We start from the raw sequence: 49216 nt of genomic DNA on the forward strand, positions 1-49216 counted from the left end.
TGGCCGCGCGCGCCAGGCGCGTGACCTCGTCCCAACGGCCCGCTTCCAGCAAGGCCACGGGCGTCAACCACGAGCCGCCGACCATGGCCACATTGGGCAGGCGCAGGAAGGCGCCCATGTTGTCCACCGACACACCGCCCGTGGGGCAGAAACGCATGTCGCCCAGCGGGCCACCCAGCGCCTTGAGCATGCCCAGCCCGCCGGCCTGCTCGGCGGGGAAGAGCTTGACGAGGCGGAAGCCGTGGTCGCGGGCGCGCATGACCTCACCGGGCGTCATCACGCCGGGCATGAAGGGCAGCTCGGCGTCGAAGGCGGCCTGCACGAGCGCATCGGTCATGCCGGGCGACAAGGCGAAGCTGGCGCCCGCGTCTTTCACGCGGCGCACCTCGTCGGCGCGGGTCACGGTGCCCGCACCGACGTGCATCTGCGGCACGGCGCGGGCCACGGCCTCGATGGCGGGCAGGCCGGCCGCGTGGCGCAGCGTGATCTCCATGACATCGACGCCACCGTCCAGCAGGGCTTGCGCCAGCGGCACGGCCTGGGCCACGTCGGTGATGACGATGACCGGCACCACGCGGGAGGTGAAGGCCGGCGGGGTCAGGGTGGGATGGGCGGACATCGGGCAGCTCCGGAAAATGCTTCGGTTCGGTCTGGAGATGGGGATCAGTGCGACGCTGGCCACAGTGGCGAAGCGCCCTGCTCTGCCGGTGCGGCGTTCTGGCGGAACAGCTCGAAAATCTGACGACCATGGTGCAGCCACGCGGGCTGACCATCGGCGGGTGATGCCGACAAGCGCGGCGTGCGCGCGGCCAACGTGGCGTCATCGACCTCCAGGCGCAACTCGCCGGTGTCGCAGTTGAGCGTGACCATGTCGCCCTCCTCGATGCGCGCGATGGCACCGCCGTCCAACGCCTCCGGGCTGAGGTGGATGGCCGCTGGCACCTTGCCAGAAGCGCCCGACATGCGGCCGTCGGTGAGCAGCGCCACGTGGAAGCCGCGGTCCTGCAGCACGCCGAGCACGGGCGTGAGCTTGTGCAGCTCGGGCATGCCATTGGCGCGCGGCCCCTGCTCGCGCACGACGGCGATGAAATCGCGCTCCAGCTCGCCGGCCTGGAAGCGCACGTCCAGCTGCTTCTGGTCGGTGAAGACCAGCGCCGGTGCGCGCACCACGCGGTGGGCGGGCTTGACGGCCGAGACCTTCACCACCGCGCGACCGAGGTTGCCCTTCAACAGGCGCAGACCGCCGTCGGCGCTGAAAGGCTGGGCCGCGGGACGCAGCACGTCGAGGTCGGCCGACACCGCGGGCACGTCGCGCCAGGCCAAGCGACCGCCATCCTGACCGCCGTCCAGCCAGGGCTCGCGGGTCCAGGCGCGCAGGCCCTGTCCCAGGATGGTGCCCACGTCCTCGTGCAACAGGCCGGCATCGAGCAGTTCGCGCATCAGGAAGCCCATGCCACCGGCGGCGTGGAAGTGGTTCACATCGGCCTGGCCATTGGGATAGACGCGGGCCAGCAGCGGCACGCAGGCCGAAAGCTCGGCGAAATCGTCCCAGTCGATGAGGATGCCGGCGGCGCGCGCCATGGCGACGAGGTGCAGGGTGTGGTTGGTCGAGCCGCCCGTGGCCAGCAGGCCGACCAGGCCGTTGACGATGACCTGCTCGTTCACCCAATGGCCCATGCCGCTGTGCTTCTGCCCCGGCTGGCCCATGGCCACGGCCCGCTGAACGGCCGCATCGGTGAGGGCATCGCGCAAGGGCGTGCCCGGGTTCACGAAGGAAGAGCCTGGCAAGTGCAAGCCCATGATCTCCATGAGCATCTGGTTGGAGTTGGCCGTGCCATAGAAGGTGCAGGTGCCGGCGCCGTGGTAAGCCGCCTGCTCAGACGCCAGCAGCGCATCGCGCCCGACCTTGCCCTGGGCATATTCCTGGCGCACCTTGGCCTTGGCGTCGTTCGACAGGCCCGAGGTCATGGGCCCGGCGGGCACGAAGACCACGGGCAGGTGGCCGAACTGCAGCGCGCCCATGAGGAGGCCGGGCACGATCTTGTCGCACACGCCCAGGCACAAGGCCGCATCGAACACGTTGTGCGACAGCGCCACCGCCGTGGCCAGGGCGATGACATCGCGCGAGAACAGCGACAGCTCCATGCCATCTTCGCCCTGGGTGATGCCGTCGCACATGGCGGGCACGCCGCCGGCGACCTGGGCCGTGGCGCCGAGCGCGCGGGCTGCGGCGCGGATGCGCTCGGGGTAGTGCTCGTAGGGCTGGTGGGCCGAGAGCATGTCGTTGTAGGCCGTGACCACGCCCAGGTTGGGCTGGCGCTCCTGGTTGAGCACGAGCTTGTCGGAGGCGGGCATGGCCGCGAAAGCGTGGGCCATGTTGGCGCAGCCCATGCCGGCGCGGTAGGCACCCGGGCGGCGCGCGCTGTCGATCATCGCCAGGTAAGCCTGACGCGTGGTGGCGCTGCGCTGGCGGATGCGCTCGGTGATGCGCAGCAGTTCCGGGTGCAGGGGAACGGAAGGGGACGAGGCAGGAGGGGTCATGGGCACCTCAAAGGGGCAACCACAGGCTCACCGGCGTGGTGGTCTGGTGGAGGATGTGGGAGATGGGCAGCGCGTCCAGGCCCGGCGGGTTGCGGTCGCGCGCAGCTTGGCTCAGCACGGCCAGCTTGTCAGCACCTTGCACGGGCAGCACGAGGCAACGCGCGCGCAGGATGTGCGCCAGCGTCATCGTCAGGCGGGGGTGGTTGGGCTGCGGTGGTGGCTCGGGCAGGCGCACGGCGCACACGCGCTCGGGCGTGGCCAGGTCGAGTGCGCGGGGCAGGTCAGGCGAGTGCGGGAACAGCGAGGCCGTGTGGCCGTCGGTGCCCATGCCAAGCACGAGCACATCGGGCACGGGCAAGGCCGCCATCAGCGCATTGGCCTGCGCGGCGGCTTCTGCCAGCAAAGGGGTCGGCGCGTCGATCCAGGGCACGAAACGGGCCTGCGCCGCGGCCCCTTGCAGCAGGTGCGCGCGCACCAGGCGGACGTTGCTGTCGGGGTGCTCGGGCGGCACGCAGCGCTCATCGACCAGGGTGACCGTGAGTTGCGACCACGCCAGCGGCAAGGCCCGCAAGGCCTCGAACAAGGCCACCGGCGACTTGCCACCCGACACGCACAGCAGCGCCTGGCCACGGGCCTCGATGGCCTCGCGCAAACGCGCGGCGATGTCGTCGGCCAGCCGCACGACGACCTCGGCCACAGGCGGACAATGGATCTCGACATGGGGCCAGCGCGACCGCGCCAGCGCCACCATTTCAGCGGTGTGCACGCTCAGGACTCCTCGAACCAGGCACATGGCCCGGGAGACTGCAGTGTAGTCAGCCCTGACGACAGAGCGGCACCCCAAAAAGCAAAAAACCCCAAGCGAATCAATCACTTGGGGTTTTGCATTGGCGGAGAGGGTGGGATTCGAACCCACGGTACCTTGCGGTACGCCTGATTTCGAGTCAGGTACATTCGACCACTCTGCCACCTCTCCTGAAAAGGCGCGCCGGGGTCTCGTCGGCGTAGCCCGCTACTGTAGCAGAAATTTCAGGGCTTCAGCACCTCAGCGCCACCGAGGTAGGGGCGCAGCGCCACCGGCACGCGGATGCTGCCGTCGGCCTGCTGGTGGTTCTCCAGCACGGCCACCAAGGCGCGGCCCACGGCCAGGCCCGAGCCATTGAGCGTGTGCACGAACTCGTTCTTGCCTTGCGCGTTCTTGTAGCGCGCTTGCATGCGGCGGGCCTGGAAGGCCTCGCAGTTCGAGACCGAGCTGATCTCGCGGTAAGTGTTTTGCGCAGGCAGCCACACCTCCAGGTCATAGGTGCGGGCGGCGCCGAAGCCCATGTCGCCGGTGCACAGGGCCATCACGCGGTAAGGCAGCTCCAGCTTTTGCAGCACGGCTTCGGCGTGGCCCACCATCTCTTCCAGCGCGGCGCTGCTTTGCTCGGGCGCGGTGATCTGCACCATCTCGACCTTGTCAAACTGGTGCTGGCGGATCATGCCGCGCGTGTCACGGCCCGCGCTGCCCGCCTCCGAGCGGAAGCACGGCGTGTGGCCGGTCAGCTTGATGGGCAACTGGTCCAGCGGCACGATGGTGTCGGCCACGGTGTTGGTCAGCGTGACCTCGCTGGTGGGGATCAGGTACCACTTGCTGTCGGCCACATCGCCATCGCCCGAGGTGACGTGGAAGAGGTCTTGCTCGAACTTGGGCAGCTGGCCGGTGCCTTGCAGCGCCGGTGCCTTCACCAGATAAGGCGTGTAGCACTCGGTGTAGCCGTGTTCCTGCGTTTGCACGTCCAGCATGAAGGACGCCAGCGCGCGGTGCAGGCGGGCGATGGGGCCCCTCATGAAGGTGAAGCGCGCGCCCGAGAGCTTGGCGCCGGTCTCGAAGTCCAGGCCCAGCGGGCCGCCCAGGTCCACGTGGTCCTTCGGCGCGAAGCCATAGGTGCCCGGCGTGCCCCAGCGGCGCACTTCCACGTTGCCAGATTCGTCGGCGCCCACGGGCGCCTCGTCTTGCGGCAGGTTGGGCACCGACAGCAGCATGGCCGAGAGCTCGGTCTGCAGCACGTCCAGGCGGTCGGCGCTGGCCTTGAGCTCATCGGCGATGCTGGCCACCTGGGCCATCACGGCTTCGACCTCGGCCGCCGTGTCTTCCCCTTTGGCGGCCCGGCCCTTGAGCCCGCCGATCTGCTTGGACAGGCTGTTGCGCTGCGATTGCAGCTCTTCCGTGCGGCTCTGGAGGGTCTTGCGCTCGCCCTCGAGTTCACGGAAGCGCGCCTCGTCCAGGAAAGGCTGGGGGCTCTTGCGCTTGTTCAGTCGGGCCAGGACGTTGTCGAGGTCTTTGCGCAGCAGGGCGATGTCGAGCATGGTGGGGTGGGGTGAGAAAAGGTTGTCGGGACGGCGGCTCAGCCGTCGGATCGTTCGGAGGGCAAGGGGCGGTCCAGGCCGGTGCCACCCAGGCCCTTGGGCAGCGGGAAGCGCACATGCTCCTCGACGCCCTGCATGCGGCGCACGGCCACGGCGCCCAGTGCGCGCAAGCGGGCAATGACCTGCTGCACCAGCACATCGGGGGCGGAGGCGCCAGCGGTCAGGCCCACGCGCGGGCGGCCATCGAACCAGGTCTCGTGCAGGTCTTCCGGGCAGTCAACCATGTACGCCGGGGTGCCCAGGCGCTCGGCCAACTCGCGCAAGCGGTTGCTGTTGGAGCTGGTGGGGCTGCCCACCACGATGACCACGTCCACCTGCGGCGCCATGATCTTGACGGCATCCTGGCGGTTCTGCGTGGCGTAGCAAATGTCTTGCTGCTTGGGCTCGCGCACCTGCGGGAAGCGCACCTTGATGGCTTCGAGGATGACGGCGGCGTCGTCCACCGACAGCGTGGTCTGCGTGACCACGGCCAGCTTGCTGGGGTCGCTCACCTGAACGCGCGCCACATCGGCTTCGTCTTCGACGAGGTAGATGCCATCGTGCAGCTGGCCCATCGTGCCTTCGACCTCCGGGTGGCCCTTGTGCCCGATCATCAGGAACTCATAGCCCTCGCGGCGCAGCTTGGCCACCTCGACGTGCACCTTGGTCACCAGCGGGCAGGTGGCGTCGAACACGCTGAAGCCGCGCGCATCGGCCTCGCGGCGCACTTCCTGGCTGACGCCGTGGGCGCTGAAGATCAGCGTGGCACCGGGCGGCACGTCGGCGAGGTCTTCGATGAAGATGGCGCCCTTGGCCTTGAGGTCGTTGACCACGTAGGTGTTGTGCACGATTTCGTGGCGCACGTAGATGGGCGCGCCGAACTGGGCGAGTGCCCGCTCGACGATTTCGATGGCGCGGTCCACGCCGGCGCAAAAGCCACGGGGCTCGGCCAGCAGGACGTCGTCAACGCGGTGGGGGGTGGCGGGGCTCACGTCGGTGCTCACAACACACCGATCAGCTGCACCTCGAAGGTGACGGGCTGGCCGGCCAAAGGGTGGTTGAAGTCGAACTCGGCCCACTGGCCGGCACCATCGACCTCGCGCACGGTGCCAGCGAAGCTGCCGCTGCCGTCCGGCGTGGGGAATTGCACCACGTCGCCGACGCGCCAGGTTTCGTCCATGTCGCCCAACTCGCGCAGCAGGGTCATGGCCACACGCTGGACCATCTCGGGGTTGCGCGGACCGAAGGCCTCGCCGGGCGCCAGCTGCAGCGTGGTGCGGGTGCCCTCGCTCAGGCCGATCAGGCGGGCCTCGATGGCCGGCGACAGCTCGCCCGAGCCGATGGACAGCGTGGCGGGCTTGTCGGTGAAGGTGTTGACCAGGTCGTCGCCGTCCGGGCCGGCCAGCCGGTAATGCAGCGTCAGGAAGGAGCCGGGAACAACGGTAGGCGCGGAAATGGTCATGGTGTCAACACACCCTTTGGGAGGATGGGCTTGCAGGGGCTGGAAAAGCACAATTTTAGGTTTGAGAACGACGCTTCGACGCAAACACCCCATGAAAGACCTCCCAGCCGCCTTGCGGCCCCGCGAAAAGCTGCTCGCCATGGGCCCTGCCGCCCTGGCCGACGCCGAATTGCTGGCCCTGCTGCTGCGCACCGGCCTGCAGGGCCAGGGCGTGCTCAAGCTCGCCGAAAGCCTGTTGCAGCAGCTCGGCGGTTTGAGCGGGTTGTTGGGCGCCACCGCGGCCCAGCTCAAGGGCATCAAAGGCCTGGGGCCGGCCAAGCGCGCCGAGCTGATGGCCGTGATGGAGATGGCGCGGCGCGGCCTCTCGGGCAGCCTGAGCGCCCAGCCCGTGTTCGGCTCGCCACAGCTGGTGAAGGATTACCTGCAGATGCGCCTGGGGCGGCTGCCGCACGAGGTCTTCGCGGTGCTTTTCCTGGACGCGCAGCAGCGCCTGATCGCCTGCGAGGAATTGTTCCGCGGCACGCTGACGCAAACCAGCGTCTATCCGCGCGAGGTGCTCAAGCGCGCGCTGGAACTCAACGCCGCCGCCGTCATCCTCAGCCACAACCACCCCTCGGGCGTGCTGGAGCCCTCCCGCGCCGACGAGTTGCTCACGCAAACGCTCAAGTCCAGCCTGCAGATGGTGGACATCCGCGTGCTCGACCACGTCGTGGTGAGCCACGGTGGCGCCTTGTCGTTCGCGGAGCGCGGCCTGATCTGATCTGACAGCCGCCAGGCCCGGCGCCGGCCAGGACACAGACTTGCTGTAGGCTAGCGCCCTGTGAGCCGCAACACCAAGCCCGCCGCCAAGACCTCGCCCAACACCACGCTGAGCGACTTCGCCGACCTCAAGCGTGCCCTGGGCAAAGCCGCCAAGGAAGCGGCTGCGCGTGCTGAGCAGGAGCGCCTGGAGCGCGCCAAGCGAGAGGCCGCGCAGCGTGCCCAGGAAGTGGACGCCGCCCTCTTCCGCCGCACGGTGGGCCAGGTCAACGGCCTGCCCACGTCCGACCGCGCGGTGCCGCAAACGCCGCGCCCCCAGCCCGTGCCCGCCAGCCGCCAGGCCGACGAGCAGGCGGTGCTGAAATCTTCGCTGTCCGACGAATTCGACGTCGAAAGCCTGCTCGACACCGACGACACCCTCTCGTGGCGGCGCCCCGAACTGGGCGTGGACGTGGTGCGCAAGCTGCGCCGCGGGGTGTGGGCCTTGCAAGGCGAACTCGACATGCACGGCATGCGCACCGACGAGGCCCGCGAGCGACTGACCCAATTCCTGCGCGAAGCGGCCCTCAAAGGCTGGCGCTGTGTGCGCGTGGTGCACGGCAAGGGCCTGGGCTCACCGGGCAAGCAACCCGTGCTGAAAGACAAGGCCAAGCGCTGGCTGGTGCAAAGCGAGCGCGTGCTGGCCTTCGTGCAGGCGCGGGCCGACGAAGGCGGCAATGGCGCGCTGGTCGTGCTCTTGCAGTCGAGCACGGGCAACACCTCGTCCTGAGGCAAGGCCCACGGCCCTCGAGGCAACAGGCTTCAAGCGCCTTGGTTGCGCATCCAGTCGGCGGTTTGGTAGAAAGACGTCTCCAGGCGTGCGGCCAGTTCGGGGTCCACCGCCAACTCGCGCATGGCCTGGGCCATGCAGGCCAGCCACTGGTCGCGCTCGCGGATGCCGATGCGGAAGGGCATGTGGCGGGCGCGCAGGCGCGGGTGGCCGAATTGCGCGATGTAGAGGTCGGGGCCGCCCAGCCAGCCGCTGAGGAACCAGAACAGCTTGTCGCGGGCGCCCTCCAGCGTCTCGCCATGGGCTGCGCGCAACTCGGCGTAGTCCGGCTCCAGGTCCATCAGGTCATAGAAGCGATCGACCAGGGCACGCACGCGCGCCTCGCCGCCCAGCCACTCGTACGCGGTGGTGGCCGTGCCCGGCCCTGGCGCTGCCTCTTCAGCCACGATCAGTCACGATCAGCCACTGTCAACCGCGGGCGTGGAGGCGCGTGGCCACCTGCACCACGCCTTGCGCCGCGGCGCTGCCGGGGTGGAGTTCCAGCAGCAGCTGGCGCTTTTGCACGGCGTCGCGCACGCATGGGTCCAGCGGGATGTCGCCCAGGAAATACAGCTTCGGGAAGCTGCCATTGGCACCCTGCACAAAGCGCTCGACCACCTGCTGCAACTGGTTGCAGATGGCGCGACCATCGCCCTGGCGGGTGACCTGGTTGACCACCAGGTGCAGCTGCTCACGCGATTGCTGCGAGGCCAGCACCTTGATGGTGGCGTAGGCGTCGGTCATGGAGGTGGGCTCGGGCGTGGCCACCACGATGACTTCTTGCGCCATCGACACCGCGTACAGCACCACGTCCGAGATGCCTGCACCCGTGTCGATGAGGATGACGTCAAAGCGCGGCTTGACCGCTTCGAAGATGGTGCTGAGCTGGTCGCGCACCTCGGGCGTCAGGCGGGAGTACTCCACCAGGCCAGAGCCGGCCAGCAGCACCGAGAAACCGCCCGGCGCAGGCAGGATGGCCTCTTCCAGCTCGGCCTTGCCCGTGAACACATCGTGCAGCGTGATCTTGGGATAGAGGTTGAGCACCACGTCCAGGTTGGCCAGGCCCAGGTCGGCGTCCAGCACCAACACCTTCATGCCCTGGCGCGTCAATGCCGCAGCCAGGTTGGCGCTGAAGAAGGTCTTGCCCACGCCACCTTTGCCGCTGGTGATGGCCACCGTGCGGGCGAGTCTGGGCGTCGTGATCGGGGCTTGGGGGGCGGGGGCGGTCATGGACTCCATCATTCCGTTGTTTTCGGCATGGGGTCCCCACTACCTGAGGGTTCAGTGAGGTCAGATTGCGTGAGTCCTGCGAACAACAGGCCTTTTTCTTCTGCGCTCACCACCGTCAGCGGCGGCATGTCGAGGCAAGTGCGGTTGCGGCCTTCGGACTTGGCCCGGTAAAGCTGCTGGTCGGCGCGCTCCGACCACAAGGCGGCCGAAGATCGCACCCAGGGTGGCGCGAACGCTCCGCCGATGCTCACGGTCACGCTCAGGGGCTGTCCACCGACGATGGCGGCCGTCTTGGCGGCCACCTTCTGGCGGATGCGCTCGGAGACCGCCTGGCCGAAGGCAGGTGGGCAATTGGGCAGGATGATGGCGAACTCTTCGCCACCCACGCGGGCCACCAGGTCCATGGGGCGCACGCAGTCTTGCAAGCACTCCGCCACGGCGCGGATGACCACGTCACCGGCGGCATGCCCGTGGGTGTCGTTGACTTTCTTGAAGTGGTCGATGTCGGCCAGCAGCAGCAAGGCAGGCTCGCCAATGCGGGCGACGCGGTCAACCTCGCGGGCGATGGCGGCCTCGAACTGACGGCGGTTGTTCAGGCCCGTGAGGGCATCCCGGCTGGAGAGTTCACACAGGCCATCGATGACAGCTTGCAGCCACAAGGTGGCGCCATGCATCACGCCCTCCGGGGCGGTCCAGCCCGCCTGCACCAGCAGGCTCATGGCCGCGTCCAGGCGCAAACCGTGGAGGGCGGTGGCTGACGCCGGAGCATCGCTGCGGTGAGCGTCCGCGCAGGCCAGGGCGCCGTCACCGGGGCGATCGGCAGGTGGCTGTGACGCGAAGTCGATCAAGGCGATGATGGGCTCCACAAGGGTGTATTTCAACGCTTCCAGTCTAACAGCCGCCCACCACCGCCACTGTGGAATAAGCCCGGGAATGCGGCCGATCTTGCGGGCTAGGCGCGCGGGCCAGGCAGGCAACCTGCTGGGTGTTGGCCAGAAGCTCAAGCTCTGCCGGCCACCTTCCGATATCCCATGACGAGAGTCCCTCCACCGCCGCCAACGACGTCCGAGCCCATGAACCCAGTCCACGACGCTTCGAACCTCACGGTTGACCGTGAGTTCACCTTCCATGCGCGCGACTTCGCTCGGGTGCGCACGCTCATTTACGAGCGCGCCGGCATCAGCCTGCACGAGGGCAAGCAGGCCATGGTCTATAGCCGCTTGTCGCGCCGGCTGCGCGACACAGGTCACCCATCTTTCGAGAGCTACCTGCAATGGCTGGAGAGCTGCGGCCCCAACCAGAACCAGCAGGAGTGGCAGGAGTTCGTCAATTGCCTGACGACCAACCTGACCTCCTTCTTCCGCGAAGAGCACCACTTCCACACCCTGGCCGAGTGGCTGAAGGCGCGCGGCAGCAAGCCCACGCGCATCTGGTGCTGCGCCGCATCGACGGGCGAAGAGCCCTACTCGCTGGCCATCACCGTGGCCGAGAACCTGGGCCTGCACGCGCCGGTCAAGATCCTGTGCAGCGACATCGACACCCATGTGCTGACCACCGCCTCGCGCGGTGTCTATGACGCCAACGCGCGCGGCCTGTCGCCGCAGCGCCTGCGCAGCTACTTCCTCAAAGGCAAGGGCGCCAACGAGGGCAGCATCCGCGTCAAGCCGGAGCTGGCGCGTTTCGTCGAGTTCAAGCCCTTCAACCTGATGCAGACCAGCTGGCAACTCGGCGAGGCCTTCGACATCGTGTTCTGCCGCAACGTGATGATCTATTTCGACGCCCCGACCCAGCGCAAGGTGCTGGAGCGCATCCATGGCGTGATGAAGCCCGGCGGCAAGCTGTTCGTGGGCCATTCCGAGAATTTCACCGAGTCGCGCGACCTCTTCCTCTTGCAGGGCAAGACGGTCTATGACCGGGTCTGACCCAGCCAGCCAGCAAGGACCACCAGATGATCAGCACCGCACCGCTGGGCGCCGCCCGCGCAGGCACACCGCCCCCCGGATCGCCCCCGCCCATGGGCCTGCAACTCAACCGCACCGACCGGCTGATGCGCCTGAAGGCCCGCGTGGCCAAGCCGGGTGAGGCTTCCTTCTTTTTCTACGACGCGCACTTCAAGTCCGAGGCGGTCAAGATCCTGCCCGGCGAGTACTTCTGCTACAACGAAGACTTGCTGATCATGACCACGCTGGGCTCGTGCATTGCCGTGTGCCTGTGGGACCGCCAGGCCAAGGTCGGCGGCATGAACCACTTCATGCTGCCCGACAACGGCGGCGGCGCCAGCGATTCGGGCCGCTACGGCTCGTTCGCGATGGAGTTGCTCATCAACGAGATGATGAAGATGGGCGCCTCGCGCATGACCATGGAGGCCAAGGTCTTCGGTGGCGGGGCCGTCATCAGCGGCATGAGCACCATCAACGTGGGCGAGCGCAACACCACCTTCGTGATGGACTACCTCAAGACCGAGCGCATTCCTGTGGTCTCCAAGGACGTGCTCGACATTTATCCACGCAAGGTCTGCTTCCTGCCCTTCAGCGGCAAAGCCATGGTCAAGCGCCTGGCCCCCAGCAACCCGGATGCGATCGTGCAGCAAGACCGCGCGGCCGCCCAGCGGGTGGTGCCGGTGGCGTCCAGCGGTGGCTCGATCGACCTGTTCTGACCCGGAGACAAGGACATGAGCAAAATCACAGTGGTGGTGGTGGACGATTCCGCCCTGGTGCGCAGCATGCTCACCGAGATCATCAACCGTCAGCCCGACATGACGTGCATCGGCGCGGCCGCCGACCCCTTCGTGGCGCGCGAGATGATCCGCAACCTCAACCCCGACGTCATCACGCTGGACGTGGAGATGCCGCGCATGGACGGCATCGACTTCCTCTCCAAGCTGATGCGCCTGCGCCCCATGCCAGTGGTGATGGTGTCCACGCTGACCGAGCGCGGCGCCGACGTGACGCTGCGCGCCCTGGAGCTGGGCGCGGTGGACTTCGTGGCCAAGCCCAAGATCGGTGTGGCCGATGGCCTGCGCCAATTGGCCGATGACATCACCGACAAGGTGCGCATCGCGGCCAAGGCGCGCATCAACCGGCTGCATGTGCCCGCGACCGCGCCCGCCGGTGCTGCAGGCGCGCCCTCGGCCTCCGTGCGCAGCAGCGGCGCCATGGCGACCCCGGCCACGGCCAAACCCGCGACCACGTCGCCCGGCCTGGGTCGGCTGTCCACCGAAAAAATCATCTTCATCGGGGCCTCCACCGGCGGCACCGAAGCCACGAAGGAAGTGCTGGCCTCGCTGCCGGCCGACTCACCCGGCGTGGTCATCACCCAGCACATGCCGCCGGGCTTCACGCGCAACTACGCGGCGCGCCTGGACAGCCTGTGCAAGATCAGCGTCAAAGAAGCCACCGACGGTGAGCGCATCCTGCCCGGCCACGCCTACATCGCCCCCGGTGGCCTGCACCTGAGCGTGGAGCGCTCGGGCGCCAACTACATCGCCCGCGTGCAGGACGGTGACCCGGTCAACCGCCACAAGCCCAGCGTGGAGGTGCTGTTCAAGTCGGCCGCGCGCGTGGTGGGCCCCAACGCCATCGGCATCATGCTGACGGGCATGGGGGCTGACGGCGCCAAGGCCATGCGCGAGATGAAGGACGCTGGCGCCTACTGCGTGGCCCAGAACGAGGCCACCTGCGTGGTTTTCGGCATGCCGCGCGAGGCCATTGCCGCGGGCGCCGTGCAAGAGGTGCTGCCGCTGACGCAGATCGCGCAGCACGTGCTCGACCACCTGCGTGCCACGGTGGGCCAGGCGCTCAGCCGGGTCTGACGGTGTCGGAGCGGCTCAGCGGGCTCAACGGCATCAGGGCCGCCCGACGAACACCATGAAGGTGGCGCCCACGCCGGGGCTGTGCACGATGGCGCCGTACACCGGGCCCACGGCCGTGTCTGCGCCCAGGTAGAGGCTGGTGCCGGTGCGCTTGCGCGCGCTGGCGAAGTCCTGGCGCTGCTCCCAGGCCTGGCCGCCCTCCCAACTCACACCGAGGAAGGTGCCGCGGGTCAGGGGCGCCGGCAGCAGGCGCACCTGGTAGCGCAGGCGCAGCAGGGCCACCTGCTGGCCGCTCACCTGGAAAGGCGCGAAGCCCGACAGCTGCTGGAAGCCGCCCAGGCCGTAACGCGGGATCTGCGAGGCCACGCCGTCGGACAGGTCCAGCCGCGTGAGCGCGCTGAGGGTGTGCACGCCCCACGAGCGCACGGCCTGCGCCTGCAGGTTGAAGCGGCGGATGGGGCCATCGGCGAAGTCATCGCGGCTCAGGCGCCGGCCCTGCATCCATTGCGTCTCGATGCGCCAGCCCTTGCTGGGGAAGAAGGCATGGTCGAGCTGGTCGAACACGGCGCGCAGGCGCCAGCCACGCTCGTGCCAGCGCTCGCTGCGCAGGCCACCGTCCAGGCCCTGGGCGGCACGCGCCAGGCTGTAGGTGCTGCTGACCAGGGTGGGGTCGTCGCGCCAGAGTTCGTCTTGCAGGCCCAGGCGGATCTCGCCCAACTCGCGCCAGTTCACGCCCACATCGCCATGGAAAGCGACGTTGTGGCGGTCCACCTCGGCATCGGCCTGGGTTTCGGGGACGGCGTGGTAGTCCAGCGTGCGGCGCTGCACCGAGCCCGAGGCGGCCACGAAGCCCTCCAGGCCATCGGGCAGGCGGAAGTTCATGGGCCGGTACAGCTCGGAGACCAACGCCGGCGCGGTGCCCAGGCGCACGAAGTTGCGCCACTCGGCGCCCGAGGCGTCCAGCCAGTGGCGGTTGTGCGCCAGCTTGAGGTTGAAAGCGCTGCGGCCGCGGTTGTCGGCGCTGAAGTCCAGCCCCATCTGCAGGTAGTTCGGGCCCCAGGGCTTGTCTTCCAGATCGAACACCAGGCCCTGCTCGCCGTTGACCATGCGGACCAGGCGGTAATCGGTGCGCAGGTAGTCGCCCGAGGCGGCCAGCATGGTCAGGTCGCGCTCGGCCTTGGCCACGCTGAAGGTCTGGCCAGGCTGGCTGGCCAGCAGGTCCGGGCGCGTTTCGGGGTGGGTGATGTCGGTGCCGGCGAAGCGCACGAACGCCAGCACCGGCCTGGGCTGCACGCGCAGCTTGCGGCGCGCCTGCCATTCGGCATAGGCCTGGGGGCTGAGCTTGAGGTCCTGCATGCGCAGCACCAGCGCTTCGGCCTGCAGCTCGCCCAGGCGCATGAAGTCGATGGCGCGGTCGAAATCGGCGGCGGTCAGGCCATCGAGCTGCGGTGCGATCAGCACGTCCTGCGGCCCCAGCGAGCGCAGGCTCAGCTGCACGTTCTGCTCGGTCAGGATGTTGATCATCTGCGATGTGACGCCGGTGATCGAGCCCAAAGTCTCGCGCCGCGACAAGGGCGTGCCGATGTTGACAGCGATGACGCGCTGGGCGCCCATGCCGCGGGCCACATCGACAGGCAGGTTGTTGACCAGGCCGCCATCGCCCAGGATGCGGCCTTCGACCTCCAGCGGCGCGAACACGCCGGGCACCGACATGCTGCTGCGCAGCGCGGTCGCCAGGTCGCCATCGGCCAGCACCACGGCCTGGCCGCTTTCCATGTCGGTGGCCACGGCGCGAAACGGCGTGGGCAGCTGGTCGAAGTGCTTGACCTGGCCGGCCGCCAGGGTCAGGCGTCGCAGGTGCGATTCCAGCAATCGGCTGGACACGGCACCCAGCGGCGCCTTGAGGCCATCGCCACCGACGCCCACTTCCAGCACCGGCGAGACCTCGAAGTCCTGCTCCTTGCGGCGCTGGGAGAGGTCCTGGCGGTCCACCCGCACGGCGAACACCGAGCCCCAGTCCAGCCGCGCCACCTCGCGCTCGATGTCGGCCGCGTCCAGCCCGCTGGCGTACAGCCCACCGACGATGGCGCCCATGGACGTGCCGGCGATCACGTCCACCGGGATGCGCTCGCGCTCCAGCACCTTGAGCACCCCCACGTGCGCCAGGCCGCGCGCGCCGCCACCCGACAGCACCAGGCCGATGCGCGGGTGGGCGGCCGTGGCCGTTGCCGCGGCAGCACCGTTGGCCTGCGCCACGGCCAGGCCACTCAGGCAGGACAAGGCCAGGCAGACACCAAAACAGACAAGGCGGGGGACAGGCATGCGCATGGCGAAGATTGTGCCGCGTCAAACCGGCATGGGCTCACCCACGGCTTGGCTGCGCAGGTTTGATCTGCATCAGCGCAAGCGAGGGCAAATCGGCGTCAGATGTCGGTGTGGCCCTGACAAGACGGGGCCGAACCCAAGGCAGAACCCACGCAAGAGGAGCCCGACATGCAAGCCTGGATTGACTTTTTCACCACCGACTACGGCATTCTCAGCGGCGTGAGCATCGCCGCCATGCTGGCCGGCCTGGGCTATTTCGTCTGGTACGTGCTCAAGCACGTCAAGGAAGACACCGAGCGCCACGACCGCCTGCTGCGCGAGGCCGGCAAGCACTGAGCGCACCGCCCGGTGCCATGAAAAAAGGCCGCTTCACAGCGGCCTTTCTCTTGGGCGCCCACCCGAGGGCGGGCGCCATGGCGCGAGGGCCAGGGCTTACATGCCCATGCCGCCCATGCCACCCATGCCACCCATGTCGTGGCCACCGCCAGCAGGTGCATCTTCCTTCGGAGCTTCAGCGACCATGCATTCGGTGGTCAGCATCAGCGAAGCGACGGAAGCGGCGTTCTGCAGGGCGGTGCGGGTGACCTTCGTCGGGTCCAGGATGCCCATCTCGATCATGTCGCCGTAGGTGTCGTTGGCGGCGTTGAAGCCGTGGTTGCCAGCACCGGCCAGGACGGCGTTGATGACGACCGAAGGCTCGCCACCGGCGTTCGACACGATCTCGCGCAGGGGGGCTTCGATCGCCTTCAGGATCAGCTTGATGCCGGCGTCCTGGTCAGCGTTGTCACCCTTGATGGCGCCAGCCGATTGGCGTGCGCGCAGCAGGGCCACGCCACCACCGGCCACGATGCCTTCTTCCACTGCAGCGCGGGTGGCGTGCAGGGCGTCTTCCACGCGGGCCTTCTTTTCCTTCATCTCGACTTCGGTGGCAGCACCGACCTTGATGACGGCCACACCGCCGGCCAGCTTGGCCACGCGCTCTTGCAGCTTCTCGCGGTCGTAGTCGCTGGTGGCTTCTTCGATCTGGATGCGGATCTGCTTGACGCGGGCTTCGATGATGTCGGCCGTGCCAGCACCGTCGATGATGATGGTGTTTTCCTTGCCCACTTCCACGCGCTTGGCTTGGCCCAGGTCGGCCAGGGTCACCTTGTCGAGGGCCAGGCCCACTTCTTCGGCGATGACCTTGCCACCGGTCAGGATGGCGATGTCTTCCAGCATGGCCTTGCGGCGGTCGCCGAAGCCAGGGGCCTTCACAGCCACGACCTTCAGGATGCCGCGGATGGTGTTGACCACCAGGGTGGCCAGCGCTTCGCCATCGACTTCTTCAGCGATGATCAGCAGCGGACGGCCAGCCTTGGCGACTTGCTCCAGCGTGGGCAGCAGGTCACGGATGTTCGAGATCTTCTTGTCGTACAGCAGGACGAAGGGGTTGTCCAGCAGCGCGGCTTGCTTCTCGGGGTTGTTGATGAAGTAGGGCGACAGGTAGCCGCGGTCGAACTGCATGCCTTCGACGACTTCCAGCTCGTTGTTCAGCGACTTGCCGTCTTCCACGGTGATGACGCCTTCCTTGCCGACCTTGTCCATGGCGTTGGCGATGATTTCGCCGACGTCGGAGTCAGAGTTGGCGGAAATGGTGCCGACCTGGGCGATTTCCTTGGAGGTGGTGGTGGCCTTCGAAGCCTTCTTCAGCTCGGCGACCAGGGCCGTCACAGCACGGTCGATGCCGCGCTTGAGGTCCATCGGGTTCATGCCGGCGGCCACGTACTTCATGCCTTCGCGCACGATGGCCTGGGCCAGCACGGTGGCGGTGGTGGTGCCGTCACCGGCGTTGTCCGAGGTCTTGGAAGCGACTTCCTTGACCATCTGGGCGCCCATGTTCTGCAGCTTGTCCTTGAGCTCGATTTCCTTGGCCACGGACACGCCGTCCTTGGTCACGGTGGGGGCGCCGAACGAGCGCTCCAGCACCACGTTGCGGCCCTTGGGGCCCAGGGTGACCTTGACCGCGTTGGCCAGGATGTTCACGCCTTCAACCATGCGGTGACGGGCATCTGCGCCGAACACTACGTCTTTTGCTGCCATGTGGATTCTCCGAATTCAGTGATGTGGGGTGGTTGCCTGGGGCCGAAATCGCTTACTTGGCGACGACGGCGAACAGGTCTTCTTCGCGCATGACCAGCAACTCGTCGCCATCGACCTTGACGGTCTGGCCCGAGTACTTGCCGAACAGGACGCGGTCGCCCACAGCGACGTTCAGGGCGATGAAGTCGCCCTTGTCGTTGCGCTTGCCTGGACCGACGGCGAGCACTTCGCCCTGGTCAGGCTTCTCGGCGGCAGCGTCAGGGATGAAGATGCCCGAAGCGGTCTTGGTTTCTTGTTCCAGGCGCTTGACGATCACGCGATCGTGCAGAGGACGCAGTTTCATGGGTTCTCCAATCTAGAGAGACAACGGTTGGACGGTGTTGCCGAGTGAGTGATTGCTCACATCGGTGTCGGAAGGTGACGCACGGGGCGGGTTCAGGCGGTGCTGGCACTCACCCCATGCGAGTGCTAATGATTATAGGGACGGCTTCGAAAGTTTCAAGGGGCGGCGGATCGGGGCACACTCACGGCATGGACCCCGTCAAAATTTTCCACAATCCGCAGTGCGGCACCTCGCGCAACACCCTGGCCCTGATCCGCAATGCCGGCATCGAGCCCGAAGTGGTGCTCTACCTGGACACACCGCCCACCCGCGAGGCGCTGGCCGCGCTGGTGCGCGACTGTGGCCTGACACCGCGCGAGGCCATGCGCGACAAGGGCGATCTGTACGACGCGCTGAAGCTGGCCGAGCCGCACTGGCGCGACGACCAGCTGCTGGACCTCATGGCGCAGCACCCGGCCCTGATCAACCGCCCCATCGTGGTGACGGCCCAGGGCACGCGCCTGTGCCGCCCGTCGGAACTCGTGCTCGACATCCTGCCGCAGCCGCAGCGAGGCGCCTTCACCAAGGAGGACGGCGAGGTCGTCGTCAATGCCCAGGGGCAGCGCGTCAAGTGATGTGATGTGATGTGATGTGATGTGAGGTGAGGTGAAGTCACGGCGCGCGCCGCACCGCCTCGTCCCAGAATGACAGCACCCGCACCAGTGCAGGCTGGCGCAGGTGATCGGCCTCCACCAGCAGGCCGTGGCGGGCCTCGGGCAGGCGCAGGCCGGTGCAGCCACCTGACAGACGCTGGCGACCGGCATTGACTTGGTCGCAGAACACCTGCTGGGCTTCGGGCTCGACGATCACGTCTTCGCCACCCTGCAGCACGAGCACCGGCACCGCGATGCGGGCAGCACCCGGCCCGCGGGCCTCGGCGGCCCCGGCACAGGCCTGGTCCACCCACTGCAGCGTCGGGCCGGCCACACGGGCATCGCCATGGCCGCAATCGGGGCCGTCGCAGCGGCCCGCACGGTTGAACCAGCGCATGCGGTGGCGCACCACGCTGTGCGTCAATGCCGCGGAGGCCGGGTCTGGCAAGGCCTCGAAGGCGGCGAGGTCGGCCGCAAAACCATCCCCGCGCACACGTTTTGCAGACAAGCACGGCAAGCTGAACGGCAGGCCGAACGCGCCGCTGTGGCACCACTGGCGCAGTTGGCGGTCGGCCCAGGGTGCTTTGCGCTGGGGGACATCGCGGGCCGCCACCGTGGGCTCGAACATCGGCGTGACGAGGGCCGCCGCGGCGAAAGGCGTGTCACCACCGCGTCGGGCCAGGTGCAAGGCCACCACCGCGCCGCCCATGGAGTGGGCCAGCAGGAAGATGGGCCGCTGTGCCTGGACGGGGTCGGCCGCACGGGCTTGCCGGACCAGGGCGGTGAAGCGCTCGAAGTCGGCCACGAGGCGGTCGAAGCGGTCCACGTGGCCCTTGTCGGCCTGGTCTTCACCACCCAACAGGCGGCTGGAAAAGCCCTGGCCGCGGTGGTCGTGGATGTAAACGGAGTAACCATTGCGCAGCAGGTCGTGGACCACCTCCTGGTACACCGACAGGCCCTCGGTGAAACCCGGCACCACGATGACGGCGCCGCGTTGCTCGTGGCGGTGCGTGTGGAAGCGGAAGTGGATGCGCACGGGCCGACCCAACATGCCCACGAGCGCGCCGGTGGGCACGCCCTCGAAGGACCCGATGCGGCGCTCGGCCAGTTGCATCGACGCCTGCTCGATGGCCTGCCAGCCGGACTGGGCGAAGCGGGCTTCGTCGGACAGGGTGTAGGCCTGGGCTTGTGCTGGCGAGACCTGCAGCTCGGGCCAGGCGGATGGAGGCGAGGCCTGGACCGGGGCCGTCGCGGGCACATCGCCGGCGCGCGCAGGCCCAAGGGCCAGCAAGGCCAGGGCCAGGGCCAGGGCGGGCAGAGCGAAGCGCCCCTGCGAACGCCAACACGAACGCAAACGCAAACGCACACGCAAGGAAATGGACGCAGACATGGGCATGGCCAACACAGGCACCAGGTGGGTGGATGCGGCCCATTGGACCACGCCCACCCCGCCGCACCGCCCCCTCACGGCGCCCGCAAAGCCGCCTGGATGCGCGCCTCGGTGTGTTCGTAGCCGCCCTCGCCCACGTGCTGGAAGACGACGCGGCCTTGTTTGTCGATGAGGTAGAGCGCCGGCCAGTAGGCGTTGCGCCAGGCCTCCCAGGTGCGGAAGTCGTTGTCCATGGCGATGGGGTAGCCCAGGCCGTGGCGCCGGATGGCGGCCTGGACGTTGGCGGCCTCGCGCTCGGAGGGGAACTCGGGCGTGTGCACGCCGATGACGACCAGCCCCTGGTCCTTGTAGCGCTGGTGCCAGGCCTGCACGTGGGGCAAGGTGTGGATGCAGTTGCTGCAGCCGTGCGTCCAGAAATCCACCAGCACCACTTTGCCGCGCAAAGCCGGCAGGTTCAGGGGCGGTGAGTTGAACCACGGGCCCAGCCCGACCAGCGGTGGCGCGGCGCGCAAGGCCTTGGCCGCGTGGATCGCGGTGACCGGGGCTGCCTGCGAACCCACGGCAGGCGCATCGGCGGCGTGCCCTGGCGTGGCGGGCCACGGCCAGGCGGCCAGGGTGACGGCCAGGGCCAGGGCGGGCCAGGCCCAGGGATGTCGCATCGGCCGCATCGGTCGCATGGGTCGATTCATGGCAGGTTTCATGGGAGGTTTCATGGGGTCTCCTTCGGTTGGGCTTGCTGGGCCAGCTCGGCGCCGGCGCGTTGCCAGTGCTGTGTCTGGCCGAACAGGGGGGTGAACACATAGGGCCGCACCACCAGATCATGGCGTGCGCCTCCGGTGGTGCCGAGGTGCACGCGGCAGCGGTAGGTCCGGCCGTTCTCGCGGTTGTAGATCTCGCCAAACCAGGGGGCACCGCTGGCCTGGGGGTCTTCGCTGGCGGCCAGGGTCAGGCCGCGCAGGATCTGCATGCCCACGGCGGGGCGGGCGTCCACCGGCTGCATCTCGCCATCGCGCGCCATGGAACGGTGGCCCAGCACGCGGGTCACGGTGCCGCACAGGGGCTGGGGCTGGGGCTGGCCGCAAGGTGCGATCTCGACTTCGAGGTTGCCGCTGGCCGTGACCCAGCGGCCCAGCAGGCCGGACGCGGCCTCGCCGGCTGACCGGGGCGAGGCACTGGCGGCAACACCGGCGGATGTCGTCCGGCCCAGCTCGGGAAAGGGCGGCAGGAACAGCTCGGGCGGCAGGGGCTGGGCCGACAGGGGCAGGGTCAGCATGAGGCTGGTGAGGGCGGCGGGGGCGGCGCTGAAGGAAGGGATGAAAGGGAAGCGCATGGCAGGCTCCTGGTGTGGGTCGTGGGAAGGCGTGCAGACCTGACAGCGGCCTGGTGATGTCACTGTGTCCAAAGCCAGGTCAGGGCGTGTGTCGCAGCCCGCCCAGCGTGTGTCTGCAAGGCAGCGCAAGCCCTCTCAGACAAAGAGCGATACACATGCCCCCGCATCGCGGGCCTGCGTGGCCGCCCTGCCGACACCCGGATCGGCTAAGGTTTCGGCCATGGACACCCCCGATCACATCCTCGTGGTGGACGACGACCGGCAGTTGCTCGACCTGGTGGCGCGCTACCTGGCCGACAGCGGCCTGCGCGTGAGCCCGGCGCGCGATGCGGTGCAGGCGCGCGCGGTGATGGCGTCGGCCCGCATCGACCTCGTGGTGCTCGACCTGATGCTGCCCGGCGAAGATGGCCTGAGCCTGTGCCGCTGGCTGCGCAGCCGCGCCGATGTCCACGTGCCCATCCTGATGCTGACGGCGCGCGCCGAGGAAACCGACCGCGTCGTGGGCCTGGAGATGGGCGCCGACGACTACCTCGCCAAGCCCTTCGCCACGCGCGAGCTGCTGGCGCGCATCCGCGCCGTGCTGCGCCGCACCCGCATGCTGCCGCCCAACCTGCAGCCGGTGCACCAGGCCCGCGCCCTGCGCTTTGGCGACTGGACGCTGGACACCACGGCGCGCCACCTGCTGGACGCGCAAGGCACGCTGGTGTCCCTCACCGGGGGCGAGTTCCGCTTGCTGCGCGTGCTGCTTGACCACCCCCAGCGCGTGCTGCACCGCGACCAGCTGCTCAACCTCACCCAGGGCCGCGACACCGAGGCCTTCGACCGCTCCATCGACCTGCTCATCAGCCGGCTGCGCCAGCGCCTGCGCGACGACCCGCGCGAGCCGCGCTACATCAAGACCGTGCGCAACGAGGGCTATGTGCTGTGCGCCGAGGTGGTGGCGGCATGAGGATGCCCCCATGACGCTGTGGCCACGCGCCTTGATGCCAAGCACCTTGTTGGGCCGCGTGCTGCTGGTGGTCTGCGGCGGCCTGGCCCTGGCCCACGCGCTGACCCTGCTCATCCTGTTGCGCGAACGGGGCGAGCAAGGCCTGGCCATGATGCAGGCCTACGTGGGCCGCGACGTGGCCGCGTCAGTGGCCGTGCTGGACCACCTGCCCGCGCCTGAGCGCGCCGCCTGGCTGCCCCGCCTGGCCCGCGCCAACTACCGCTACCAGTTGCTGGACGACACCGGTTCAGGTGCGAGCACGCGCCCCGCCAACACCCCGGTGCGCCACCCTCTGGCCGAGCCCGTGCGCCAGGCCGTGGCCGCCGAGCTTGGGCCCCAGCGCGTGGGCCCCATCTCGGAGGCCGCAGGCACCAGCCCCGCCCAACTGACCTTGCCCCTGAAGCTGCGAGACGGCCACACCCTGCTGCTGCAACTCACGCCGCCGCGGCCCATGGTCTCGGCCACCACGGTGGGGCTGTTGCTGGCGCAGATGCTGGCCCTGATCGCCGCGGCCTGGGGCGTGGTGCGCGTGGCCGTGCGCCCGCTGCAGCACCTGGCGCACACCGCCGAAGACATCCAGCCCGATGGCCCCGAGCGGGTGAACACCGCCGGCCCGCCCCGCACCCTGCCCACCCTGCCCACCGAAGTGGCCCAGGCCACGCGCGCCCTGCAAGCCTTGCAAACGCGGGTGCAGGCCCATGTGCAGGAACGCACCCAGCTGCTGGCCGCCATCTCCCACGACCTGCAAACGCCCCTGACCCGCATGCGCCTGCGCACCGAGCAGGTGGCCGATGCCGAGCTGCGCACGCGCCTGCTGGCCGACCTCGATGGCATGAGCGCGCTGGTGGCCGAAGGCCTGGCCTACGCCCGCAGCACCCACGCCCACCAGGAAGCACCGTGCGCGGTGGACTTGCCGGCCCTGCTCGACGCCCTGGTCTGCGATGCGCAAGACGCCGGCCACGACGTGCGCCTGCACACCGACGCCCCCGACCTGCCGCCCCTGCACACCCGCGTGCAGGCGCTGCGCCGCGTGGTGGGCAACCTGCTGGACAACGCCTTGAAGTACGGCGAGAGCCGCCCGGTGACCGTGACGCTGAGCACGGGTCCGGGCACGGCCCAGCGCATCCACATCACCGTGGACGACGCCGGCCCGGGCATCCCCGAAGCCGATCTGCTCGCTGTGCTGCAGCCCTTCCACCGCGTGGACGCCTCGCGCAACCGCGACCACCGCCACAGCGGCGGCACCGGCCTGGGCCTGGCCATCGCGCAGCAACTCAGCCTGGCGCTGGGTGGCGAGCTGACGCTGGCCAACCGGCCCGAAGGCGGCTTGCGCGCGCGGCTGGCGCTGGGCCAGGCACAGAGCCTGGGCCAGCAGGACAGCCGCTGAAACTGAACAACGCTGTCAGGCCGCCGCCAAGCGCCCCAGCAGCGTGATCTGGTCGATGCTCTCGTGCATGGCGTCCACGCTCTTGGCCAGGTCCTTGAGGTTGGCCAGGCAATCGGAGATGTTGCGCCGGTCCTCGCTGGTCTGCGCGCTCATGGTGGCGATGCGCTCGGCCGCCTCGATGCTCTGCTGCGCCATGCCCTGGGTGGTGGTCACCGTCTGGCTGGCCACGCCACGGATGCGCGCGATGGCATCCACCGCATCCGAGATGTCCTTGCGCGTGGCATCGGCCTGCGATTTGGACGACTGCGCCAGGCGCCGCACCTCGTCGGCCACCACCGAGAAGCCACGCCCTGCCTCGCCGGCACGCGCGGCTTCCACCGCGGCGTTCAGCGCCAGCAGGTTGGTCTGGTCGGCGATGCGCCCGATGCCCGACGTGATCTGGGTGATGCCGTTGGAGATGCGCTCCAGCTCGCTGAGCTCCTGGCCCAGGTTCTGCTGTGCGCCCTGGGTTTGCGTGGCCGCACCACTGAGCGTGCGGATGCTGGTCTCGGCGATGTCCAGCGCCTGCGATTGCGTGCTGGTGGCCTGCTCCAGCTTGGGCAGGGCCTGCAACAGCGGCTCGATGCCCTGCTGGTAGGTGACGATGCGCGAGATCATGCCCGACTGGATGGCGTGCATGGCCTCCCAGCGGTGCAGGGAGCGCAAGGCGTAGTGGGCCGCGTAGCCCGCGTAGGTGACGGGGAAGTTGCCCATGGCTTTGGCGTCCCGGTCGAAGAAGACCAGGGCCGAGAGGGTCTGGTTGATCGGCACGCCCATGACCTCGCCGAAGCTGGAGAAGCCCGCCGCCGGCAGGTCGCGGAAGAAGCGCGCCTGGCCCAGCTCGTTGGCGTTGTTCACGCGGCGCAGCACGCAGTCGTTGAGCAGCAGGCCCAGGGGCTTGGGCTTGTTGGACAGGAACTGCTGCCAGTCGCGCTCGGTGCTGTCGATGAAGCTGCTGGCGCGCATGAGGTGCAGGCGGTCGCCGAACTCCAGGTCGCAGAAGAAGGTGATGCGGTCGGCCTGGATGCTGGCCACCGAGCGGATGAAGTGCTCCTTCTCCACCTGCACGCCAAAGGTGTAGCCGTTGAGCCGATCGGGCAGTTGGGCAGGCTGGCAGCGGAAGTGCTCGCAGAGCGCCTCGATCACCGGACGCGGCCGGTGCTGCGCGTCGAACACCGAGCTCACGGTGCGGGCCACCGGGTCGGCCTCGGCCACCAGCCAGCTCTGGTTCGTGGCCTCGAAATTCTGGCTCTTGAACGGCGCGAAGGACTTGCCCGGCGCCATCTCGCAGAAGATGACCACGGCCTGGTGCTGTAGCACGCCGCGCCGGGTGCCGATGTGGGTCTGGACCATGTCGAGCGAGCCGCCCGCAGAGCCACCGATGGCCAGGCAGGGGAAGCGCCCGCTGGCGTACCAGGCCTGCATCAGGAAACCTTCGGACGCCGACACGCCATCGCAATAGACCAGCGCGAAACTGCGCTCGGCGGACAGCGGCATGCCCAAGGGCAAGCGGTCGAGTTCGGTGCGGATCGCGGCCACGCGGGCTTTGGCCGTGCTGGCCGACTTCAGGTGGAGGTCCACGGTGTGCAACTCGTGCCGCCCGATCAGCGATCCGGGCAACCACAGCCAGCTGCCTTGCTGGCTGTCGGGATCGCAGTAGGTGGAGGACGCCTTGCTGCTGCACAGGGCCCCGGTCGAAGACAAGACCAGCACGGTCAGGCCGTCGCCGGCCAGGGCCTGCCAAGCCGTGTTGACGCGCTCGAAATTCGCACCCGGCGGCACGAACACCATCAGCAGGCCGCGCCCGCCCCGCACGCCGAGCTTGCGCAAGGACGTCGGCGGGTTCTGGCAATCGAAGGTGCCACTGACGGGTGCGCTGGACTTGAGGAAGGATGGCAACACGTTGGAGATCTCCGGCTCAGGATGAAGCACGCCACAACCGTGCCTCTGCACTTATCGGCCGGCATTGAACGGACTTGAACCACCCCCCGCACCGTAGAATCCCTGACCTCCTCTCCCACGCCCGCCACCTTGCACACCCTCCCCCCGACCGCCCCGATGCTGCGCCTGCACGACATCGGTCGCGCCTGGTCGGGCCGCCCCGTGCTGCAGCACATCGATCTCAGCCTGCAAGCCGGCGAGCGCGTGGCCCTGATCGGCCCCAGCGGCGGCGGCAAGTCCACCCTCATCAAGCTGATGGCCGGCGCCCTGCGCCCCAGCCAAGGCCGCATCGAGGTGCAGGGCCGGTCCATGGGCGATTTCAGCTGGCGCGAACTGCAGGCCTTCCGCGCGCGCTGCCGCGTGGTCGAGCAGCACAGCCTGCTGGTGGCCCAGTCCACGGTGCACCGCAACGTCGTCTCGGGGCTGCTGTCCGGCTGGTCCTGGCCGCGGGTGCTGTGGGCCGCGCTGTGGCCCGTGGCGCGCGAGCGCGTGCAGCGCGTGCTGCAGCCCCTGGGCCTGGCCGATCAGCAATGGGCGCTGGCCGGCGAGCTCAGCGGCGGGCAAATGCAGCGTGTGGCGATCGCGCGGGCGCTGATCTCCGAACCCGACATCCTGCTGGCCGACGAGCCCACCGCCTCGCTCGACCCCCACACCGCGCGCGCCGTCACCCAGCTCATCATCGACGCGGCCCTGGCCCGCCAGATGACGCTGGTGTTCTGCACGCACTGGTTCGACATCGTGCGGCGCGACTGCACCCGCGTCATCGGCCTGCGCGACGGCCAGCTGCTGTTCGACCTGCCGCCCGCGCAAGTCACGCCGGCGCAACTGGAGCAGCTCTATGCCGGCAGCGACGAGCGCCTCTGAGCTGCGCCGCCCGTCGGTCGGCTCGCGCTGCGCGCCCTGGCTGTGGACGCTGCTGGTGCTGCTGTCCTGCGAGGTCTGCCTGCGCCTGAGCGGCGCCGAGCTGGGCAAGCTGTTCGACCCCGCCGGCGTGGCCAATGCCCGCGACATCCTGGGCGGCCTGCTGCACCCCGACCTCTCGGCCGACTTCCTGCACCGCGTGCTGGCCCTGTCGGTCGAGAGCCTGCTGATCGGCCTGCTGGGCACCGTGCTGGCGGTGGTGATCGGCTTCGGCCTGGCCTGGCTGGCCACCGCCGTGCCCACCCTGCCCGACCCGCCGCGCCAGCCGCCGGTGCTGTGGCGCCTGGCCGCCAGCACGCTGCGCTGGGCCGCGCGCTTCACGCTGGGCCTGCTGCGCGCCATCCCCGAAATCGTCTGGGCCTACATCTTCGTGCGCCTGCTCGGCCTGGGCCCGGGCGCCGCGGTGCTGGCCATCGCGCTGACCTCGGGCGGCGGCATCGGCAAGGTCTGGGCCGAGCTGGCCGAGGCGGTCGAGCCGCGCGGCGTGCAGGCCCTGCGCGCCAGCGGTGCCTCGCGCGCAGGCGTGCTGGCCTTCGCCGTGCTGCCGCAGGTGCGCCGGCCCTGGGTGGCCTACGCCCTGTTCCGCCTGGAGTGCAACATCCGCAACGGCACCATCCTGGGCGTGGTGGGCGCGGGCGGCCTGGGCAGCGAGATCGCCCTGAGCATCCGTTACTTCCAGTACGACAAGCTGGCCACGACCCTGCTGGCCGTGCTGGCCTTCGTCGTCGTGCTGGAGCTGCTCAGCCTGCAGCTGCGCCAACGCCCGCTGCGCTGGACGTTGGGCCTGGCGGCACTCGGCGCGGTGTGGGCCCTGCTGCGCCTCGACATCCCCTGGGCCGACCTGTGGCAAGCGCCTGGCCTGTCCTTGCTGAGCCTGGCCGACCTGCGGCCCGATGTGCCCTTCGTCACCACCGTGCTGGGCCAGACCGGCGACACGCTGATGATGGCCTGGGCCGCCACCGTGCTGTCGGCGCTGCTCGCCTTCGTGCTGGCCCCGCTGACCGTGACGCCCCTGCTGACGGCCAGCTACCTCAGCGACCCGCCGCGCCGCCCGCTGCTGTCGCGGCTGCTGCGCCAGGCCGCCAAATGGGCCAGCCGCGCCGTGCTGCAGCTCACGCGGGCCATGCCCGAGCTGACGCTGGCCCTGGTCTTCGTGGTCTGGGTCGGGGGCGGGCCGCTGGCCGGCATCCTGGCCATCGCCGTGCACAACATGGGCGTGCTGGGGCGGCTGTACTGCGACGTGATGGAAGAGGCCGAACCCGGCCAGGCCGCGGCCTTGCAGACGCAGGGCGCCAGCGCGCTGGGCACCTACCTGTTCGGCGTGCTGCCGCAGATCCAGGCCCGCCTGGCCGCCTTCACGCTCTACCGCTTCGAATGCAATGTGCGCGCCACCGTGATGGTGGGCTTCGTCGGCGCGGGCGGCATCGGCGACGCGCTCAACACCGCCATCAGCCTCTTCCACACGCGCGACCTGTCATGGTTGCTGCTCACCATGGTGTCCGTGGTGGCCCTGGTCGATGCCGTCGGCGACCACCTGCGCGGGCGCCTGCTCAAGGGGCGGCATGTCCAGAGCGTGCACACTGCAGCCACCGCCCTCCCCGCCACCCCCTCCCACCCCAACGCTTTCACCTGAGAGACCCACCCCATGCGCCACACCCTGTCACGCCTGCTCACGCTGGCCGCCACCGCCTTCACCTTCGCGACCCTGGCGGCCACCCCGGCCCACGCCGAAGACCTCATCCGCGTCTCCGGCATCCCCGACGAGAACCCCACCGAGCTGTCGCGCAAGTACCAGCCCATGGTGGAGATGCTGCAAAAGCAGCTGGGCGTGAAGGTGGTCTATGTGCCCGTGATCGACTACGGCGCGGCCGTCTCGGCACTGGCCGCGGGCAAGGTCGATTTCGCCTGGCTGGGCGGCTTCACCCACGTGCAGGCCAAGGTGCTGGCCGGTGCCAAGCCCGTGGTCATGCGCGACATCGACCGCGAGTTCCAAAGCGTGTTCATCGCCAACACCGCCGCGGGCATCGCCAAGCCCGAAGAGCTGCGCGGCAAGAGCTTCGCCTTCGGCTCGAAAAGCTCGACCTCGGGCCACCTGTTCCCGCGCCACTTCCTGAGCACGCAGTTCCACATCGATGCCGACAAGGACTTCGCCGGCGCCCCGATCTACAGCGGCGCCCACGACGCCACGGTGAAGATGGTCGAGTCCGGCAAGGTGCAGGCCGGTGCGCTGAACATCGAGGTCTGGAACCGCCTGCTCAACGGCGACAAGGTGGACAAGGCCAAGGTCAAGGTGATCTGGACCACGCCGCCCTTCGTGGACTACGTCTGGACGGCCCGCAAGGACCTGCCGCCCGCCACCGTGCAGAAGTTCGCCAACGCCTTCCTGAGCCTGGACGCGACCAAGCCCGAGGACAAGGCCGTGCTCGACCTGCAAGGCGCCAAGAAGTTCGTCGTGGCCAAGCCCGAAGACTTCCTCGTCATCGAACAGGTCGGCCGCTCGACCGGCCTGCTGAAGTGATCAGCCCGGCTTGATCACACCGAGGTCATCACACGAAGGTGATCTCGGCGGCACCGGCCTGCAGCGTGCCCACCACCGCGGCTTCGGCGAAGCCGTCTGCGTGGAAGGCCGCCAGCACGGCGCCGACCGACTCGGGGGCGCAGCTCACCAGCAGGCCACCGCTGGTCTGGGGGTCGGACACCATCGCTTGCTGCCAAGGCTGGGCGCCTGACGGCAAGGCCACCGACGCCCCGTAGGCCGCCCAGTTGCGCCCCGAGGCCCCGGTGACGATGCCCTGCTGCGCGAAGGCCGCGGCCACGTCGATCACCGGCACATCGGCCAGCGCCACGTGCGCGCCCAGGCCCGAGCCCCGGCAGATTTCCAGCAGGTGGCCGGCCAGGCCAAAACCCGTCACGTCGGTCATGGCGTGCACGCCGGGCAGCGCGCCCAAGGCCATGCCCACGGTGTTCAGGCGCGTGGTGTGGCGCAGCATCTCGGCGTAGCCCGCGGCATCGAGCACGCCTTTTTTCAGCGCCGCCGACAGGATGCCCACGCCCAGCGGCTTGCCCAGCACCAGCACATCGCCCGCACGGCCATCGGCATTGCGGTGCACGCGGTCGGGGTGGACCAGGCCCAGCGCCACCAAGCCGTAGATGGGCTCCAGCAGGTCGATGGAATGGCCGCCCGCGATGGGGATGCCGGCCGCGCGGCAGACCTCCGCCCCACCCGCCAGCACCTGGCCGATCACCTCGGGCGGCAGCTTCGCGATGGGCATGCCGACCAGGGCCAGCGCCAGGATCGGGGTGCCGCCCATGGCGTAGATGTCCGACAGCGCATTGGTCGCGGCGATGCGACCGAAATCGCGCGGGTCGTCCACGATGGGCGTGAAGAAATCGGTCGTGGCCACCAGGGCCTGCATCTCGTTGAGGCGATAGACGGCGGCGTCGTCGCTGGTCTCCAGGCCGACCATCAGCTCCGGCGGGACCAGGCCCTGGGGCGCGACGCGTGACAGAATCTCGCTCAACAGGCCGGGCGCGATCTTGCAGCCGCAGCCGCCACCGTGTGAGAACTGGGTCAGGGCAATGGAAGTCATGGGTCAAGCGAAGTTTGCGTCGATTGTGCCAGCCGTGCCTGCACGGCACACAGGAAGCACGGCATGAGCCCCCGCGCCCCCGCCCCCACCCTCGTGCAGGACCGCCACCGCTTCGACGTGCTGATCGACGCGCGCTCGCCGTCCGAATTCGCGCTCGACCACATCCCCGGCGCCATCAACTGCCCCGTGCTCGACGACGAGGAGCGCCGCATCGTCGGCACCATCTACAAGCAGCAAGGCGCTTTCGAGGCCCGCCGCGTCGGTGCGGCCATGGTCGCGGCCAACCTCGCGCGCCACATCGACCAGCACTTCAGCGACAAGCCGCACAACTGGAAGCCGCTGATCTACTGCTGGCGCGGCGGCCTGCGCAGCGGCTCCATGACCACCTGGCTGCGCCTGGTCGGCTGGGATGCGCAACAGCTGACCGGCGGCTACAAGCGCTGGCGCCAACACGTCATCGCCACGCTGGAAGACCTCTGCCCGCAACTGCCCTTCCACGTCATCTGCGGTGCGACCGGCAGCGCCAAGACGCGCCTGCTGCACGCCCTGGCGAAAGAAGGCGCGCAGGTGCTGGACCTCGAAGGCCTGGCGCGCCACAAGGGCTCGCTGCTGGGCGCCCTGCCCGGCCAGCCCCAGCCCTCGCAAAAGGGCTTCGAGACGGACCTGGCCGCGGCCATCGAAGGCTTCGACCTGGGCCGCCCGGTGTACGTCGAGGCCGAGAGCCGCAAGATCGGCCGCATCGCCCTGCCCACGCCCCTGATCGCCCGCCTGCGCGCCAGCCCCTGCACCGAGGTCGTGGCCACGCCAGAAGCCCGCCTGGCCTTCCTGCTGGACGACTACGCCTACCTCGGCAACGACGGCGAGGCCCTGGCCGGCACGCTGGCGCACCTGCACGAGTTGCACAGCCGCGAGACGCTGACGCGCTGGCAAGCCTGGGCGCGCGCGGGCCAGCTGCCCCTGCTGTTCGAAGAGCTGATGCGCCTGCACTACGACCCCTCCTACGCCCGCTCGCAGGCCGCCCACCTCTTCCACTGGGACACGCGCCGCGCCGTGCACACGGCCGACCTGGGCGAAGCCGGCATCGCCGAACTGGCGCGGCAGGTGCTGGCCTTGCCGCCGGCGTGATGCCCCCGCTGCTCTACACCTACCGCCGCTGCCCCTACGCGATGCGGGCGCGCATGGCGCTGCTGCAGGCCGGGCGCCGCTTTCGCGCCTGCGAGATCGTGCTGCGCGACAAGCCCGCCGAGCTGCTGGCCCTCAGCCCCAAAGGCACGGTGCCGGTGCTGGTGCTGCCGGGCGGTGAGGTGCTTGAGCAAAGCTGGGACATCATGCGTTGGGCCTGGTGCGGTGAAGGTGGCCACGCCCCTGGCCCAGACGAAGACGGCTGGTGGGCGCGCGCGCAAACGCCCGAGAACCTCGCGCTGGTGGAGCGCAACGATGGCGCGTTCAAGCGCCTGCTCGATCGCCACAAATACCCCGAGCGTTTCACCGCAGAGGGCGACGCCGCCGCCTGCACCGAAGCCCTGCACACCTGCCTGCTGCCGCTGGAGCGCTGGCTGCAGGCCCAGGCCCAGGCCCATTTCGGCGGCGCCACCCCCTGCGCCACCGACCTGGCCCTCTTCCCCTTCGTGCGCCAGTTCGCTGCGGTGGACCCAGCCTGGTTCGCTGCCCAGGCCCTGCCCGCGCTGCAAGCCTGGCTGGCCGGCTGGCTCGCCAGCCCGCTGTTCGCGGCCTGCATGGCGAAGCTGCCGGTGCAGCGGGTGGTGGATTTTCCTGGCCGCAGCGTCTGATGCCATCACCTGCGCATCACTCGGTGCGCCTGACCCCGTAAAACAGTGCGGGCTTGGATTTTCCGCGCTGTGGAAGGCTCATCAGATACAGGCCATGCACCTTCTGAAACGAGCCGCTGCGCCCCAGGCCATCAAAGTTGAAATTCACGCACAGGAACCGTTGAGGTCCTTGTTGGATGGTTGACCAATCCGCCAGCAGCGGCGTGAAGGTGCTGGGTGTTTCAGGAGGCTGGTTCAGCGGACCTGCACGTTTGATCGGAACGATGGTGCGTCCCCAGATCAACCCATCTCGGCCATCCTTCTCGGCATAGCCCACATCTCGTCCGTGTGCCCTGAAGAGGGTCGCCTTGTGGCCACCCCGGAAGTCGTCGTCACTGCCGACTTCATCCGTCGCGATGGCGGTCCATATCGCGTGGCCGCGAGACTCGCCTTGAAGGCAAGCATCCACCACCTCAGCAGAAGGCTTCGCAGCATGCGCGCTGGCCGTCATGACGGTGACCAACAGCGTGGCAATCACCCTCATGGCATCCAGGACCCGAGCGCCAGCCTGAATCATCGCGTCATCGGCCCAACGCCGCCCAGCTCGGTTTGTCGGGCATGCCGAGGCGGATCCACTCCTCGTACTGCAACAACAAGTTGAAGTGCAGCGTGGCATCGGCACTGGGTGACATCGGCGTGAACTCGAAGCCACTGTGAGCATCAATGCCCTCTTCAGCCTTGGTTCCACGAAGCTTTCAGGCGCACTCTCGGGCCCAGAAGTCTTCGCACGTCAGTGACCCCTACTCGGTAGCACCCCTCCTCAGGGCTGCTACCTTGAAGCATCAGGGCCTCGCCATCGATGTCAATGGTCTTGACGGAAAAGGTCCGCGACGGAAAGACGCCGAAGAACTTGCCCAAGCGCTTCTTGGCCACCTGCTTGAGTTCAGCGTCAAGCAAGGTCACAACGGTCTGCTCTTCCCATGGATCGTTGTAGTCCGTGACCAGCAGGTAGCCTCGCCCTGTGTCGAATTGATCCACAAGCTGCAGACCTTCAATGGCCATGCCGGCTGGCTTGCCATCCACCAGCAACGCAGTGCTCGTGGCATCCAGATCTCGCCCAGGCGTCCGGTGCTCAAAAGCAAACTTATCGATGCGCCTCACTTTGACTCCGGCCAAAAATAATCAAAGACTTCGGCCGAGCCTACCCCAAGCAATGCGGCACCTGCGAACATGCTGAGGCCCACAATCCAGCCGGGTGGGCCTGTCATCGCAAACGCGACAGCCGCGCCAGCGCCAATGCCGCCCACAGCGCCCGCCCCCAAGGTCACGCCTTCTTTGGTGACTTGCCTGGTCTTGTCTTCTGCTTCGATCACGTTATAGACGGCGATGGCGAACGTGAAAATCAACAGGCCACGCCCCACCCGTCCAAACCATTTGGCGCCCGAGTTCATCTTTTGACGCGGCCCACCAGCGGCATGGACGATGTCCATCCAAACAAGCTCTTTTTCGGCCTGACTGAGCGCAGAGAACACGCGCCCGAAGCGCCTCGCCGCGTACTTCTCCTGCAAATCAGCGAGAAGCAATCCGTGCTTCTTCATTTCCGTCGAGATGGACGACCCAAGATCGCTGAGCTTGGTGCGGGCAGCAGCCATGATCTGGTTGCGCATCTCGTTCGCTGTCTTGGCACCCTCGTGGGGCGTGATCTCGCCTGATCTCACCTTGGCGATGATCTCGTCGCAGGCCGCACGAGACTGCTTGATGTAATCGGCCCTGGCGGCTGGATCTTTGATCATGGACTCAGCGAAACCCGCAACCTCGGCCTGCAACGCCTTGATGGCCAGCTCCAGCTCGCTGCCCGTTGCGCTCACCGGCTTGGTATCGGCCTTGACGGTCGAGCGTCCAGATGCGGTGGTGATCAATTTGACTGCTGAGCTGTTAGCCATGGCGTGCGTCCCCCAAGATTTCGCAAGTCACGTCACCGGCTGAACCACCTGTGGCAATCAGTGCAGTTCGCCCCCTCTCGTCTGTGACACCCTCATGGACCTTGCTGCCTGCACGAAGTCGGTACGGTTGGTGCGCCAGCGGCATGTTGGTCAACGAGCAGGTCAACACGAAGTGCTGGTCATAGGTTTCAAGCGCATGAGCTGCCGCGGAAACCGATGGGTGCACGGCATGCGCTGAGCCACCCAGGCCACCAGATGCAGAAGCACCCCCACCCCCACCCCCTCCCTCACCGACCCCCGACACCACCTGACCCGATATCAACGTCGCCCCGCACGCGCACTTGTCGCCATGCCGGGCCACGGGCGCGCCGTCCACGATCATGGTCGGGTCGCCAGTGACGATGACGGTGGTGCCATGCCCCTTCTTCGGGCAGGTGACCTGGTCGCCGACGCGCGCCAGGCGCTTGCCGAAGGTGTCGGTGGTTTGTGTGGACCCGATGACGACGCCGCCATGGTCTGTCGGGTCGCCCACCACGATGAATGGCCGCATGCTGATCCCCTGAGTTTGTTTGCCGAGGATTCTGGCAGCGGCCGTGCGCCATCGCGCTCGGCAAAGGTAACGATGTGCTGCGGACGTCGGACTGCGCGGGCCATGTGCCGCGCGTTTTGCCTCGGGCGCCGGCCTTGTGGCCTCGCGCGCCAGCCGATGCGAGGGGTGCGCAAGCGGATGCGCGTGGCGCGTGCAGTTCCCCCCACTTGCGCGCCACACCGCGTCAGTCGCGCGCCACCGAATCCGGCTGGCGCGCCGCAGGTTTTGGCTTGCGCGCGGCACCCAAAGGCTCGGCCGCTGCAGTTGCCGAGCCTTGCGCACGAGGCTTTCCCAGCGGCGCGCGACCCGAAGTGGGCGACGCACCGCCCGAACCCCGCGGCATGCCGCTCAGCCTCGGCGGTGCACCGCTGCAAACGGTTTGCGCGCAACACACATCGCCTTGCGCGCCAGGCCCACCGCTTCGCGTCCGAGCCTCAGACGTCGGTCGAGATCGCTTCCTCGCGGCGGTAGGGCACTTCCCAGCGCAGCAGCGGGTCGGCCAGGGCGTGCACCGCGATGCGCGGCGCCTGCGACTGCACGGGCCCGAAGATGGTGGCGAAGGACACGTCGGCCGCGTCGCGCCCGGTGCCAAAGCGCACGAAGCCCATCGGGATGGCCGTGCCGGAGGGGTCGAAGATGTACCAGCCGCCGCTGAGATAGACCTCGACGTAGGCGTGGAAGTCGGTCGGGCCGAGCACGGGGTCGGCGCCGTAGTCGATGCCGGTGGCGAAGCGCGCCGGGATGCTGAGTGCGCGGCACAGCGCGATCATCAGGTGGGCGAAATCCCGGCACACGCCGCGCCCGCTCTGGATGGTGTCCAGCGCCGAGGTGCTGGTGTCCGAGGTGTTCGACTCGAAGCGCACGTTGCGGCGCACCCAGTCCTGGATGGCCAGCACGCGGCTGTAGCCCTGCGGCAGGAGGGCGAACTCGCCCATGACCAGCCGCGCCAGCACGTCGGACTGGCAGTAGCGGCTGGGGTAGATGTAGGACAGGGCCTCGGGCGGCAGGCGCGCCACGGGCACCTCGTGCACGTCCTGCGGGCGGGCCAGGTGGTGGTGCAGTTGCACGACGGCGTGGTAGCCCACCGTCAGCGGGCCCGGTTGGGCGCTCAGGCGCAGGTAGCGGTTGTGCGTGGCCGGATCGGTGTAGATCTGCGGCAGCACCTGCTGGCTGAGCGTGAGCTCTTCGCTCTGCACGATCTGGCAACGCGTGTGCGCACCGTGGATGTTGAAGACGAAATCGGCGCCCGGGGGAGCGACGTCGTAGCGCAGCTCAATGGACAGTTCAATGCGGACCAAACGGTGCTTTCAGGGGCCCACACGCGGATGGTGGGCTGGGGTGGCGGGCTGGGGGTGAGGAACTGGGCAGGACGAGCAAGAGCCATGCCCACCTTCCTTTTAGTCTGATTGCGCCCGCAGGGCAAGGCTGGCGGTGAAGCCCTGGCGGCAGGATGGCCGGCCACGCCCCACCGGCCTCAGCCGCGCAGCAAGGCCACGCCCTTGACCTGCGCGAACACGGCCTGGCCCACGCGCAGGCCCAGGTGCTCGGCCGAGCGGCGGGTGATGCGGGCCAGCAGGCGGGGGGCCGTCGTGGCATCGGTGCCCAGCTGCAGGCTCAGCATCACGCTGCCCTGGGCGTCGTCGCGCAACTCGGCCACCACGGCCGGCAGGATGTTGAGGATGCTGCTGTCGCTCGCGTGGCTCAGGCTCACGCTGACGTCGCGGGCCAGCACGCGCACCCGCACGCGCTGGCCGGTGGCGCCCGACACACCGCCATCTCCCATGTGCAGGCCCGTCCACAGCGGCAGAGCCGCACCGCCTGTGCTTGCCCGCCCCGCCACCTGCAAGAGGCTGAGGCCTTGCGCAGCGTCGTGGCGGACCACCTCGGCCGACAGCACCGCCGCGGCGTCGTCGCTGGCGCTCAAGGGCGTGTCCAGGCGGGTCCACAGCGCCTCGGCCGGGCCGGCGGCTTGCACGCGGCCGTCGCGCAGCACCACGAGGTGGTCGGCCAGGCGCGCGGCCTCGTCGAGCGCGTGCGTCACATAGACCACGGGCACGCCGGTCTGGCCCAGGCGCTCCAGGCAGGGCAGCACCTCGGCCTTGCGGGCGGCGTCCAGCGCCGACAGGGGCTCGTCCATCAGCAGCAGCGCGGGGCTGGTCAGCAAGGCACGGGCGATGGCCACGCGCTGGCGCTCTCCGCCCGACAGGCCTTGCGGGCGCCGCTGCAACAGGTGGCCGATGCCCAGCAGCGGGATGACGTCGTCGTGGCGCAGGCGGCGCTGCGCGGGCGGCACGCGGCGCCAGCCGTAGTCGAGGTTGCCTTGCACCGTCAGGTGTTCGAACAGGCTGGCTTCCTGGAAGACCACACCGATGGGCCGCTGGTGCACCGGCCGCCACAGGCCACGGGCGTCGTCCTGCCAGACCTCACCGCCCACCTGCACCCGGCCTCGCGCCCGCTGCGCCGCATCGCCCAAGCCCGCCAAGGCGCGCAGCACCGTGGTCTTGCCGCAGCCCGAGGGGCCCAGCAGCACGCTCACACCCTGGCCTGGCAAGCGCAGCGCCACGTCGAGCGAGAAGCCCGGCTGTCCGCCCAAGCCCGGGTGCTGGACGGACAGGTCGGCTTCGATGGCGTTCACAGAGGCGCCCTCCGCCGGGAGCCTGACAGTGCATCGCCTGGCGCTCGGCCATTCAGCACGTACAGCGCCAGCATCACCGCGAAGCCGAAGGCCACCATGCCGCCGGCCAGCCAGTGGGCGTGGGCCAACTCCTGCGCTTCGACGTGGCCGTACAGCGCCACCGACAGCACGCGCGTGGCGCCAGGGATGTTGCCGCCGATCATCAGCACCACGCCGAACTCGCCCACCGTGTGCGCAAAGCCCAGCACCGCCGCCGTCAGGAAACCGGGTCGTGCCAGTGGCAGGGCCACCGTGAAGAAACGGTCCCAGGGCGAGGCGCGCAGCGTGGCCGCCGCCTCCAGCGGGCGCGCACCGATGGCCTCGAAGGCCTGGTGCAGCGGCTGCACGACGAAGGGCATGGCGTGCAGCACCGAGGCCACCACCAGGCCCCAGAAGGTGAAGGGCAAGAGCCCCAACCCAAGCGCCTGCATGGCCTGGCCCACCGGGCCTTGCGGGCCCAGCAGCAGCAGCAGGTAAAAACCGATCACGGTGGGCGGCAGCACCAGCGGCAAGGCCACCACCGCGGCCACCACGCCCTTCAGGCGCGAGCGCGTGCGGGCCAACCACCACGCCACGGGCGTGCCCAGCACCAGCAGCAGCAGCGTGGTCGTGCCTGCGAGCTGGGCGGTCAGCTTCAGGGCCAGCAGGTCATCGGCAGGCAGCCAGGGCACGCGCGCTCCCGCTCAAAAGCCGTAGCCGAAGGACTGGATCACCGCCTTGGCCGCGTCGGAACGCAGGTAGGCCAGCAAAGCTTGCGCGGCTGGCTTGCCCGCGCCCTTGCTCAGCAAGACGGCATCCTGGCGGATGGGCGTGTGGTGCTTCGCGGGCACCAACCAGTGCGACCCCACGGCGGGCTTGCCCAGCTGCTGCACCTGCAGCACCTGAGACAACGCGACAAAGCCCAGTTCGGCGTTGCCGGTGGACACGAACTGGAAGGTCTGCGCGATGTTCTCGCCTTGCACGATCTTGGGCGCCAGCGCATCGGCCAGGCCCAAGGCCTGCAGCGTCGCCATGGCCGCCGCACCGTAGGGCGCCAGCTTGGGGTTGGCCACGGCCAGGTGGGCGAAGCCGCCCTTCTTGAGCACCGCGCCCTGGGCATCGACCAGGCCCGGCTGGGCGCTCCACAACACCAGCTTGCCGATGGCGTAGGTGAAGGCGCTGCCCTTGACCGCAAAGCCTTCACCGATCAGCTTGCGGGGGGTCTCGTCGTCGGCGGCCAGCAGCACCTCGAAGGGCGCACCGGCCTTGACCTGCGCGTGGAACTTGCCCGTGGCGCCCACCACCGTCACGGCGGTGTGGCCCGTGGCGGCGGCAAAGTCGGCCGCGATCTTCTGGAAGGGGGCCGCGAAGTTGGCGGCCACGGCCACCTGCACCTCTCCAGCATGGGCCACATGGCAGGCGACCATGTGGGTGAAGAGTCCGAGCACGCTCCACAGTCGCAGGGACGGTGCGCGGCAAGGCGAGGGGCACAGCTGGGTCATGGCCGGATTTATAGCGCACAAAAAGCGCACAAAAAAGTCCAGCGCGCCGAAGCGGGCTGGACTGTCACCGAGTTGGCGACGCAGGGTCGCCAGGCTCACTCAGGAAACTCAGGGCTTGTACACGAGCGGCGTCAGGGCGTTGCCCGGTGCGATGCTGCTGCAGTTCTGAGGCGCGACCTTACCGGCGAAGCGGTCATCGAGCCAGGCGGTGGCCCAAGGCAGCCAGTTGACCATGGTCAGGAAGTGGCTGGTGCCCCATTCCTTGTGCTGCACGGGCACGCCCTGTGCGCAGTACTGGCGGGCCAGCGTGCGGACATCGCCTGCCAGCATCACGCCGTCGCCCGCGCCCCACAGCGGCGAAGGCTTGGTGAGCTCGAAGATGCCGCCAGTGCCCTGCCCGATCTGCAGCGGGATCTCGGGCGTGCCGCCCGTGCCCATGATGACCTTGTTCACCGCCGCCACGTACTCGGGGATCTTGGTGCGGTCCTGGAACTCGGGCTTGACGAGGTCCTTCCAGGTCACGCGGCTGTACTGGCCGAGCACATAGGCGATCGAGGCCTTCTGCATCTTGTCGTACACCTCCTGGCCACGCGGGGTGAGGTACTTCTGGATGTCGATGTCATAGGCGCGCGAGACACCGATCACCGCCATGGGCAGCACACCGCCCCAGATGGGCGTGCCTTCGACGTAGGTCAGGTTGTGCTCGGGGCTCACCAGCGTGCCGCCGAAGGCCGCGCCGATCAGGTTGGGCTTGAGGTCGGGGGCGTAGCTCGGGGCCAGCTCGGCGGCCCACTCGGTGGCGATGGCGCCGCCGGAGTAGCCCATCATCACGACCTTGGCGTCACGGGCCAGACCGATCTGGGGGGCGTTGAAGGTGGCGCGGATCGAATCCAGCGTGTTGTAGCCGTACTCCGGGCCGGCCGCGAAGTTGGCCTTCTGACCTTCGGTGTCGGAGATGACGACGGTGTAGCCCTTCTTCACATAGGTGCCGAACAGCACCGTCTCGACCGCCGGCAGCAGGTCGGGCAGGCGCTTGCCGCCCGCGTAGGCACGCGAGGGCGCATCCTCCGGGTTCAGCGAGTCGTAAAACGACTGGTACGAGATCACCTTGCCCTTGTTGGCGCAGCTGGTCTTGCTGCAATCGGGCGCGAACACGGTGGTCACGTTGACCGTGGGCCGCTGCTGGGCGTCGGTCGAGCGATAGACCAGCTGGGTGGCCTTGAGCGTGGTCTTGATGCCGGCGATGTACACCGAAATCGTGCGGCTCTTGAGGACCGTGCCCGGCGCGATGCTGGCCAGCGGGGTGCTGTCCGTGTATTGGTAGAACGGGTCCACGGCCGGGGTGGTGGCCGTGGTGGCGTTCGCCATGCCCGGCAGCAGGAGGGCGGTGAGGACGGTGAGGGCCGATGGGCTCAGACGGAATCGCATGGGGTGGGTTCCAGGTTGCGCAACAGGAGGTCGCGGAGGGGGTCGCAGTTCGGGGCGGTCTGCGATGGAGTGTCCCCGCGCCCCGGCGAACCTGGATGTGCCCGAACGGCCACGGATTGACCACAACGCTCAACGTTCAGGGTTTGACCGCATGGGGTCAGACCTGAGTTGCGCCCGGAGAAACCCGGGGTGATCGTGAAATGATCCTCAAACTGGCCGGGTCAACGCCCGATCATCTGGCGATCACGCGGGCTCGGCCCGGGCGGTGTCCGACTCGGCGCGCGAGATCGCCTGCGCCACCACCTCGCGCGTCAGCGGCGCGGCGAAGGTCTCGATGAAGCCGTACACATAGCCGCGCAGGAAGGCGCCGCGGCGGAAGGCCAGGCGCGTCATGTTGATGGCAAAGAGGTGACCGGCGTCGAGCGCGCGCAGGTTGCGGTCGCGGTCGGGGTCGAAGGCGATGGAGGCCACCACGCCCACGCCCAGGCCCAGCTCGACGTAGGTCTTGATCACGTCGGCGTCCATGGCCGACAGCACGATGCTGGGCTGCAGCCCTTCGCGCGCGAAGGCCTCGTCGATGTGGGCGCGGCCGGTGAAGCCGCCGTCGTAGGTGATGAGCGGGTACTTGGAGAGGCGCGCCAGCGTCAGCGGCTCGCCGTCGAGCAGCGGGTGGTCGGGCGGCACCACGACGCTGTGCGTCCAGGTGTAGCAAGGCAGGGTGACGAGCTGCGGGTACTGGTCCAGCGCTTCGGTGGCGATGCCGATGTCGGCCTCACCGTCGATCAGCATCTGCGCCACGTGCCGCGGCGAGCCCTGGTGCAGGCTGAGCGTGACCTTGGGGAAGCGGTGGCGGAAATCCTTGACCGCGCCGGGCAAGGCGTAGCGGGCCTGCGAGTGGGTCGCGGCCAGCGACAGCGGGCCGGTGTCGTGCGAGGCGCAGTCGCGGGCGGCCTGGCGCAGGTTCTCGGCCTCGCGCAGCAGGCGCTCGACCACGGGCAGCAACTGCTGCCCCGAGGGCGTCATGCCGGTGAGTCGCTTGCCGGCGCGCTGGAACAGCTCCACGCCCAGCTCGTCTTCCAGCTCGCGGATCTGGCGGCTCACGCCGGGCTGCGAGGTGTGCAAGGCAGCGGCCACCTCGGTCAGGTTGTAGCCGCGGCGCGCGGCCTCGCGCACCGAGCGCAGTTGCTGGAAATTCACGCGACACCTCCGGCCACCGGCGCGTTGGCGGGTGCCGGGGCGGGCGTGCCCTCGGCCGTGAACTGGCGGATGCGGCGCGGCTTCAGGTGCGCCACTTCACCCGTGCGCAGCACGCCGCTGTCGCGCAGCGCGGCGAACTCCTCGCGGCTGAGCTCGACCTCGATCTCGCCCTGACCGTCACCGCGCAGGAAGGCCAGGCGCGTGTTGGGCCCCACGGTCAGCGTGTCGATCAGCGTGGCTGCCAGCGAGCCCTCCTCGGCGCGGGCCAGCACCTGGATCTCGTGCGGACGCACATAGCTCACGCCGGCGTCGCCCACCGTGCCGCCTGCGCCCTCGGCCTGGGCGCCATCCACCGGACCCTGTGCGTGGTCGCGGCCATGGAAGAGGTTGACGTCGCCCAGGAACTTGAGCACGAAGGGCGTGGCCGGGTGGTCATAGACCTCGTCCGGGGCGCCTTCCTGCTCGATGCGGCCCTGGTTCATCACCACGATGCGGTCGGCCACTTCCATGGCCTCTTCCTGGTCGTGGGTCACGAACACGCTGGTGATGTGCATCTCGTCGTGCAGGCGGCGCAGCCAACGGCGCAGCTCCTTGCGCACCTTGGCGTCCAGCGCACCGAAGGGCTCGTCGAGCAGCAGCACCTTGGGCTCCACCGCCAAAGCGCGCGCCAAGGCGATGCGCTGTCGCTGGCCACCGGAGAGCTGGTGCGGGTAGCGGTCGGCGATCCAGTCCAGCTGCACCAGCTTGAGCAGCTCGGTGACCTTGGCCTTGATTTGCGCATCGGAAGGGCGCGTGTCCTTGGGGCGCACGCGCAGGCCGAAGGCCACGTTCTCGAAGATGGTCATGTGGCCGAACAGCGCGTAGTGCTGGAACACAAAGCCCACATTGCGCTCGCGCACGGCCACGTGGGTGGTGTCTTCGCCGTTGAAGTACACGGCGCCGCTGTCCGGCGTTTCCAGGCCCGCGATGATGCGCAGCAGCGAGGTCTTGCCCGAGCCCGAAGGGCCCAGCAGCGCGACCAGCTGGCCTGAAGGGATGCTGAGGTTGAGGTGGTCACACACGGTGGTCTGACCGAAACGCTTGACGAGGTTCTTGACTTCGATGCTCATACAGCCTCTCCGGCTCAATGCGATGGGTGCAACGACGAGGACTGCTTCAGCTCTTGCTGCACGCGGCGCTCGACGATGTATTTCAGGACCAGGGTGACCAGCGCCAGGCTGGCCAGCAGGGACGCGACGGCAAACGACGCGGCGAACTGGTACTCGTTGTAGAGGATCTCGATGTGCAGGGGCAGCGTGTTGGTTTGACCGCGGATGTGGCCCGACACCACCGAGACCGCGCCGAACTCGCCCATGGCCCGCGCATTGCACAGGATGACGCCGTACAGCAGGCCCCACTTCACATTGGGCAAGGTCACCTTCCAGAAGGTCTGCCAGCCGGAAGCGCCCAGCACACGCGCCGCTTCTTCCTGCTCCTGGCCCTGCGCCTGCATCAGCGGGATCAGCTCACGCGCCACGAAGGGGAAGGTCACAAAGATGGTGGCCAGCACGATGCCCGGCACCGCGAAGATGACCTTGTGATCGTTGGCCATCAGCCACTCGCCGAACCAGCCCTGCAGGCCGAACACCAGCACATAGATCAGGCCGGCGATGACGGGCGAGACCGAGAACGGCAGGTCGATGAAGGTCAGCAGCACGCTCTTGCCGCGGAAGTCGAACTTGGCGATCGCCCAGGCCGCGGCCACGCCGAACACCAGGTTCAGCGGCACGGCGATGACGGCGGCCGTCAACGTCAACCAGATGGCGGACACCGCATCGGGCTCGGTGATGGCCGCCACATAGACGTCCCAGCCCTTCTTGAAGGCCTCGGCGAACACCGACACCAGCGGCACGAACAGGAACAGCGAGAGGAAGGCCAGCGCGGTGCCGATCAAGAGGCGGCGCACCCAGGCAGGCTCGGTGGTGGCGCGAGCCACATCGGGCGGGGTCGAAGGAGAAACAGCTTGCATCTTGGACACTCCGACTCACTTGCCCTGGCGCTTGCGCGTCCAGGCCTGCAAGCCGTTGATGGCCAGCAGCAGGATGAACGACATCACCAGCATCACCACGGCAATCGCGGTGGCGCCTGCGTAGTCGTATTGCTCCAGCTTGGTGATGATGAGCAGCGGCGTGATCTCCGAGACCATGGGCATGTTGCCCGCGATGAAGATGATCGAGCCGTACTCGCCCAGGGCGCGCGCAAAGGCCAGGGCAAAGCCCGTCAGCAGCGCCGGCAGCAGGATGGGAAAGACCACCTTGGAGAAGCTCTGCCAGCGGCTGGCGCCCAGCGTCGCAGCAGCCTCTTCCAGCTCGGAGGCCATGTCTTCCAGGATGGGCTGCACCGTGCGCACCACGAAGGGCAGGCCGATGAAGGTCATGGCCACGAAGATGCCCACCGGCGTGAACGCCACCTTCAGGCCCAGCGGCTCCAGCCACCGGCCGATCCAGCCATTGCCCGCGTACAGGCCCGTCAGCGTGATGCCGGCCACGGCCGTCGGCAGGGCGAAGGGCAGGTCCACCAGGGCGTCGACGATGCGGCGCCCGAAGAAGTCATAGCGCACCAGCACCCAGGCCACCAGCAGGCCAAAAAAAGCGTTCACCACGGCCGCCAGCAGCGAGGTGCCGAAGGTCAGCTTGTAGGACGCCACCACGCGGGGCGAGGTCACTGTGTCCACGAACTGTGGCCAGGTCAGCTCGGTCGTGCGCAGGAAGGCCGCGCTCAGGGGAATGAGCACGATCAGGCACAGGTAGAGCAGCGTCAGGCCGAGCGCGAGGTCGAAGCCGGGCAGCACGGTGTGCCGCCGCAGCAGGGTCTTGGAGAAGAACATGGGTCAGCCTTCAGTTCACTTGCGGCCGGCCGCGGTGATCTGGTCGTAGATGCCGCCGTCGCGGAAGTGGTCGGCCTGCGCCTTCTTCCAGCCACCGAACACCTCGTCCACGGTGAAGGTGGGCAGACCGATGAACTTGGCCTGGTACTGCTTGAGCAGCGCCGGGTTGCGCGGACGCAGGTTGTGCTTGACGGCGATCGCCTGGCCCTCGTCGGAGTAGAGGTACTTCAGGTAGGCCTCGGCCTGCTTGCGCGTGCCCTTCTTGTCCACCACCTTGTCGACCACGCTGACCGGGTTCTCGGCCAGGATGGTTGTCTTGGGGTAGACGACCTGGTAGTCGCCGCTGAACTCGCTCTGGATCAGGGGCACTTCGCTCTCGAAGGTCACCAGCGCGTCGCCGATGTTGCGCTGCGCGAAGGTCGTGGTGGCGGCGCGGCCACCGCCGTCGAACACGGGCACGTTGGCGAAGAGCTGCGTCACCAGGGCCTTGGCCTGCTCGGGCTTGCCGCCGGCCTTGATGACCGAGCCCCAGGCCGCCAGGTAGGTGTAGCGGCCGTTGCCCGAGGTCTTGGGGTTGGGGATGACGACCGAGATGCCGGGCTTGGCCAGGTCGGCCCAGTCCTTGATCTGCTTGGGGTTGCCCTTGCGCACCAGGATGACGGTGACCGACGTGGTCGGGGCGCTGTTGTGGGGCAGGCGCTTGGCCCAGTCGGCGGGCACCAGGCCACCGCGCTCGGCCAGGATGTCGATGTCGCTGGCCTGGTTCATGGTGATGACGTCGGCGGCCAGGCCGGCCACGACGCTGCCCGCCTGCTTGCTGGAGCCGCCGTGCGACTGGTTGAGCGTCAGCGTCTCACCGGTGGTCTGCTTCCAGTGCTTGGCGAAGGCCTGGTTGTAGTCCTTGTAGAACTCGCGGGTGACGTCGTAGCTGACGTTCAGCAGGGTGGCGTCGGCGTGGGCCGAGGCGGCACCCAGGGCCAAGGTGGCGGCGACAAGCGCTGCAAACGGTTTCTTCCAGAAAAACAGCATGACCAAACCCTTTCAACATGCGAAGACCGCATGTTAGGAGGGGCAGATCATGCTGAGAACAACCGATTGTTCACTTGCTTATGCGGAAAAAGTACAAGCTCAGGCGCGGCGCGTGCCAAGCACCGTCTGCACTTCGCGCATCGACTGTTCCATGCCGCTGCCGGGCACGGTGCTGTCGGCGCGGTCGCTGATGCGCGGCCAGGCAGCGGCCACCTGCTCGGGCGCCTGCGGACCTGTGCCGATGTGCACCGGCGCCGTCAGGCTGACGTGCGAAGCCGCGAACACACCGGCCCCGGCGTTGAGGATGGCGCGGGTGGGCGCCTCGTCGCTGACCAGGAAGAGCAAGCCGGGCGAGACGCTTTCGGGCGTCAGCACCGCCAGCACCTCGGGCGGCAAGATGCCCTGCGTCATGGCCGTGGCCGCCGTGGGCGCCAGGCAGTTGACGCGCACATTGGTTTTCTCGCCTTCCAGCGCCAGGGTCTGCATCAGGCCGACCAGGGCCATCTTGGCGGCGCCGTAGTTGGATTGGCCGAAATTGCCGAACAGGCCGGACGAGGAGGTGGTGAAGACGATGCGGCCGTGTTGCTGCGCGCGCATGGTCTCCCAGACGGCCTTGGTGCAGACGACGGCGCCCATCAGGTGCACGTCCACCACGAGGCGGAAATCGTCCAGCGTCATCTTGGCAAAGCTCTTGTCGCGCAGGATGCCGGCGTTGTTGACCAGGATGTCGATGCGGCCCCAGGTGGCCAGGGTCTGCGCGACCATGGCCTGCACGGCGGCCTCGTCGGTGACGGAACCGGCCGCGGCGATGGCCTGGCCACCGGCGGCGCGGATCTCGGCCGCCACGGCCTCGGCGGGCGCCAGGTTCAGGTCGTTGACGACGACCTGGGCGCCGCGCGACGCCAGGAGGTGCGCATGGGCACGGCCCAGGCCGGCGCCCGCGCCGGTGACGATGGCCACGCGGCCGTCAAGGCGCAGGGAGGCGCCGGAACCCAGGGAGTCAGTGGAAGCGTTCATGGTATGGAAGGCAATGCGGTGAAGCTGGCACAGCGCACATCATGCGACAAGGTTGACGCACGGGTAAACCCGAGCGAGAAAAACGCGTCAGGGCGGCGTCATTCCCTGGGGTGTCGTGCGCGATGCCTGTCTGTCGCATTGACGTGCACGTCAAGCGTGTCGCAATTTCTACACTGATTTCACTGGCCAGGCTCCATGAGCGCACCGGCCCTACCGCAGGAGACACCCCATGAACAACAAGCAGACCCCCGTGAGCCCGAACCCGATCGTGCCCCGCACCGACCTGGACTTCGACATCACCGAGCAAACGCCCCGCTGGTGGTACGGCAACGACGCCTTCAAGACCCGCCTGTTCGATGGCATGCAGGCCGCCTTCCCCGATGGCGAGCGCTACTTCTGCACCAGCGTGCGCGCCTTCCGCCCCCAGATCACCGACGCCAAGATGGCCGAGGACGTGAAGAACTTCATCCGCCAGGAAGCCCAGCACGGCATGGCGCACACCGACTTCAACGACCTGCTGCGCAAGCAGGGCCTGGACGTTGACGGCATCCTGCACGAGGCCAAGGACCTGTTCGACCAGTACACCAAGAACTACTCGGCCAAGTACAACCTCGCCCTGACCGCCGCCTTCGAGCACTTCACGGCCATGATGGCCCAGATGCTGTTCGAGACCAAGGACGTGATGGCCCCTGCCGACCCGAACGTGCGCGCCATGTGGGCCTGGCACGCCATCGAAGAGATGGAGCACAAGGCCGTGGCCTTCGACGTGATGCAGCAAGTGGCCAAGGTCGGCTACGTGATGCGTTGCGTGGCCATGACCCACGCGCTGTACAAGGTCGTGGTGGACAGCATGCGCCTGACCAACCGCCTGCTCAAGGGCGAGGGCTTCAGCTGGCGCCAACGCATGGTGATGTCGGTCAAGGGCGCCTGGTGGCTGTACGGCCGCGGCGGCATCTTCGCGCGCAACACCGCCAACCTGCTGGCCTACTACAAGCCCGGCTTCCACCCCTGGGAGCACAAGGCCATCCACAGCTACCCGGTGTGGGTCAAGACCTACGAAGAAACCGGCAATCCCATGCAAGCCGGTGCCGCGCTCTTTCGGGCCGCCTATTGAGTCGCGTTGCTGGGCTGCATGGCTGCGCCAGCATCGAAGCCGTCCTTGGGGCGGCTTTTTTCATGGTGCAGGCCCCACACGTGAAGGGCTCCTGGGGATGGTCGCCAGGCACCGCACTGCCTAGACTCTCGCCATCGTCCATTGCCCCGCCCTCACCCGCTGTTTTGCCCATGCATGACCCTGACCCGTTCGTCGCCAAAGTCCCGGGCATCGACTACGGCATCCTGGATTCGCTCCTGGGCTACGCGGTGCGCCGCGCCCAGATCCGACTCTACGAAGATTTCATCCCCTCGCTGGCGCCCTGGGGCATCACGCCACCGCGCTTCTCGGCCATGGTCATCGTCTCGCGCAACCCGGGGCTCAAGCTGACGCAGCTGGCGCGCATCATGGGCATCGCGCGCTCGGGCTCGGTGAGCCTGGTGGATGCCATCGAAGCGCTGGGCTACATCCAGCGCCTGCCCATGCCCGGCGACCGACGCGCCTTCGGCCTGGCGCTGACGGCCAAGGGCGAAGCAGACCTCGTCGCCATCAGCGCGGCCGTGCAAGCACACGATGCCCGCATGGCGCAGGCGCTCACGCCGGAAGAGCGCACCGTGCTGCGCGGCCTGCTGACGCGCCTGAGCGAAGCGCAGCCCTGATCCGGGGCGGAGCCTTGCTCGGTGCCAAGGCCCGGGCCGTCACTTGTTCTTCAGCTTGCCCTTGGGCTGGACCGCCGTCATCGGGGCGACGGGGCGGTCGGAAGGGGACGAATTCGAAGTGTCCTTGGAGGAGCCGGTGTCCTTCTTGGGCTTCTTCGTCATCTTGTTGCTGCGCTGCTCGCCTTTGGCCATGGGGTCTCCTGTGAATGGGGCTCAATGTAGCGCGGTTCTCCGGTGAATCGCGCACGCCCTCAGCAGTTGCCCTTCTTGGCTTGCCCGGGCGGGCAGAACTTCCCGTCACCGCCTCTGTGCGGCCCCGCGGGGTCGATGACGACGGAGCCGGACGGCGTGTAAACCGCGCAACCAGCAAGGCTGGACGCAAGGACGGCAAGTGCGATCAAGTACTTCATGTGCAGATCCGGTGTTGAACAGTCGGCAAGGTGCTGACTGGATTGTGGCAGGGCCTTGCCTGGGACGACAAGCACCCCCCCACCGGCCGACTCACACCTTGTTGGCGGACGGCACGACCCCGGCTTGGGCTTCGCTGCCGGTGGCGTCCTCGATGGCCATGTGCATGTTGGCCACCGCCTCCCGCTCGCCCTTGATGGCGTAGGTGTCGTGGCCGCAATGCGGGCACGAGGCCACAAAGGCCGCGTCGATGCCGTGCATGCCCGCGACGTCGATGGGCGCCATCTCGGACAGCTCTGCCTGGCAGTTGTTGCAAACGATGTGCTTGGGCCGCAGCGACAGTTGCCGCTCGATGGCAGCTTGCTTGCGTTGCTCGGGCGTGCCGCGGATTTTTGCTTGTCCCATGGGGGCCTTCTGTCGGTGTTTGGCGCGCGGCGGCGCCCCAGTGATGCTCAGTGCAGCACTTTGCAGGTCAATTGTGCTTTGCGCCTGCCTGGCTCGCAGGCCCGGATGTGGGTCACAGTGCCATTGTGCACGTTGACCACGGCGATGGCGCCTGCTCGGGCGGCCACCGTGAGGTTCTCCAGCCTGCCGTTGCCCTTGTCGTAAGTGTTGTCCAAGTCGGGGAGGATTTTCGCCAGGGCCTGCAGTCAGCCAGGCGCTGACGAATGCCTCAATCTAACCCACCTTCAACCTGAGCAGAAGACCTGCGCGGCACTCAAACCGAGGTGCTCGGTGGCTCGCACGACTGCCGAAGGACAGGCGGCCCACAAGCCCCATGAACACTGGGCATTCAAGCAGGCCTAACTACCAAGTTCAGGGGCGCCCATAAGGCGTAGCCGAAGCGATGCGACGTATGAGCGTCCCCTGCAACGCCCAGTTAGGGTTTCATCCGCCCCTGCGCGGCCATTGTGCAAAGGAAACATGTCGCGGTGATGTGGCAAGGTGGGAGGCGGCACCGCCAAAGACCGGACAGTCAATGGCGCGCAATGCCCGACAGTTAGGGAAGGTCTGCACAAATGAGCGCCGACCATGGTTGGGTGTGCTGAGATGACCGCAATGGCGGCTGGACGCACCTTTGGCAGGCGTTTTGGGCGCG

General features: G+C 68.3%; 50 protein-coding genes, 1 tRNA gene and 2 pseudogenes (1 of these 53 running past the window's edge). 16 read left to right on the top strand and 37 right to left on the bottom strand.

Features of this window, described 5'->3' with window-relative positions:
• The 7 genes from eda to EV672_RS03635 form a co-directional block, all read right to left on the bottom strand.
• On the bottom strand, window positions 1-619 hold the 5' portion of the coding sequence (eda, locus tag EV672_RS03605) for a bifunctional 4-hydroxy-2-oxoglutarate aldolase/2-dehydro-3-deoxy-phosphogluconate aldolase (protein WP_133606278.1). It extends 44 nt beyond the left edge of the window; the window shows 619 of its 663 coding nt (coding positions 1-619); the start codon lies at window positions 617-619; its stop codon lies beyond the left edge, outside the window.
• Window positions 620-663: 44 nt separating this feature from the next.
• Entirely contained in the window at window positions 664-2541 is a 1878-nt protein-coding gene (edd, locus tag EV672_RS03610; protein WP_133606280.1) for a phosphogluconate dehydratase, read from the bottom strand.
• Between the two features lie 7 nt (window positions 2542-2548).
• Window positions 2549-3307, bottom strand: a complete 759-nt coding sequence (gene pgl / locus EV672_RS03615; protein WP_208110691.1) for a 6-phosphogluconolactonase — start codon at window positions 3305-3307, stop codon at window positions 2549-2551.
• Window positions 3308-3429: 122 nt separating this feature from the next.
• Window positions 3430-3517: transfer RNA gene (locus EV672_RS03620), tRNA-Ser, on the bottom strand.
• A gap of 53 nt (window positions 3518-3570) precedes the next feature.
• Window positions 3571-4890, bottom strand: a complete 1320-nt coding sequence (gene serS / locus EV672_RS03625; RefSeq protein ID WP_133606282.1) for a serine--tRNA ligase — start codon at window positions 4888-4890, stop codon at window positions 3571-3573.
• A 38-nt stretch (window positions 4891-4928) separates the two neighbouring features.
• A complete protein-coding gene (ispH, locus tag EV672_RS03630) occupies window positions 4929-5921 on the bottom strand; it encodes a 4-hydroxy-3-methylbut-2-enyl diphosphate reductase (protein ID WP_133606284.1) in 993 nt (330 codons plus the stop codon).
• A gap of 8 nt (window positions 5922-5929) precedes the next feature.
• A complete protein-coding gene (locus tag EV672_RS03635; RefSeq protein ID WP_133606286.1) occupies window positions 5930-6391 on the bottom strand; it encodes an FKBP-type peptidyl-prolyl cis-trans isomerase in 462 nt (153 codons plus the stop codon).
• 91 nt (window positions 6392-6482) lie between these two features.
• Here EV672_RS03635 and radC point away from each other — a divergent pair, with 91 nt between their 5' ends.
• Complete coding sequence (gene radC, locus EV672_RS03640) at window positions 6483-7151, top strand: RadC family protein (RefSeq protein WP_133606288.1); 669 nt, start codon at window positions 6483-6485, stop codon at window positions 7149-7151.
• Between the two features lie 60 nt (window positions 7152-7211).
• Complete coding sequence (locus tag EV672_RS03645; RefSeq protein ID WP_424923106.1) at window positions 7212-7919, top strand: Smr/MutS family protein; 708 nt, start codon at window positions 7212-7214, stop codon at window positions 7917-7919.
• Between the two features lie 32 nt (window positions 7920-7951).
• Here EV672_RS03645 and EV672_RS03650 read toward each other — a convergent pair whose 3' ends face one another.
• The 3 genes from EV672_RS03650 to EV672_RS03660 are packed head-to-tail and all read right to left on the bottom strand — an operon-like array spanning window position 7952 to window position 9907.
• Complete coding sequence (locus tag EV672_RS03650; RefSeq protein ID WP_424923110.1) at window positions 7952-8368, bottom strand: group II truncated hemoglobin; 417 nt, start codon at window positions 8366-8368, stop codon at window positions 7952-7954.
• A gap of 19 nt (window positions 8369-8387) precedes the next feature.
• Complete coding sequence (locus tag EV672_RS03655) at window positions 8388-9188, bottom strand: MinD/ParA family protein (protein WP_243738485.1); 801 nt, start codon at window positions 9186-9188, stop codon at window positions 8388-8390.
• 8 nt (window positions 9189-9196) lie between these two features.
• A complete protein-coding gene (locus EV672_RS03660; protein ID WP_133606515.1) occupies window positions 9197-9907 on the bottom strand; it encodes a GGDEF domain-containing protein in 711 nt (236 codons plus the stop codon).
• Window positions 9908-10261: 354 nt separating this feature from the next.
• Between EV672_RS03660 and EV672_RS03665 the strand changes: the two genes are divergently transcribed.
• Genes EV672_RS03665 through EV672_RS03675 form a run of 3 tightly spaced genes read left to right on the top strand, consistent with a single transcriptional unit; the run spans window position 10262 to window position 12999 of the window.
• Window positions 10262-11110: a CheR family methyltransferase gene (locus EV672_RS03665; protein WP_243738486.1), complete on the top strand. Its 849-nt coding sequence runs from the start codon at window positions 10262-10264 to the stop codon at window positions 11108-11110.
• 26 nt (window positions 11111-11136) lie between these two features.
• Window positions 11137-11844 carry a chemoreceptor glutamine deamidase CheD gene (gene cheD, locus EV672_RS03670; protein ID WP_133606296.1) on the top strand — a complete coding sequence of 236 codons (708 nt, stop codon included), beginning with the start codon at window positions 11137-11139 and terminating at the stop codon, window positions 11842-11844.
• 15 nt (window positions 11845-11859) lie between these two features.
• Window positions 11860-12999, top strand: coding sequence for a protein-glutamate methylesterase/protein-glutamine glutaminase (locus EV672_RS03675; RefSeq protein WP_133606298.1), 1140 nt, complete (start codon window positions 11860-11862; stop codon window positions 12997-12999).
• A gap of 33 nt (window positions 13000-13032) precedes the next feature.
• Here the strand turns inward: EV672_RS03675 and EV672_RS03680 are convergent, their stop codons facing one another.
• Window positions 13033-15327: a patatin-like phospholipase family protein gene (locus tag EV672_RS03680; protein WP_243738487.1), complete on the bottom strand. Its 2295-nt coding sequence runs from the start codon at window positions 15325-15327 to the stop codon at window positions 13033-13035.
• 165 nt (window positions 15328-15492) lie between these two features.
• Here EV672_RS03680 and EV672_RS03685 point away from each other — a divergent pair, with 165 nt between their 5' ends.
• Window positions 15493-15660 (top strand): DUF3149 domain-containing protein, encoded by a 168-nt coding sequence (locus EV672_RS03685; protein WP_133606300.1) that lies wholly within the window; start codon window positions 15493-15495, stop codon window positions 15658-15660.
• Window positions 15661-15756: 96 nt separating this feature from the next.
• On the opposite strand, the gene groL is transcribed toward EV672_RS03685, so the two are convergent.
• Window positions 15757-17403, bottom strand: coding sequence for a chaperonin GroEL (groL, locus tag EV672_RS03690; RefSeq protein WP_133606302.1), 1647 nt, complete (start codon window positions 17401-17403; stop codon window positions 15757-15759).
• 52 nt (window positions 17404-17455) lie between these two features.
• Window positions 17456-17746 carry a co-chaperone GroES gene (locus EV672_RS03695; protein ID WP_133606304.1) on the bottom strand — a complete coding sequence of 97 codons (291 nt, stop codon included), beginning with the start codon at window positions 17744-17746 and terminating at the stop codon, window positions 17456-17458.
• A gap of 188 nt (window positions 17747-17934) precedes the next feature.
• On the opposite strand from EV672_RS03695, the gene arsC reads away from it, so the two are divergent.
• On the top strand, window positions 17935-18360 hold the full coding sequence (gene arsC / locus EV672_RS03700; protein ID WP_133606306.1) for an arsenate reductase (glutaredoxin): 426 nt from the start codon (window positions 17935-17937) through the stop codon (window positions 18358-18360).
• A 37-nt stretch (window positions 18361-18397) separates the two neighbouring features.
• On the opposite strand, the gene EV672_RS03705 is transcribed toward arsC, so the two are convergent.
• From EV672_RS03705 to EV672_RS03715, 3 genes are all read right to left on the bottom strand, one after another.
• Window positions 18398-19774: an alpha/beta fold hydrolase gene (locus EV672_RS03705; protein ID WP_133606308.1), complete on the bottom strand. Its 1377-nt coding sequence runs from the start codon at window positions 19772-19774 to the stop codon at window positions 18398-18400.
• A gap of 68 nt (window positions 19775-19842) precedes the next feature.
• The gene (locus EV672_RS03710) at window positions 19843-20457 is read right to left on the bottom strand and encodes a redoxin domain-containing protein (protein WP_243738488.1); all 615 of its coding nucleotides are present in this window, start codon (window positions 20455-20457) and stop codon (window positions 19843-19845) included.
• 20 nt (window positions 20458-20477) lie between these two features.
• The gene (locus EV672_RS03715) at window positions 20478-21098 is read right to left on the bottom strand and encodes a DUF2147 domain-containing protein (RefSeq protein WP_133606310.1); all 621 of its coding nucleotides are present in this window, start codon (window positions 21096-21098) and stop codon (window positions 20478-20480) included.
• A gap of 220 nt (window positions 21099-21318) precedes the next feature.
• On the opposite strand from EV672_RS03715, the gene EV672_RS03720 reads away from it, so the two are divergent.
• Both EV672_RS03720 and EV672_RS03725 read left to right on the top strand, forming a co-directional pair.
• The gene (locus EV672_RS03720; protein WP_133606312.1) at window positions 21319-22047 is read left to right on the top strand and encodes a response regulator; all 729 of its coding nucleotides are present in this window, start codon (window positions 21319-21321) and stop codon (window positions 22045-22047) included.
• Between the two features lie 10 nt (window positions 22048-22057).
• A complete protein-coding gene (locus tag EV672_RS03725) occupies window positions 22058-23473 on the top strand; it encodes an ATP-binding protein (RefSeq protein ID WP_133606314.1) in 1416 nt (471 codons plus the stop codon).
• Between the two features lie 15 nt (window positions 23474-23488).
• Here EV672_RS03725 and EV672_RS19345 read toward each other — a convergent pair whose 3' ends face one another.
• Both EV672_RS19345 and EV672_RS19350 read right to left on the bottom strand, forming a co-directional pair.
• The gene (locus EV672_RS19345; RefSeq protein WP_424923111.1) at window positions 23489-24289 is read right to left on the bottom strand and encodes a methyl-accepting chemotaxis protein; all 801 of its coding nucleotides are present in this window, start codon (window positions 24287-24289) and stop codon (window positions 23489-23491) included.
• A gap of 12 nt (window positions 24290-24301) precedes the next feature.
• A pseudogene (locus tag EV672_RS19350) lies at window positions 24302-25303 on the bottom strand (FIST signal transduction protein); the annotation flags it as partial.
• Between the two features lie 240 nt (window positions 25304-25543).
• Between EV672_RS19350 and EV672_RS03735 the strand changes: the two are divergent.
• From EV672_RS03735 to EV672_RS03745, 3 genes are read left to right on the top strand one after another with little or no spacing between them, the layout of a single operon-like run.
• Window positions 25544-26317 (top strand): phosphonate ABC transporter ATP-binding protein, encoded by a 774-nt coding sequence (locus tag EV672_RS03735; RefSeq protein ID WP_133606316.1) that lies wholly within the window; start codon window positions 25544-25546, stop codon window positions 26315-26317.
• The gene (locus EV672_RS03740; RefSeq protein WP_133606318.1) at window positions 26292-28007 is read left to right on the top strand and encodes a PhnE/PtxC family ABC transporter permease; all 1716 of its coding nucleotides are present in this window, start codon (window positions 26292-26294) and stop codon (window positions 28005-28007) included. The genes EV672_RS03735 and EV672_RS03740 overlap by 26 nt, the downstream gene beginning before the upstream one ends.
• Before the next feature lie 12 nt (window positions 28008-28019).
• Entirely contained in the window at window positions 28020-28892 is an 873-nt protein-coding gene (locus EV672_RS03745; RefSeq protein WP_133606320.1) for a putative selenate ABC transporter substrate-binding protein, read from the top strand.
• A 28-nt stretch (window positions 28893-28920) separates the two neighbouring features.
• On the opposite strand, the gene selD is transcribed toward EV672_RS03745, so the two are convergent.
• A complete protein-coding gene (gene selD, locus EV672_RS03750; protein ID WP_133606322.1) occupies window positions 28921-29964 on the bottom strand; it encodes a selenide, water dikinase SelD in 1044 nt (347 codons plus the stop codon).
• A gap of 63 nt (window positions 29965-30027) precedes the next feature.
• Here selD and mnmH point away from each other — a divergent pair, with 63 nt between their 5' ends.
• Both mnmH and EV672_RS03760 read left to right on the top strand, forming a co-directional pair.
• On the top strand, window positions 30028-31089 hold the full coding sequence (mnmH, locus tag EV672_RS03755; RefSeq protein ID WP_133606324.1) for a tRNA 2-selenouridine(34) synthase MnmH: 1062 nt from the start codon (window positions 30028-30030) through the stop codon (window positions 31087-31089).
• A complete protein-coding gene (locus EV672_RS03760) occupies window positions 31089-31754 on the top strand; it encodes a glutathione S-transferase N-terminal domain-containing protein (RefSeq protein ID WP_133606326.1) in 666 nt (221 codons plus the stop codon). The genes mnmH and EV672_RS03760 overlap by 1 nt, the downstream gene beginning before the upstream one ends.
• A 16-nt stretch (window positions 31755-31770) precedes the next feature.
• On the opposite strand, the gene EV672_RS03765 is transcribed toward EV672_RS03760, so the two are convergent.
• The 15 genes and pseudogenes from EV672_RS03765 to EV672_RS03835 form a co-directional block, all read right to left on the bottom strand.
• Window positions 31771-32277 carry a hypothetical protein gene (locus tag EV672_RS03765; protein WP_133606328.1) on the bottom strand — a complete coding sequence of 169 codons (507 nt, stop codon included), beginning with the start codon at window positions 32275-32277 and terminating at the stop codon, window positions 31771-31773.
• Window positions 32278-32465: 188 nt separating this feature from the next.
• Window positions 32466-32894, bottom strand: a complete 429-nt coding sequence (locus EV672_RS03770; RefSeq protein WP_133606330.1) for a hypothetical protein — start codon at window positions 32892-32894, stop codon at window positions 32466-32468.
• Window positions 32891-33652 (bottom strand): hypothetical protein, encoded by a 762-nt coding sequence (locus EV672_RS03775; protein ID WP_133606332.1) that lies wholly within the window; start codon window positions 33650-33652, stop codon window positions 32891-32893. Before EV672_RS03775 ends, EV672_RS03770 begins: the two co-directional genes overlap by 4 nt.
• Window positions 33653-33971: 319 nt before the next feature.
• A pseudogene (locus tag EV672_RS18960) lies at window positions 33972-34226 on the bottom strand (PAAR domain-containing protein); the annotation flags it as partial.
• 473 nt (window positions 34227-34699) lie between these two features.
• On the bottom strand, window positions 34700-35563 hold the full coding sequence (locus tag EV672_RS03785) for a transglutaminase-like domain-containing protein (RefSeq protein WP_133606334.1): 864 nt from the start codon (window positions 35561-35563) through the stop codon (window positions 34700-34702).
• A gap of 176 nt (window positions 35564-35739) precedes the next feature.
• Window positions 35740-36900, bottom strand: a complete 1161-nt coding sequence (gene modC, locus EV672_RS03790; protein ID WP_133606336.1) for a molybdenum ABC transporter ATP-binding protein — start codon at window positions 36898-36900, stop codon at window positions 35740-35742.
• On the bottom strand, window positions 36897-37601 hold the full coding sequence (gene modB / locus EV672_RS03795; RefSeq protein WP_133606525.1) for a molybdate ABC transporter permease subunit: 705 nt from the start codon (window positions 37599-37601) through the stop codon (window positions 36897-36899). The genes modC and modB overlap by 4 nt, the downstream gene beginning before the upstream one ends.
• A gap of 21 nt (window positions 37602-37622) precedes the next feature.
• Window positions 37623-38345 carry a molybdate ABC transporter substrate-binding protein gene (gene modA, locus EV672_RS03800; protein ID WP_133606527.1) on the bottom strand — a complete coding sequence of 241 codons (723 nt, stop codon included), beginning with the start codon at window positions 38343-38345 and terminating at the stop codon, window positions 37623-37625.
• A 183-nt stretch (window positions 38346-38528) separates the two neighbouring features.
• Window positions 38529-39848 carry a lipase family protein gene (locus EV672_RS03805; protein ID WP_133606338.1) on the bottom strand — a complete coding sequence of 440 codons (1320 nt, stop codon included), beginning with the start codon at window positions 39846-39848 and terminating at the stop codon, window positions 38529-38531.
• Window positions 39849-40091: 243 nt separating this feature from the next.
• Complete coding sequence (locus EV672_RS03810) at window positions 40092-41045, bottom strand: CysB family HTH-type transcriptional regulator (protein WP_133606340.1); 954 nt, start codon at window positions 41043-41045, stop codon at window positions 40092-40094.
• Window positions 41042-42154 (bottom strand): sulfate/molybdate ABC transporter ATP-binding protein, encoded by a 1113-nt coding sequence (locus EV672_RS03815; RefSeq protein WP_133606342.1) that lies wholly within the window; start codon window positions 42152-42154, stop codon window positions 41042-41044. Before EV672_RS03815 ends, EV672_RS03810 begins: the two co-directional genes overlap by 4 nt.
• Before the next feature lie 14 nt (window positions 42155-42168).
• Window positions 42169-43053 (bottom strand): sulfate ABC transporter permease subunit CysW, encoded by an 885-nt coding sequence (gene cysW / locus EV672_RS03820; protein WP_133606344.1) that lies wholly within the window; start codon window positions 43051-43053, stop codon window positions 42169-42171.
• Between the two features lie 15 nt (window positions 43054-43068).
• Complete coding sequence (gene cysT / locus EV672_RS03825) at window positions 43069-43911, bottom strand: sulfate ABC transporter permease subunit CysT (RefSeq protein ID WP_133606345.1); 843 nt, start codon at window positions 43909-43911, stop codon at window positions 43069-43071.
• A gap of 15 nt (window positions 43912-43926) precedes the next feature.
• Complete coding sequence (locus EV672_RS03830; protein WP_133606347.1) at window positions 43927-44940, bottom strand: sulfate ABC transporter substrate-binding protein; 1014 nt, start codon at window positions 44938-44940, stop codon at window positions 43927-43929.
• A 99-nt stretch (window positions 44941-45039) separates the two neighbouring features.
• Window positions 45040-45957: an SDR family NAD(P)-dependent oxidoreductase gene (locus EV672_RS03835; RefSeq protein ID WP_133606349.1), complete on the bottom strand. Its 918-nt coding sequence runs from the start codon at window positions 45955-45957 to the stop codon at window positions 45040-45042.
• A gap of 229 nt (window positions 45958-46186) precedes the next feature.
• Here EV672_RS03835 and EV672_RS03840 point away from each other — a divergent pair, with 229 nt between their 5' ends.
• Window positions 46187-47071, top strand: coding sequence for a metal-dependent hydrolase (locus EV672_RS03840; protein ID WP_133606351.1), 885 nt, complete (start codon window positions 46187-46189; stop codon window positions 47069-47071).
• A gap of 170 nt (window positions 47072-47241) precedes the next feature.
• Window positions 47242-47709 carry a MarR family winged helix-turn-helix transcriptional regulator gene (locus tag EV672_RS03845; protein ID WP_243738489.1) on the top strand — a complete coding sequence of 156 codons (468 nt, stop codon included), beginning with the start codon at window positions 47242-47244 and terminating at the stop codon, window positions 47707-47709.
• Between the two features lie 39 nt (window positions 47710-47748).
• Here EV672_RS03845 and EV672_RS18660 read toward each other — a convergent pair whose 3' ends face one another.
• The 3 genes from EV672_RS18660 to EV672_RS18665 form a co-directional block, all read right to left on the bottom strand.
• Window positions 47749-47901, bottom strand: a complete 153-nt coding sequence (locus EV672_RS18660) for a hypothetical protein (protein WP_166643434.1) — start codon at window positions 47899-47901, stop codon at window positions 47749-47751.
• 309 nt (window positions 47902-48210) lie between these two features.
• Window positions 48211-48522: a hypothetical protein gene (locus tag EV672_RS03850; RefSeq protein ID WP_133606355.1), complete on the bottom strand. Its 312-nt coding sequence runs from the start codon at window positions 48520-48522 to the stop codon at window positions 48211-48213.
• 47 nt (window positions 48523-48569) lie between these two features.
• Window positions 48570-48737 carry a hypothetical protein gene (locus EV672_RS18665; protein ID WP_166643435.1) on the bottom strand — a complete coding sequence of 56 codons (168 nt, stop codon included), beginning with the start codon at window positions 48735-48737 and terminating at the stop codon, window positions 48570-48572.
• Window positions 48738-49216 lie beyond the last annotated feature (479 nt).

Source organism: Aquabacterium commune (assembly GCF_004362855.1).
GTDB classification, from domain to species: Bacteria; Pseudomonadota; Gammaproteobacteria; order Burkholderiales; family Burkholderiaceae_C; genus Aquabacterium; species Aquabacterium commune.

What these genes read in the sequence shown, in the direction of transcription:
- cysW (WP_133606344.1), bottom strand. Translation starts at nt 43,053, where the DNA reads ATGCAAGCTGTTTCTCCTTCGACCCCGCCCGATGTGGCTCGCGCCACC.
- EV672_RS03675 (WP_133606298.1), top strand. Translation starts at nt 11,860, where the DNA reads ATGAGCAAAATCACAGTGGTGGTGGTGGACGATTCCGCCCTGGTGCGC.
- EV672_RS03835 (WP_133606349.1), bottom strand. Translation starts at nt 45,957, where the DNA reads ATGAACGCTTCCACTGACTCCCTGGGTTCCGGCGCCTCCCTGCGCCTT.
- modA (WP_133606527.1), bottom strand. Translation starts at nt 38,345, where the DNA reads ATGGTCGCCTGCCATGTGGCCCATGCTGGAGAGGTGCAGGTGGCCGTG.
- EV672_RS03655 (WP_243738485.1), bottom strand. Translation starts at nt 9,188, where the DNA reads ATGACCGCCCCCGCCCCCCAAGCCCCGATCACGACGCCCAGACTCGCC.
- cheD (WP_133606296.1), top strand. Translation starts at nt 11,137, where the DNA reads ATGATCAGCACCGCACCGCTGGGCGCCGCCCGCGCAGGCACACCGCCC.
- radC (WP_133606288.1), top strand. Translation starts at nt 6,483, where the DNA reads ATGAAAGACCTCCCAGCCGCCTTGCGGCCCCGCGAAAAGCTGCTCGCC.
- selD (WP_133606322.1), bottom strand. Translation starts at nt 29,964, where the DNA reads ATGACTTCCATTGCCCTGACCCAGTTCTCACACGGTGGCGGCTGCGGC.
- EV672_RS03765 (WP_133606328.1), bottom strand. Translation starts at nt 32,277, where the DNA reads ATGAGGGTGATTGCCACGCTGTTGGTCACCGTCATGACGGCCAGCGCG.
- EV672_RS03845 (WP_243738489.1), top strand. Translation starts at nt 47,242, where the DNA reads ATGCATGACCCTGACCCGTTCGTCGCCAAAGTCCCGGGCATCGACTAC.
- EV672_RS03745 (WP_133606320.1), top strand. Translation starts at nt 28,020, where the DNA reads ATGCGCCACACCCTGTCACGCCTGCTCACGCTGGCCGCCACCGCCTTC.
- EV672_RS03830 (WP_133606347.1), bottom strand. Translation starts at nt 44,940, where the DNA reads ATGCTGTTTTTCTGGAAGAAACCGTTTGCAGCGCTTGTCGCCGCCACC.
- EV672_RS03815 (WP_133606342.1), bottom strand. Translation starts at nt 42,154, where the DNA reads ATGAGCATCGAAGTCAAGAACCTCGTCAAGCGTTTCGGTCAGACCACC.
- EV672_RS03665 (WP_243738486.1), top strand. Translation starts at nt 10,262, where the DNA reads ATGAACCCAGTCCACGACGCTTCGAACCTCACGGTTGACCGTGAGTTC.
- EV672_RS03840 (WP_133606351.1), top strand. Translation starts at nt 46,187, where the DNA reads ATGAACAACAAGCAGACCCCCGTGAGCCCGAACCCGATCGTGCCCCGC.
- EV672_RS03710 (WP_243738488.1), bottom strand. Translation starts at nt 20,457, where the DNA reads ATGAATCGACCCATGCGACCGATGCGGCCGATGCGACATCCCTGGGCC.
- serS (WP_133606282.1), bottom strand. Translation starts at nt 4,890, where the DNA reads ATGCTCGACATCGCCCTGCTGCGCAAAGACCTCGACAACGTCCTGGCC.
- arsC (WP_133606306.1), top strand. Translation starts at nt 17,935, where the DNA reads ATGGACCCCGTCAAAATTTTCCACAATCCGCAGTGCGGCACCTCGCGC.
- EV672_RS03685 (WP_133606300.1), top strand. Translation starts at nt 15,493, where the DNA reads ATGCAAGCCTGGATTGACTTTTTCACCACCGACTACGGCATTCTCAGC.
- EV672_RS03705 (WP_133606308.1), bottom strand. Translation starts at nt 19,774, where the DNA reads ATGCCCATGTCTGCGTCCATTTCCTTGCGTGTGCGTTTGCGTTTGCGT.
- EV672_RS03760 (WP_133606326.1), top strand. Translation starts at nt 31,089, where the DNA reads ATGCCCCCGCTGCTCTACACCTACCGCCGCTGCCCCTACGCGATGCGG.
- EV672_RS19345 (WP_424923111.1), bottom strand. Translation starts at nt 24,289, where the DNA reads ATGGGCGTGCCGATCAACCAGACCCTCTCGGCCCTGGTCTTCTTCGAC.
- EV672_RS03850 (WP_133606355.1), bottom strand. Translation starts at nt 48,522, where the DNA reads ATGGGACAAGCAAAAATCCGCGGCACGCCCGAGCAACGCAAGCAAGCT.
- EV672_RS03740 (WP_133606318.1), top strand. Translation starts at nt 26,292, where the DNA reads ATGCCGGCAGCGACGAGCGCCTCTGAGCTGCGCCGCCCGTCGGTCGGC.
- groL (WP_133606302.1), bottom strand. Translation starts at nt 17,403, where the DNA reads ATGGCAGCAAAAGACGTAGTGTTCGGCGCAGATGCCCGTCACCGCATG.
- mnmH (WP_133606324.1), top strand. Translation starts at nt 30,028, where the DNA reads ATGAGCCCCCGCGCCCCCGCCCCCACCCTCGTGCAGGACCGCCACCGC.
- EV672_RS03695 (WP_133606304.1), bottom strand. Translation starts at nt 17,746, where the DNA reads ATGAAACTGCGTCCTCTGCACGATCGCGTGATCGTCAAGCGCCTGGAA.
- EV672_RS03725 (WP_133606314.1), top strand. Translation starts at nt 22,058, where the DNA reads ATGACGCTGTGGCCACGCGCCTTGATGCCAAGCACCTTGTTGGGCCGC.
- EV672_RS03720 (WP_133606312.1), top strand. Translation starts at nt 21,319, where the DNA reads ATGGACACCCCCGATCACATCCTCGTGGTGGACGACGACCGGCAGTTG.
- EV672_RS03680 (WP_243738487.1), bottom strand. Translation starts at nt 15,327, where the DNA reads ATGCGCATGCCTGTCCCCCGCCTTGTCTGTTTTGGTGTCTGCCTGGCC.
- edd (WP_133606280.1), bottom strand. Translation starts at nt 2,541, where the DNA reads ATGACCCCTCCTGCCTCGTCCCCTTCCGTTCCCCTGCACCCGGAACTG.
- cysT (WP_133606345.1), bottom strand. Translation starts at nt 43,911, where the DNA reads ATGTTCTTCTCCAAGACCCTGCTGCGGCGGCACACCGTGCTGCCCGGC.
- EV672_RS03805 (WP_133606338.1), bottom strand. Translation starts at nt 39,848, where the DNA reads ATGCGATTCCGTCTGAGCCCATCGGCCCTCACCGTCCTCACCGCCCTC.
- EV672_RS03635 (WP_133606286.1), bottom strand. Translation starts at nt 6,391, where the DNA reads ATGACCATTTCCGCGCCTACCGTTGTTCCCGGCTCCTTCCTGACGCTG.
- EV672_RS03660 (WP_133606515.1), bottom strand. Translation starts at nt 9,907, where the DNA reads ATGAGCCTGCTGGTGCAGGCGGGCTGGACCGCCCCGGAGGGCGTGATG.
- EV672_RS18660 (WP_166643434.1), bottom strand. Translation starts at nt 47,901, where the DNA reads ATGGCCAAAGGCGAGCAGCGCAGCAACAAGATGACGAAGAAGCCCAAG.
- EV672_RS03715 (WP_133606310.1), bottom strand. Translation starts at nt 21,098, where the DNA reads ATGCGCTTCCCTTTCATCCCTTCCTTCAGCGCCGCCCCCGCCGCCCTC.